We start from the raw sequence: 51,109 nt of genomic DNA on the forward strand, positions 1-51,109 counted from the left end.
GTTTTTGAAAAACATGAAAACTGACGACTTTTTTGGAAGGTATGAATAATTCAGGAAGATAGTAATTGATGAAATTTTGCCGAGCTTGAATGAATATGTTAATCGCGAACGGTCTAACCGTTATTCAGCGGCTGGATTAAAGCACAAATACACAACGTTGTGCAGCGTTTACACACGGGCGGGGATGAATGCCGGGATACATTTTAACTGGCCGTGTCGGCTTAAATTCACGTGGTATTTAAAGGATAAGCGTAAGGATCCAGACAACGTGGCTTTTGCTAAGAAATTCATCTTAGACGGGTTTCAACAGTGTGGATTCTTGGACAATGACAACTTGAAACACATCACGGGGTTTGTTGATGAGTTTTACATTGACAAGGAACATCCGCGTGTAGAAATTGAAGCGTTAGGAGGTCAACCATGATTTATGTCAGCAATGCTCGAACGGGGAAAATCGTATACTCCGGCAAAACAATGGCAGAATGCAATAAGTGGCGTCTAACTCACTTTCGTCGTGACTCACTGAACGCTAGGGAGATGCCGTACCCGCTTAAGATGACCAATGATGAGCATTTAGCCGAAGAAGCAATCATTTGGAAAAATACTCTGGGAAATACGAAGGTTAAGAAAATTGAGACGGCCCGCTATGCGGTTACTTTAGATGGGGTCACGATTAATTTTTCTTCCAAGAAGGAAATCAAAAAGACTTATCGTATTTCAGATTTAACGATAAAGAGGCTGATTTTCACTCATGGTCAGGACCACGGCATCAGCATTGAGAAAATGGCGGAGGTGCATTTATGATCAAGAAACCAATTGGCTACGCCGTCGCGGTGGTTGATGACTGTAACTATGAGAAAGGCACCATCGGGGACGAAGAGGTATTCACAGCAACACAGCCAGGGTGGACGAAAGGTCAGTTCGGTGCAACGTTGCACCAAACGTTGCGCGAAGCTAAAGAACGTTGCATTATCGTGAACCGCGATTGCTGCCATCATTACTCGGTTGTTTGCGTTTGGAGGGATGAATGATAGATGAAAATTAAAGAATTCATTGATAAGATTCGTGAACTTGGACTCATGTACGATGTGCAGCTTAAGGACAATTACCAAGCTGAAACTGAAATTACTGTAACTCGTTATGGTGTGTGGCTGTTTAGAGTGACTTATCAAAATGAGCGAGTGTTAGTAAATCCCATGTTTCCACAGGTTAAGAAAGGGCCAGAGGATAAGGAGGCGCGAAAGCTGGCTGCGGAACTGGCTCATACGCCGAATGACAAAAAGGAAATACGATATCGGCTACAAAATAAAGCGGGGCAGTATTTACGGGGGATGTCTGTCGAGACTTTGATGACGGGCCCGTTCTATAGAATGTCGTTTGACTTCGATCCCTACGGCATGACTTTTACACCAAGACAAATTAAATTTCCACTTCAGTATGTGGGGCTGAAAACAGTGGAAGTGAAATGAAGGGGGGGATGTCATAGTGGGATTTCTAGAGCAGTATATTCAGCCTGGGTGGTCCATCAGGTCTTTAACCTCTGAAGAGAAAAAGGTATTTGGCAAGTATCAAAATGAGGATTGGATTCACGTTGATTGCAAGGTGAATTGCTATGGTGGAATTGACACCGGCCGAAGCATCTGGATCAGACAAGACTGGTTAGAGGCTGTAAAGGCTGGATATTATATGGCTTAAATTTTTACTTTATGTAGGGAGCAATAATTTTGAATAGATATGTAAAAACGATACCTATTGAAGCCGAGCAATTTGAGGAATCAGTAGGCATGATTAATAAATATGATTTAACGTCTCTCTATAACGGCCAATGGTCAATTGATACCCTGGAAGGAGGCATGGTTTTTAATACCGGTGATTGGATTGCAACGGGAATCAATGGCGAACACTGGGCGATTGCTGATGACGTTTTCCAGAAGACTTATATGAAGCTGCCGGTGATTCCTGAAGCGGTGTCTAATGTACTTATTTACGCCAAAAGTAAGAAGCGTAATCTTTACTGGGTATTTACGCAGACACCAAACAACTTGGCGAGGTTAAAGGTTATTGCTCCATCTGAACGTCGGGAAATCAGTGGATTTTTTAGAAAAAGTGGTAGTGACGAAATCTTTGCACGGGCATGGTTAGATGGGTATCAAGTTACTGAATAAAGCTTTTAATTTATGTAAAGGTGATGTGAGTGTGGAACAGGAGAATGCTAACGCCATTGTAGTGGGTGCCTTTTATGATATTTGTGACAGAGATGAACCGTTTTATATTGGGGTCTTTGACCTTTACTCCCGTGTTTCAAGTGGTTGTATGGATGAAGTCAGCAAAGCATGGCGTACATTGGAAAAAGATGATCCAGACATCATTGATTTCATAATCGGCCAGTTTCTTGGTTAATAAGATTTCTATTTCAGATAGGGGGATTAAATTGAATTTGAAGAACTCTGAAACATCCAAACACGATGATTACTGGGACGGAATCGTTACCCTAGATGGAATTAGAAGCAGTGACAATCCTGAAATAGTAGACCAGCTTCAAATTGGACAACTTGTACTGTTTAATGGCCAGTTTGCAACTGTGGTAGATGTAGGTGGCCCTTCGTTTGCTAAGGTGATGTTAGATTTAGCTCCTCAAACTGCTATCGATGCCCACAAAAAGAGATTCCAAGGTCAGAAGGATTGTCCTTATTGTCACGTAGACGAAGGGAACGAACCTGAGTGGAATTATGAACTTCAAGTTGGGCAGAGACTACCACACGATGGGTATGGATATCCCGAAGTTAGTATTGATCCTGGTTCAGCACAAATTTACATTGACGCATTGGATACGCCTACGTTAGACATTAACTTTTGTCCAATGTGTGGGAGAAAATTAAATTAGGAGGGCGACATGAAATATAAAGAATTAGCACGGATTGCGGAGCGAAATGGTTTCAAAACCAGAGTTACCCCTAACGCAATCATGGTTATTAATCAGGATAGTGATCTAAAGGCTTTAATTGATCGCAATGATCCTGATCACTACACAATTTGGTCGTCTGGTTCTTGGGCTAACTTTGTACCGGCAGAGTTAGCCCAAGCAATTGCTGAGTATTCACATACTTTGTGGGGAAAGCGAGATGAGCCAGATTACGACTTGGACTTGTGGAAAGGCAAACGCGAAGATAAATAGAAGTGAAATCGAACTCCTTAAAATTGAACGTGAAAACATTTCTCAACTAATTGAAGACTTATTTGAGCGTATAGATGAGCGTGGCCGTCTGCAACTCACTCTAGATGATCAATTGCCATTGATGATAATGCAGGTTAATAAGATGATTAGGCATGTTCAAATGATAGACACACGTATTGCAGATTTGGAGGGCGAAATGAATAATAGATGGCGTCGCGTAGAACGGCTAAGAAAACAGGAAATGAGTAGTGAGGGCCGTAAATACCATGAATTGGCCGCGTACGCACTCGAACAGTATAAAGAGATTGAGCGACTACGGGTATTGCAAGATGAAGCCCTTGAGTCAATGATAAAGAAAACGATAGAAGATCCCCATCCCCAGGTTGCACCAACACCGAAAGTAGTCCCTCATGAGGATGCGCCAGTTCATAAGCCAGGTATTTTTAAGCGAGCTGCTAGTAAAATTGGCAGTTGGTTTTTAAAAAAGAAAAGGGGATCAAAGTAGTGGGGCATATTCAACGAGTCGATAAGAATGCAACCAAATGGTTAGTAAATGAACCTAAGTGGGTCCATTTGGGGACAGTCTTAATTAACCTGAATAACATTGCTTTCGTTCAAGATAGGGGCGACGAGAACGGTATTACTGTCTATTTGATTGATGGTAGACGTTTAGATGTTTCCGGAAGGTCACTTAAGGATTTTGAGGAGTCTCTCGGTTAATAAAAAAAGCCGTCCATGTATGGACAGCTTCCTCACAACATAATTAATCGACAATTAATTATACCACAGGCAGTGAAGGAGTTGGATCAACGTGGAGGGCGTACAAACTGAATTGATGGCTAAACCAAGGGGTTCAAAAGAGATTAAGCACGACGTTAAGCGGTATTTCCGTCAGGACTTCCAGCGACTAGTGCTGCTGTCCGGTAAGAAAATATCGGCGCTACGGTCACCACAGTATGATGGGATGCCGAAAGCCCCAGGTGTGAACGGGGACTTTGATAGTGACCTATCCAAGCAAGCCGATCAGCAGGTTATTGTGGACTGCACGATGGAGGCACTCAATAACATCACCAGCATTAGCTGCGCGATTGTATGGCGCTCACTGGTAATGGATGAACGGGAGGCAAAGATTCGCCGAATCATTCATTATCAGCACACCCGGTATTCTGAGCGGAAGACGGCGGCCATGATGGAGTTCTACTACGCTTTCCTGGGGCGATTGGCTAAACGGGGAATTAGCGCACCTGATCTTAACTTTGATGAGTTTCTTGAATGGAACTGAAAAACGAACTTTTAGCGTACTTTGACCGAACTTTTTAACTGAAAAATGGGGTTATATTAGTAGTGTGCCAAGGATTAAAACACGCCTTTGTTAGTTGGCGACGAGACGAAGACAGGCTTTGCTGGTGGTTCAAGTCCACCTCTCGTCATTGACCCGGGTAAGTCAGAAACTGCCTAGCATTCAAGCTGGTGTATAAGGGATGGTTAATCCCGCCCACGCTGATGGCTGTTAGTCGCTATGCCGTCCATCAAGGATACCTGATGGATTACAAATGCCGATTCGGTTGGCTGGTCTGAAAGAAAGGGCTGCGCGTGTCATTGAAGGTAGCAAATCGGCAGAAAAATGCACTGTCGGGTCCGCACTCATAACGGTAATAATCGTCCTCAGCATAATGGTGGTTTGGCGACCATCAGAACCAACGGGGGATGCCACTAAGAGTGCTTCGTAGTTGAACCGGGTAACGCCGGGTATAAGGACTTAGATGGGTACGAGTGGGGATAATCTACGCATACAGAAAATCCAAAATTGGATACAAATATGCCTACAATTCCTGAAAGTTGGCGGTCATCGTACCGGCCCGGACCATGTGAGACGTCAACAGCATATCGGGTAGCTCCTGATATGTAGGCGTTGGCGAGTCCGTAGCATAATATTTCTAGGATTTAAGCGAGCCACGCAAACCAATGCGGAATGCTTCTCTGGACCTTTAGCTCAGTTGGTAGAGCACCGGACTTTTAATCCGGGAGTCACTGGTTCGAATCCAGTAAGATCCATTTATGTGTCTTTAGCTCAGTCGGTAGAGCGTCGGCCTGTTAAGCCGGTTGTCGTTGGTTCGAGCCCAACAAGACACGTTGACGGGGGATGGTCATCCCCGTCGATACCCCCAATAGAACTTGATGTGGATTGTTAGGAGTAGAGAAACTGACTGGTACTATGGTAGCCGATTTGCGGGTTCGAATCCCGCTGCCAGTTATATGTGTTGACCGAAGTAACATGTTTTGCCAAGGACAGGGCGCAAGGGGCCATGATAGGATTTCCCGCTGACGACCGACACAGCTGGGTTTAACTCCCAGCCAACACAGAAAACTTGATTGTACGGGCACATCCCCCAAACGAGGAGGTGAAAACACCTCTAAAATTTGTTTCTAAAGTGCCCGTCTTGGAGCGGTAAGCATAATGGTACTGCAGCGGCTTGCTAAGCCGTTACACGGTAATCCCGTGATGCTGGTTCGAATCCAGCTCGCTCCGTATTTGTCTCACTGGTGTAATGGCCAGCATAGCGGTCTCCAAAACCGCTGATCGAGGTTCGATTCCTTGGTGAGGCGTGTAATGTTTTATTAAAAGTCAGTCTTCTAAGTGAGGACTGCTTTTTTCGTGCGTAGACTATGGTAATACGAAAAATCTTGAATCATTAGAATAAATACCGTCTTGAAATGCAGAAAGCTTTAGTGGGGGATGCCTATGAAACGTTATATTATAACTAATCTAATTTTAGATCTGATTTTAGGATTGCTTACGTTGGGATTAGGTATTCTTGTTGGGGTTTTGGCGCAATTTTAATTACTGGAGGATAGACAATTGGACAAAAATGAATTTATTAAGCTGTTTGGTGACAAAATCGGTGAAATCGCAAATCAGGACGCAGTTCGCGCTCAGACCCTAAAACGTGAAATCGATGATGGGACCATGGATGTAACCGTAAATAACGCAACCACGGTTACGTGGTATACCTACAATCAAGCATTAAAGGCCGGCTTTACGGACGATAAAGCATTTTACATGGCCTGCCAAATGGCCGGAATTGATATTGAGGCTCCGTACAATCACGAGGCCTAAGCTGATAGATTAGATGGGGTGTGGTGATATGTAATGGACGTCGATTGGGAGAAAATCAAAAAGGACTATGAAACGTCCACTGCAACGGCTAAAGACTTAGCAGATAAGTATGGGGTTAAGCCGACAACGCTACGCTCACGGAAGAATCGTGAGAAGTGGCAGCGGTCGGGGGATGCCCCACCAAGTGAAACGAAACAATGTAACGTTGCAACGCAACACGACGATGACGCGTCACGACGCAACGCCGAAGCAGCTATTGCTAAGTTGAACGCCAGTGGATTGAACGACAAGCAGAAGCTCTTCTGCGTCTACTACCTGCAGCGTTTCAATGCGACCTGGGCATACCAACAAGCCTATAAGGCCAATTACGCGGTAGCCCACGCAAATAGTAGTCGACTGATGGCAAATGCTAACGTGCAAAAATTACTGGGCGACCTGAAGGAACAAGAGCAGGGCGACCTATTTTTGACGTCCGAAGATATTTTGCGTGAATACGCGAAGCAGGCGTTTTCCAGTCTGGGCGATATCATCAAGTACAACGTGCAAGAAGAGATTGCAACTGATCCAGAAACGGGAACTGTTCTGGACACGAGCGACAATCCTGTGAAGTTTCACGTTACTGACATCTATCTCAAGCCGTCTGATCAAATCGATTGGTCCGTGGTCAAGAGCATTCACAAAGGCCGAGACGGCCTAGTGGTCGAACTCTATGACAAGCAAAAGGCTATGCGCGAGCTGATTGATCGATTACCTGCGGCCAAGGTTACCGATTCTGATGAAGATAGCCTGCTGCAGGCCATTATCACCCGAGCCAAACAGAGTAGCTTACCTAAAGGGGATGATGATTAATGAACGCTGCGCAGTTTGAATTTACGCCATTCTCTGATAAGCAATTTGAAGTGCTGAATTGGTGGATGGACCCACGACTTTCAGCGGCCAAGGATACAAGTAAAGTAGTATCAATGCATCCTGAGTGGCTCAATCGTCGAGATAAGGAAGCCCTTATTTGCGATGGCTCTGTTCGTGCGGGTAAGACTTTAATCATGTCGTTATCGTACGTCCTATGGGGGATGACTAACTACCGTGGTGAGCAGTTCGGTATTGCCGGTAAAACTATCGGGTCACTACGCCGAAACGTTATACGTCCTCTAATTCGTATGTTGAGAGGACGCCACTATCGAGTTAAAGACCGCCGGGCAGATAACCTATTGGAAATTACCTACGGCAGTACAACCAATCTGTTCTACCTCTTCGGGGGCAAAGACGAAGGAAGCCAAGACCTAGTACAGGGTAAAATGATGCTCCCCTAATTAGTAATAATTAGGTAAACATTGGGGAAAATCGGTGAAGGCTAAGTTTTAAGATTGAATAGGAAATAACGTTTGCCGGCTTCTATGTAGTATAATTATTGTAGAAAGGCGGCGTTTTCCATGAAAGATATTGTTGGTCAGAAATTTGGGTTGCTTACAGTAATTGCATTTGATCATAGAGAAATTCATGTTCGTCCAAATGGTAAAAAGACTTATCGAATTTATTGGAAATGCAAATGTGAGTGTGGAAGCGTTGTCGTTAGGAGACGTGATGCTCTAAATAACCCTGGGCATGTAGTAAGCTGTGGATGTTATAGGACTCAGGTAAATAAGACATTTATGGAGCAGCATAACCCTAAAGCTTCTCATGGCTTATCACAAACGCGAATCTACAAAATATATTACAAAATGCGGGAGCGTTGTTATGATAAAAATTATCCGCAATTTGATTTATACGGTGGACGTGGAATTCGTATTTGTTCAGAGTGGTTAGATGATTTTCGCAATTTCTATGATTGGTCAATCAGCCATGGATATTCTGAAGACAAGAGTATTGATCGTATAGATTTTAATGGAAATTATGAACCGAAAAATTGCCGATGGGCAGATGTGTATCAGCAAGCCGATAATAAACGCAACAATATCGTCTTAACTCATGACGGAATTACCATGACAATGCCAGAATGGGCAAGAAAAATTGGCTTACCGTATTCTACGCTTGCAGATAGGCGAAGAAAGGGTAAGACGGTTGAGGAAATTCTGTATCCGAAAAAACTAAGATAAGCTAATACCGAGGTAAAGCACCTATTAAAATAGGTGGCTCACCGTAACGCATAGGGGATGAACCTTCAAGAAGAATATAACTCCCCCAAGAGTCTCCGACGACCATTGGCCATAGTAATATGGTCTTTTTTTATGGTCGAAAATGTATGCTGAGCTTACATGAAAGTGTAAGATGCGTAGGATAAAAAGCCAGCGCGATAACAAATGATCACGGTCGCAGGCTTCTTTTTTGATGAAGTTGCATTGATGCCAGAGAGTTTTGTTAGTCAGGCAACCGCCCGGGCCAGCGTGGACGGTGCGAAATTTTGGTTTAATTGCAATCCCAGCGGCCCCTACCACTGGTTCAAGCTGAAGTGGTTGGACAAGCTGGACGAGCACAAAGCCGTTCACATTCATTTCACCATGAAGGATAATCCATCCCTCTCAACCGAGACGATTGAACGGTATGAGCGAATGTATACGGGCGTTTTCTATCAACGGTATATTCTAGGCCAGTGGGTATTGAGCGATGGTGTGATTTACGACAACTTTAGTCGTGAAACGATGGTCACATCCCCACCGGCCCCAAGTAAGATTACAAATTATGTAGTATCAGCCGATTATGGCGCATTGAACCCCACAGTTTTCCTGCTGTGGGGCTTTTCTAATGGTATCTGGTATTGCCTAAAGGAATACTACTACAACGGTCGTGCGGCCTCTAACAGCCATCAGAAGACGGACGGCCAATATGCGGATGACCTGGCCCGTTTTCTCTCTGATCAGGGGGATGGTTCATCTCACTTTCGGGGAACTATTAAAGCACCAATCATTCTGGACCCGTCGGCGGTTCACTTTGCCATCTTACTTCAGCAACGTGGTTACGAGGTCATCCCCGCTAACAACGATGTGTTAGATGGTATCAGGCTAACTCAGTCATTGATGAGTAACGGTCGAATCATGTTTACCCCGGGGCTAACCAACCTGTTCAAAGAGTTGGCCAGCTACGTCTGGGACGATAAGGCTGCGCAACACGGTGAGGATAAAGTTGTTAAGGAGCACGACCATGCGATGGACGCCATGCGTTACTTCTGTATGGGCGTCTTAGCACCGGAAACGGATGAATCGGGGATGCAGGTATTGCCAAACTATTAGGAGGCGGTTAGACATTGGATATTGCACAACAATTTAGTGCGGCTAATAATCAGGATTTCCTGTTGAGCGGTCGGCCGCTGAGAATAGAAGACTACGCTGGTTCTGAAGAAATCAAGCTGAGTCAAAATGTTAGCTTGACGGATGACGATGTGTTTTTGTACTCGGCTGACCTGAATATTCTAGATCACTTAGATGATGTGTTTAGCATTGCTACTTACCATAATCAGGTTATTGCCCAGAAATACCGCATGAAGCGGGATTACTACAAAGGCCGCCATTATGACATTATTCATCGTGAAAAAAAGCCGCTAAACAAGCCGGATTCTCGGTTGGTGATTAACCTACCAAAGAAGCTGGTCAATACGTTTAACGGCTATTTTAGTGGGGACCCGGTCTCCATTAAGCATCAGACTGATGGTAGTGGGGATGACGATTGGAACGATAAGATTCAAGCGTGGTTAACTGAATGCGATTACTCGGACGTCTTTAGCGAATGGGCCAAGCAGGCGGACATCTACGGACGTTCCTATCTTTATGCTTACCTGGTAGAGGGGAACCTTAACTTTACCGTTAGCTCGCCGCGTGACACAATTGTTGTTTATGACGACACGGTGATGCACAACCCGTTGTTTGGTATCCGGTACTCAACCGGGGATGGCGAAATCATCCCCACGTTGATCACGAAGAACGCTAATTACGTGCTGGAAAAGAAAGATGGAACGGTATCGGTGACTAACGCCGATGTTGCTAATCCTAGAGCCGTCCGAAAGAGCGACATGTATAAGTTTAGCCAACTACCGTTAATCGAGTTTGCGGAGGATGACGAACGGACTGGGATTTTTGATGACGTTATCAGCCTGATTGATGCGATTGACAGTGTGCTGTCAGCCAAGACAAATGATATTTCGTCGTTTGCTGATGCTTACCTGGTGATCAAGGGTGTCAAGCTGAGTGAAGAGCAGCTTAGAGAGATTCAGGATAACCGGTTGATTAACCTCTATCTTAGTAAAAAGGCTTCATTTACGAATGATACGTCAATCCAACCGAGTGCTGAGTTTATGACGCCTGATTCTAATGATGAGACGCAGGAAAATTTCCTAAACCGGGCGATTGACCTGGTTTATCAGATTAGCCAAGTGGTGAACCTGAACGATTCTAGCATGGGGATGTCGGCTCAAGCTATTAGCGGAGTTGCGTTGCTGCAACGTTACCAGCCGATGCAGGCTAAGGCACGGACGAAAGCCCTTAAGATGGATAAGGCATTACGTCAGCTATTTGGGATTCTCTTTAACGATGTCTGGCGAGAATCGTCACTAAAAGTGAGCGATCTAGCATTCGATCATAAACGGAGCATCCCCCATAACTTGGCTGAAGAAGCAGACATCGTCCAAAAGATGAATGGTCAAGTTGATGACGTGACCAAGCTGGGGCTCTTCTCAGGCATTGATAATCCTGAAAAGGCGGTTCAACGCTTAAAGGACCAGGAGGCCGAGGAAGCTGACTTAGTGGCCCCCCAATTGCAAAGCTACCTATCCGACCAGAAGAAGGGCGGTGGCGTAGTTGATAACCCAGCAGCAGGAACGGAATCATATCCAGCAACTGGTCAATCAGGACAATCAAACGGACCAACAAAGTGAGCAGTATCTAAACGAGTGTCTCCGGTACATTAGGGACCACCTCACAGCCTTCTACACGCAATATGCCGACGAAACGGGATTGTCGCTTACCCAGGTACGCCGCAAAGTGTCTAGATGGGATCGCCAGGAGTTTCGGCGGGCGATTGTGGAGTTGGATATTCGTAATTGGCCGGATGAAGCGACTGACCGGCTAGACTTTTACTCTGGTAGCTATAAGGACATCGATAAGCGGCACATGTTAATTGCGATTATCGCCTTAGGACTCCTACAGTTGACTTCGCGTAATCAACGGGCAATTGCTAAGCGCGTTGGGGATGACATTAAGCGTCAGTATAGCTACCTCAAGAAGGGATATAGCCTTACCCCTAAGCAAGTAGGTGTGGCAAAACACGAAGTTAGTGTGATCACTGACCCGAGAAATGTGGCACAGTGGTCGGACCGCTTGTGGGAACACAACGATGAACTGGCTGGGGATGTTGAACGATTGATAAATCGCCACATTCGGCATGGCATGGATTTAAAGGATTTAGGTAAGCTACTTGAATCACACATGAATCCCAAACAGTTCAAGCCAACCCAGTCAGTCGCTGATCGAGTTAAGCAGATGGATTACATCTCACAGCGATTAGTTCGCAGTGAGTCCGCGCGTTTAATCGATGAGGCTAATATGACGACCTATCGCATACTAAAGGTCACCAAGGTTGATTGGGTCACTGAGCCAGGGGCGTGCACAAAATGCTTAGGTCTGGCTAACGAGGGACCGTATCTTATTGATGAAGCGCCAAGTATTCCTGGGAGCAGTCATCCTAATTGTCGATGTAGTAAAATTCCGCATATTGATACCCCTCTGGTAAAAGCAGTAAAAGGAGCAGTAGTAGCAAGAGCAATCGAGTCTACAGTAAGCAATCAGGAAGATGGTTCCAAAACAAACACACACGGGTCAGGCACCCGTGATGCGCCACAAACTGTACCGCTACCGGATGCTAAAAATGTAATTATTCCGGATGCGAAGTTTGACCATTACGCGTTGGACTTTACTAGCCCCAAAGGGAAAGACAAAGCCCGTGTTTTCAAATCGGCTTTAGGTTATACTAAAGAAAATTATAAGAAGTATGGTTTAGTGGATCAGATTCGTGAAGGAGTAGTAAAAATTCCTGCGATTCCTAAAAAGGATGTGGGACATGGTCCTCGGTATGAAGTTGACATTCCGGTAACGGGTCCAAATGGACAAACACATACCGTACTTACTGCATGGATTGTTGATGAAAAAGGTACAAGGCTAACTTCTCCATATATCAAGGATAAAAAGAGGTGATGGGAAATGTTGGAAGCTAAAGAATTTGATTGTGTAATTCTTGATGATGGCACGGAAGCGGCTGTCCTTGAGGACTATCCAAACGGGGACTTGTTGTTAGAAAAAGAGATTAAATCAGATGGTGACTATCCTGATTACGAGCAATTTGCTTCTGATAATTCTCATGTCGTTAAAATAACGTATCGCCCTAAATAGGCGCGGAACCTTAATGCCGGATATGGCAGTGCATAAATTTAACAAATAACTTTAAAGGGTCGATCACTCGGTATTTGTCGGTGAATCGGCTTTTTTCTGTGCCATTTTCCATGTGTTGCTGGCGTAAAACAACAACCCGAGAGCCTCCCACGGCTTTAAATGCGCGAAAGGAGCAAGTGATTATGAAGAATTTAGAAACGATTATGCCAATGAACCTGCAGTATTTTGCTGAGGATGATATCCAGAATAATGGTGACCAGGCAAACGATGAAATTGATCATACTGGGGATGAATCCAACACTAATAATTCGAATGGAAATGACGATTCAAGCAGTTCCGACGATGAAAAACCAAATAGTGATGATAATTCCAATGATGCAGTTATCAAAAAGCTAAAGGGACGCATTGGTAAGGAACAAAGTCGAAAAAATGAGCTGCAAGCGCAACTTGATCAGGCACAAGCTGAGTTAGAGAAGCTACGTGGCGGGGATAAGAACAAGGAAAAGCCTAAGAGCCCAGAGCAACAGGAAATTGCTGCTCTGAAGGCGCAGATGGCTCGCCGTGACACGGTTGATGAAACTCTGAGCGTATTTACTGAGAGTGGAATCGATGTTCCTAAGAACATCGTTGAGGTCTTGGTAACGGACGACCACGACAAGACCATCGATAATGCTAGCAAGCTGTTAGACTTCATTACCAATGTTCGTAAGACAACTGAGGATGCCGTTCGCAAGGAATACCAAGCGGGGCACATCCCCAATGCTACGAAGCACGGTAACGAAAGCTTGACTGACTTTGGCAAATCGATTGCTGAATCCAATAATTCACGAGCTTCCTTGGATAATTTTAAATAAAGTACAGGAGGGAATACTATGGCAAAGAAGTTTGTAACCAGTCATGATATTTTGCTGGATGATGAAAACGCCACGCTTATTCCGGGGATGATTAATGACCCTAGTATGGTGGCCGATGCGGACGGTAATAAGTATATGCGTGGTGGGACGTTACTAACCGCCGATAAAGAGTTCGATTTGAATAATGATGGTTCCGTGGTGCTGGTTCCAACAACGGATGCAACCGTTGCACAGGGTATCTTGCGTCAAGATTACAACATTTTGGATGGCCCAGTTCCGGCCTCAATCATTATTTCTGGAACGATTAATCGTCATCAAATGGATGAGGATACGCAAAAGGTCTATACGTCAGAACTCAAGAAGGCTTTAAAGGCAGTCTTACCTAAGATTTCTGTCGTTGACCGGTACTAGGAGGGATAACGAATGCGTACAATTGCAGATATTGAAAATCCAACCTCTATCATTGGGTGGTGGGATGCACGGGCAAATGAACGAGCGCCTTACCTGTATCAGAGCTTGTTTGATTTAACTTATAGCAACACGGATGAAATTGAAATGCTGTATGGGGAAGATCACCCAGCCGAAATGATGACGGCTACCACGGACGATGTCGGATCCATTAAGCGCGACAACATTGGGTTTGAAAGTGAGACTTTAAAGGCGATTCCTTTTAAGAACTACAAATCCATGAACGAAAAGCGACGTAATGATATTAAGCGGGCATTAGCTAATAATGCCAATTCGGCGCAAATCAAAGCAATTACGGATACTCAGTATAAGGATCCAGCATCTCTGTTGACAGACGCACTGTTTACCCGTGAAGTGTTGGCCATGCAAGCCCTCACCACAGGGTTAATTAGCGTAACCAGTGATGGAATTCTCTACAAACGTGATTTCAAAATTCCGGACGAACATAAAGTTACGGTTAAAACGGCCTGGGGAACTATGGATTCATCCCCGCTAGCCGATATTCAAGATCAGATTGATAAAATTGCTGACGATAATGGTACGACGATTGCGTATGCCATTATGAATGGCCGTACTTTCCGTAAGTTAGCTCACTCTGGCGAAGTTATTAATAGCCTATCCTTGAATAAAACTAATACCAATATTGGGATGTCACAAACAGCAGCGAAGGCATTATTTGTGGATATTCTTGGTGGGGTGCAACCATTGATTTACAACAAGGGTGTTGGCTCAAACCGCTTTATTCCCGACGATATGGTCGTGCTTATCCCAGAGGGCGGCGTTGGTCGTATGAGTTGGACAGATACCGCTGAAGACATGGGGCTGGCGGGAGATCCTCATTACCAATTATCACGAACCTCTGATGGTATCACGATGTACACCAAGCGAGTTGATAATCCGGTTGCAACCATGACTCACGTCTCCCAGAAGGTACTACCTGCCCTAGATAAGGCTCGTAATATCGTGATTATGAACGTTGCTGGGACTGAACCTGCACCAGCATCGACCCCTGAAAAGTCGACACCCAGCGAAGAAAATTCTGGGGATGGGGAAGCTGAAACACCAAAAAACTAGTAACGCCGTCTGAAGAAGGCGGCGTTCCCGACGACAGCTGGACGAATGACCAGATTAAGGCCTACCTTGACGAACATGGAGTCACTTATAAGACTTCCGACACCAAGGCCCAGCTGTTAGCTTACATTGCTTAGGAGGCAAAATATGGCTACTAAATTAAATGTGTACAAAAAGGATGGGACTACGCCGGTAGCAACGGGTACCGATACGGAAGGCGCTGTAATTACTGGGCTTGCTGCAGGAACTGTAGTGCCAACCGGAGATTATGAGTCGACCCATACTGACGATGCCGGTATTCTGACGGAATCTAATCGGGTACCGGTGCCTGGTTTCACAGTCAAACAGGCTCAGGAAGCGGCTCCGACCAATGTAACGAGTACGCCAACCGAGGATGGGGCCACCGTTAAAGCTGGCTAGGAGCTGATTAAATGACTGATGAAGAGATTTCAAAACAGATTACTGGCCAGAAGAAGTATTCGACCATCGGTGCTGCAGAAATTGCGTTAGCCATTGGGGATGCTCGGAACTCCGTTAAAACGTACAATATTACGGATGAAAATATTGATCGGGCTGTGCGGCTGTATGCCTGCCACTTGCTATTTTTGCGAGTCATTAAGCACAAGGAACGGTTCCAGACGATTAAGGCTGAGAATGCGACTGCTACTAAGTTTGATCAGGCGATGTCTGATGATGCTTGGGGAGAGTTCCAAGACTTACTAAGCGAGCAAGGCTACGGAGAGTACGGAATTCAAATTTTATAAGAAGGGATGATTAACTTGGCAAAAACAAATAGCTTTAAACCGGTGGGACAAGTTCTCATTAACCAACGAGAAGTTCCGTTTGCGACTTACCGGGTGCAAGAAGGCGATACGGTTTACGGGCTGTGGTTGAAGCTCCGGGATAAGACGACTGTGGGTGCTTTAAATGCAGCTAATGGGTTACAAGGTAACGAATTGGCTGCTGGTAAGACGCTGAAGATTCCGCTGGTTGTCTAATGGAATCTGGGGCGGATAAGGTCCTGAAAAAATTAACCATGCAGAAACGACGTTTGAAGCAATTAAATGCCGCTGAGGTGAGTGTTGGGGCAATTAAGCCAGTCCCGGAGCATACGCCTGAAGAATTACAAAAGATTGTCCGCTACAACGAGTTTGGGACTAGTAAAATCCCGGCGCGTTCTTTTTTACGTGGGGCCGTTTATCGCAATTCTAAGCATGGTTGGCGGTTTGTTAGTCGTGAGGCGGTTAAGGGCGTTGTTGAGGGCAGATTAACGGGGAATGCGGCCTATAAGTTAGTCGGAAAACGTATGGTTCAGGACGTCCGCCATCAGATTGACATCGTCAGTCCGGCCAACGCTCCAAGTACCATCAAGAAAAAGGGACGTGACCAGCCGCTAGTTGATACTGGCGGGCTTTATCGCTCAATTGATGAGGAGGTCCTAAAACGTGGACAATGACGATTTATATGAAGCGTTGAGCATCTACGCCGTACCCGTTAAGGTGCATCCCCAGCTGAATGTTCTCGATGGTGGTAAGAAAAATGCCTTGAATGAGGTAATTCCGTTCACCAGGGATGATTTAACCGATGATTCTAATGTCGAATCTTATAATGATCCGGTCGTACCACGGTCTTCTAGTGCGGTTTTGTCTGCCATGATGGCCCAGTCACTCGGAGGTGGCGGCAATACTATCCCTCGGGAGTATGCCTGGTATTCCGAACGCGAATTTCGGGTAGGCACGTTAGTTGAGTGTAAGGGGCATATCTTCCAGATTGACGAGGTGGCCCCTAATGACAACACGGCTAACATCTTTGTCTACTACCTGAAGGGGGATGACGCCCTTGAGCCAGCCGTTTAATAAAAAGACGCTGGACTTTGAAGAAAAGCTTGCACCGTTAGTTGGCGTGATTGGGAAAATAACGGGGTGTGAGGTCGTCCCTAATGCACAGATTGCACAGGTAAAGCAACCTCCGTTTGTGACCTACTTTCCTTTAACGTTTGATGACCCCGTTTTTAGCGATGCGACTGCCAATGATGGGACCTTCGAAGCAGTGATTAGCATAGACGTATTTGCTAAGGTCATGGGTCAAGGGATGCAAATTTGTGGGGACTTAAGGACCTATTTGTTGGACCCTTACGTTCGACAGCTTTTGCGCACTAACGCTGGCATTACGATCCAAAAGGCAACGCCTGCGCGATCCCGGTCACTGACAGATTTACCCTTTAGCGCCGTTTACCACCACGGATTTGATTTGACGATTCAATACTACAGACACTACACAAGCCCTATCGACGTAATCAGCGCCGTTGAGGGCTTTTTTAATACCCAAAAGGAGGATGAATAATGGCCAGTACGTTATTCAGTACGGTGAACCGGATTTCCCCGGCTCACATCTCAAACCAGTATACGACCGCTGCTAAGGCCGTTTTTGCTGGTGGATTAGTCAAAGGGGACAAGCAAGGAATCAAGGTTTACGACGACTTAGATGCCGTTACCGAAGATTTTGAGATGTACTCCCCGTTTTGGAAGAAGGCACGGGCCTACTTCTCTGCAAATAACGAAGCTTCAAGTTTGTTGGCGCTGACTTACGCACCAGTTGCTTCTGCGGAAGGTGATCCTACAAACGTGCAGTCTGAAGCAACGGGGGATGGCGCTAAAGTGACGGCCGATGCTGGGAGTGCATCCCCAACGTTGACTGCTGATGCAACCGGGGCTGTGACTGCTCTGAAAAAGTATTACTTTGCGGGGCCACAAATGTGGTTTTTAGTGGATTTCGATGATGAAGTAGCCCAGGCGATTTCTAACTTCATTGAGTTGCAGAACACGGGGATGTTTATCCTGTACGCCGATGATCCTACTAAGTTGCAAGGATATTCCGATAACAAGCGGACGATGAAGTTCACCTTACCAAAGGTGGATGACTCTACGGCCGATGTTCAGGACACCTACAACAACGTGTTAGATGCTGCGTTTATTGGTTCGGAAGACGGGCGGAATCCTCACGCAGCCGTTAAGTATGCACTGGGAGACTTACCCTATACCAAGCCGCAGGACCGGTTCGACTTTACGCCGGATGATCTTGCCGAACTGGATAAGCACAACATCGTTACCTACGCTTATGTGCTTGATTCTCCACGGATTACTAGTTCTCGGATGTCTGCCGATGGGATTCACATCGATACCATTCTTGGCTGGGATTGGATTCAAAACGAAGCGACTGCTCGGATTGCCAACCTGTTCATTCAGAACGCGGCCCAGGGTATTCCTTATAGCGAAGTTGGGTTCAACGCTATTGTGAATGTAATTCGGGGTACTTTCCTGGATGCCGGTGACCTGGACATTATCGCACCGGCCGTTGACGCCGATGGCAATGAGACGGGTAAGCCCGATTACGAGGTTGATTACCTGACGCCATCGCAACTACCGAAGAGCTATGAAACAAAGCGTGAAATGCGTGGTGTCAAGACGAAGTACCACCCAATGGGGATGGTTGAAGACGTCTACATTGAAAACACGATTGTGATGTAAGAGAGGGGGAAAAATAATGGCTGGACAAAATTTAGCTAACACGCTTGAAGATGACGAACCTTTGTTCGATGCGGCCGACGTAGCCATCTACTTGGATGACAAGCTGGTCAAATACTTCAACGGTAACGATATGGTGTCGGTTACTTGGACGACTGATAACGTCACGATGGAAATTGATGCTCAGGGTGCTGGTACCGCTGTTAAGAACCACGATGGCCGTGGGACGATGACAATTCACTTGAATCGGGCTTCTGATACTTGGCAAGACATCATGGGCTTTGGTGCATCGACTGGGTACCACAAGATTGATGTTACGACGCCATACGAACACATCTTTACGAGTAAAGCGCTACTCACTAAGAATCCAGATATTAACGTTGGTGGGACTGCCCAGACGGTTGACGCCGGGTTCTCATGCAACAAGATTTCTTTGGAAGGCAACAAGGCCGCTTAATTTAGGAGGATTTTATGAATAACCAAGATGCAATTACTGAAAACAACAACCCTGCAGCAGGGGTTCCCGGTGGTGTGAATGCTGGAAAGGCTAATCCGGGGACTTCGGTAACGGGGGATGCAACTCCGGTAGCGACTCCGGCTACTGATCAGGCGACGGATACTCATCCCGAAGTCATGGACACCTTACCATCTATCAGCCGTGGGGACGATGAAGAAATTACGGTTGATGATAACTTCAACCTGGACTACGACCTGAAGAATGGTAAGAAACTTCGAATTACGGTAGTTAAGCCTGATTTAGAGGTCAGCACGAAGCTGTCTGATAACCAAGTTCGAATTAACGAAACGCAGAGCGGTGATCGTTACATCACGGTTAACAACTTAGGTGTTTACAAGATGATTTTGAGTGAAATCATTCGTGTCGTTCTGGTTAATCGCGCGCCAATCCACAAGGCAACGCTTAAGAGTCTATCTCAGATTGGGATGACTAAAGCCGAACTCGATGATGTGATGAGCATCATCGTCACGTTTTATCTCAAGAACTAATATTTTCTTCAATAAGCGTCAGATTGAGAAAATCTTTGAGAAGAACCCCGAACTAGCAATGGAATGGTCGGCATACATTCACGGAGCCGTGAACATCACTCGTGAGGAAATCAGCAGGATGTCGGGGAATGAGTTAAGCATTCTGCAGTACGCGACGGAGCAGCGCACGAAGATGAATAAGTACACGCAGGCTTCCGCGATTGCCTTAGCCTTTGGAGCTAAGGAGGGGTCGTAATGCCTGACATTGCTGGAGACAGGATTAATTATCGAATTGACATTGATGGCCTTTCCAATCTCGATGGGATGAAAAAGACCATTCAACAACTTGATAAGCTGGTTCCTGGGTTAAGCAAGTCCGTTGACGGTGCTAAAACTGCCGTTGGTAAGCTAAATCGTGAGGCTAGTAATAGTCGCATCCCCGAAAGCATTCGTCAGGAGACTCGTGGGTTTGACAGCCTAACGGGGGCCGTCGGTCGGACTGGTAGCAAGATTGATTGGGTCAACACGAAGACCACGAACCTTTCTCGGACGATGAAGAAGGCTACTGGAACCTCCTACTTTAAAAAGCAAACTCGTGACTTGGGTGAGCTGGGAAGTAAGATGCAGTCCTTTGGGGCTAAGGCAACGGCCGTAACGGGTGCAGTAGTACTGGGGGCCGGGGCAGCTTTGAAGACGGCTGCCAGCCTGCAAAACCGGTATAAAGTGATCAATAATTTAGCCGTAACCGGTGGTGAAAAGCAGGCGGAGGTCACCAAGAACGTAGCGGCGATGCAACGGGACGGGGCAAAGTATGCCAACACCTATGGAGTCGCGCAGAAAAAGATTGGCGCTGGGTATGAAACGCTGATTCGGCGTGGATATACGTCTAATCAGGCTTTAGGTTCGCAGAAGTCCTATCTGCAGGGGGCTATCGCTTCCGGCGATGCTTACGCCGATGTCGTGAACAACGCGGCGTCGGCTATCGAACAATTTGGGATGAAAGTGAACTCCGTTAAGGGGATGGCCGCAGCCAGCAAGACGGCCATTAACCAGATGGCGTACTCAGCTGACCTGACGGCGACGAGTTTCAGTGACTTAGGTGAAGCACTTAAGTTCTCTGGGCCTGATGCGCACGCCGCCCACCAGTCGCTACACACGACAGTTTCAGCAATTGGTCAACTTTCCAATTCGGGGATTGATGGTAGCCAGGCTGGGACCTCAATGCGGCAAATCTACCAGCGTTTAACTAGTCCTCCGACAAAGGGGAAAGCACCTAACGCAATGAAGCGTTTAGGATTAAGCTATAGTGACTTCCGTGATGCCCACAAGGAACTTTTGCCAATTCAGGATATTTTTGGAAAACTTGCGACTAAGATGAACAAAATGAATTTAAGCCACACTGAAAAGGGTGCGATTTATGCGCAACTTTTCGGGGTTAACGCCTCTAGTGCGGCTCAAACTCTGGGTGAAACTTACAAGCAGGTCGATGCTCTGGATAAAAAGGTTCAAAAGTCTCAGAACATGAACCACGGTAAGGGTTACGTTGCTACTTTGTCCGAGAAGAACATGAACACGCTCCAAAAGCAATGGGATCGGCTTAAACAGGGGCTAATTGGCTCGGGTGTCAATATTGCTAATGCGTGGATGCCATCGCTAACTAAGATTACTAAGGCCTTGGCGGATATGCTGGAAGGGTTCCAGGCATTACCAGAACCAACTAAGAAGTTCATTAGTCTTGGTGTTGGGTTGGCCGCCGTAGTTGGTCCATTAGCGTTAGCGGCCGGCTCATTGATGAAGATGCACGCGGCATTAACTGCCATGGCCGGGTTTAGTGGTAAGAGTAAAGGCGGTGGATTATCAGGCTTAGTGGGAAGTCTCCTGGGGGTTGGCGGTAAGAAGCCAGCAACTGGACGCGAAAGCTTACGCTCTGGAACCTCGCACTTCAGTAGCCGAGTAAAGACTCCAGGAAGTCTAGTAATGAATGGCTGGAACTGGTCAGGTATGCGTCGAGGTGGTTCTAAAGCCGTTAACTGGATGGCTGGAACGAAACTAGGTTCAGGAATTAAATCCGCAGCAGTTTATGCCGCCTCTAAAACTAAGGGCGGTTTTAATTTTGCCAAAAACGGAGTTAAATCCTTAGCTTCACGAGGTGCGGGGGCATTAGCACACATCCCCGGAGCTACTACAGCAGGAAGACTAGCCAAGGGTGGGCTAAAGCTTGCTGGTAAGTTGCCGGTCTTAGACGTTGCTGTGGCTGGAACTAACTTAATCGGTATGAATCACAAAAATGCTGGTAAAAAGGTTGGGTCCGCCGGAGGGATGCTCGCTGGTGGTGCGATTGGTTCGATGTTTGGCCCCATTGGGGGGATGGCCGGTGCTGAGATTGGCCAGGCTCTTGGTGCCAAAGTTGGGTCAACGATTCAGAAAACTCTACCCAAAAAGTTAAAGAAGTCGATTGGGTCAGCAGTTGCTGGCGTGAAAAAGACCTTTAGTAGTCTACTCAGCCCGTTCAGGACGACCATCAAGTCAATTACGAGGGTTTGGGACTCCGCAACTAAGGGGATCTCTAAAGCGTGGACTCGCTATGTGGTAAAGCCGCTCTCCGGTAAGAATGGTAGCGCGGCCATCAAGGATACTTTGAAACTCTTCAAGGTTATCTTAGTTCCGACTATGAAAGTTGCTGGTGTTGCCTTTAAGGTATTTGGTGCGGTGGTTAAGACTGCTATCAAAGTAGCGGCTCACGTTTTAGAAGGCTTGATCAAGACAGTCTCTGGTGTATTTAAACTGGTCAGTGACTTGATTCACGGCCGTTGGAAGAATATCTGGGGCGATGCCGTTCAAATTTTCTCCGGAATTTTTGGCACGATCAAGAATGTTCTTGGCGATATTTTGAAGACGGTTTGGGACGGAATTGTTGACCTTGGTAAAAACATCGGTAAGTTCCTGGCACATCCCATCAAGACAATCGAAAGTTGGGTAGGCGGGGGCAACGCTTCGTTTACTCCTAAGGCTGTCGATTCAACAGTAAAAGGTGCCCAAGCCAACCAAAAGCAATTGAATAATCTCGGCAAGTCAAAGAGTTCAAAAGGTAGTAAGCCTAAGCTCAACGTTCAAACCGGGTTTGCTCATGCAGCTGGTGGGTACATGCAAACTAACCATATGGCCCTCGTGGGCGAACAGGGCCGAGAAATGGCTTATCACCCAGGTAAGGGGTATATGCGTTGGCTGGGTCAAAACGGCCCGGCATTAGAGCGAGTTCACTCTGGTGAGCGAATTCTAAATGCACGTGATTCCGCTGCAGTGGCTGCTGGTGGCCTTGGTCGGGGGATGACTCTTCCAGGTTATGCTAGTGGAACTACTAAGCTAGTCAAGGGTAAGAATAGGGGAACAACGAGCCTCAAATTCGATGCCTACGGCGCTTCTTCTAAGACTTCATTGAAGTCCCTGACCAAGCTACAAAAGGGCTCTAAGAAGTCCTGGTCAACGATGCAGAAGGAGTCAACTAAGAGCGTCAAACTTCTCAGCAAGACTAATCTTAGCGAATTTACTGGCATCCAGAAGGGCACTAACAAACGGACCGATACCATTCGGAAAAATACCGTCAGTGATTTTGATACCATGCAAAAGGGCTCAATGATTCAAATGAACCAACTGCATAAAGGGATGAACTCCGTTACGCAGGCCATGGTATCAGACTTTGACAAGATATTCGGTAAGTTACCGGGTTACGCCCACAAGGAAATGGCGGCCACTATCAAGCAATTGAATGGCGGTATTAGTGGGATTAATACGGTACTGAACAAGTTTGGTGGCGGTGGTAGTGTCCTACCTCTTATTCACTACGCCCAAGGTAGTAGAGGCCCTATCAGTAAGCACACGATGGCGGTTGTGAACGATGCAAAAATTGGTCCACGGCAGGAAACCATCGTTAAGCCCAACGGCCGAGCTTACATGCCTAAGGGTAACGATGTGGTCTTACCGCTTGGTCCGGGGGATGAAGTCCTTAATGGGACCGAAACCGCACAGCTTCAAGATGTCGGGGCTTTACCGCACTTTGCAAAAGGGACGGACGGCTTACGGCGCCTGATCAAGCGAAGCGATAAGAACCCTAAGGTGGCATGGAGCCGTGATTTTACCAGCAACCTTAAGGGCGGCAAAAATACGTTCCTTGGGAACAGTCTGATGGCAACCTCCAAGGGTGCTGCCAACCACGTTGGGAAGCCTTGGAATGCCGAGGTATGGTCCCAACTGAAGGATGCGATGTCTGGTGGTGCCGGTGCGGGTGGTAACTGGGCCCATACGCCTGGCCTTACTAAGGAAGATGGATTTGGAACATCTCGTGCCCAATACTATGGTAAAGGCGCTACTCATGATGGTGTTGACTTTAGTGGATCATTGGGTTCTGCCATTAGAGCTATTCATGGCGGAATAGTATCCAGAATTGGTGGCGTTGGAATTCCTGACTTAGGTAAGGTCATCATCGTCAAAAGCGATGATGGCTTTCAAGAAATTTACCAGGAATTTGGCGGAATGAATAACATTAAAGTTGGTGTTGGTGACACAATAAAGACAGGCCAGCGTATTGCTACGCTGGGTAAATTAGTTGGGACAGGCTCAGGTTCTCACGTTCATATTGGAGTTACCAAAGGAAATCCACTTAAGAAGAATATGTTATCTACCAGCGGTTGGTACGATGTTACCAAAATGCACGGAAATAGCTCTGGCGTTGCTAAGTCTAAGGCAAAGAGTAAGAACACGGCATTATCTAAGCTAGTTAAGTCAGAACTTGGTAGTCGACTTAAGTGGGTTTCTAAAAACCTCAGCGAGGAAGATGTTGGGAGCTTAAGCCTTTCAGGCAGCTTATCTAAGCGTGTTAATGCCCTAGCTGCAGCGTTTAAGAAGTTATATCCGGCAGCTACAGAAAATGGTATTGCTGCCGTTCTAGGAAACTGGAACTTTGAATCCGGTGGTCTTAACACAGGAGCCGTTAATTCAAGTGGTGGTGCATCAGGCTTAGGGCAATGGCTAGGTGGCCGGAAAACTAATCTGATGAATTACGCTAGAAAGCACGGTAAGAGCTGGAAAGATGCTGGCGTTCAACTCGCCTTTGCCCTTAGGGGTGAAGGCTCCGACAGTGCACTATTACGTAGCGTCCTTCGCGGAAAAGGTTCAGTTGCCTCGCTAGCCGCGCGTTTTTCAAGTGGTTGGGAGCGTGGCGGTTACACGGCCGAACACGTTGATGGCGCTCGGAAAGTTGAAGCGGCCTTGCATGCAAACGGCGGCTGGGCAAAAAACGGAAAGCTTAATGTTTTTGGCGAAGTCCCAGGTCAATCAGAGGTCGCTATTAACACCAGCCGCCCAACGGCGGACAAACTGTTGCTGGAAGCCATGAGTGATCGCGCCAACAAAGCGCCTAACAGCATGTTTGGTCAGCTTAAAACGTTCGCTAAAATGCAGCGTGAGTTTGCCAAGATGAAAGAATCGCAGACTAAGTTCTCTAAACAAAGCGTATCGACTACCCAACCTTCTAAAGGGGGGATGGTTCTCCGTCCACAGATTACGTATAGTCCTAAGTACGTGATTCAAGGCGTCAGTGATCCAGAAGCTGTACGCAAGACGATTGCTAAACAGGAAACTCAAAGTCAACGTGATTTTGAAGCCAAGATGAACAATCTGGCTATGAAACTCATGTCAGCAGAATAGAAAACAGGTCTCTCAGCGATGGGAGGCCTTTTACATAGAAAATCAAGAGGAGGTAGTCCTATGGCTAAGAAAAAAACGTTAAAGTCGTATGAGTCTCAGGTAACCAAAGCTAAGGGAGCGTACAACAAAGCGAACCGAATTTATATTTCGAATAATAAAAAGCTGGGGGGATTGAAGACCAAACGTGTTAAAGCCAAGACTACCGCCGAAAAAAATTCTTTAGACAGAAAGATTAAAACAGCCACACGAGTGACCAACAAGGCTAAAGGAAAGGTTACTAAAACTAAGGGAGACTACAACAAGGCTAAAAGTAACTTGGCTTCTTTCAAGAAAAGTCAGGCTGCTGAACGTCGAAAGGCGGCGCTAAATACAAAGAAGAAAATCATTACTAAAATGCAGAAGGATAAACCAGGGTACTGGAAAGCTAAGCGTCCCTTTGTCATCCCCAAGTATCCGCGGAGCGTTAACAGCTATGTTTACATTGATAACACGACCGAAAGCGAAACGGTTACAACTGACTTGACTACCAACTCGATTGCTCCCGGTCAGTACGTTAATCACTATACGCAGACATCCCCCGTTCAGCGGCAAATCGACGGGAAACTAGGTGGCTCGTTGATCTCGGAAATTAAAGGTCTGAAAGAACAGTTTGATAGCTTAAAACGGTGGTCCACAAACGGAACCGAAGTTGAATTGCATCATGGTCAGCGGCAGAGCAATCATGCTGTATTAACCTCCACTGCATCAAACTTTGATGCTCCCAGAGATAATGCGGTTCCTGTTTCTATCGCCATTGAGGATGTGAAGTGGGCTAAAAGTGAAGTAAGCAAAAAATCGAAGGGAAAGGCCACTACTAAAAAGGAAAATAACACAGGTAAGAAGGCAGAGACCAAGGGGACACGTAAGGCTAACAAACCTAAAGCAGGCAAATATTTAACCATCAAGAAAGGTGATACCTATTGGGGGTATCACCTTAGTTTTGGGACATCTATTGCTAAATTACGAAGTTGGAATGGTTTTCCAGATAATAAGCTCCCAATTGGTAAAAAAATCCGGGTAAAGTAGGTGAATTCGTATGTACCGGAATACGTTCAATTTTAATAAATATCAGTTGCCTGAGACTTTTAACGTAACACTGAGTGGCGTCGATTATGAGGCTGAGGTCTGGTACAACCACGTCAACGATCGGCTTTACATCACACTCAGGGATGAAAATGGGGAAGATCTAATTACCAGTGAGAAACTAGTTGCTGGGGAGCGGCTATTTGCGGGAGTCAACGACGAGAATCTCCCACGAGAAGATTTGGTAATGATTGATGAAACCGGTAAGGCCACGGTAGTCAATTTTGCCAACGTTAATCGGGATATTTGGATTACCGAGGATGAGACCTTTACTGGCGAATTAGACCCAGGCAATGCAGATGAGGGTATCTTCAATCCTGATGGGGATGAGGCTAACATCGATTTTGACTCTGATGAGACGGATGACCCTAGCGATGACGATGACCTAGACGAGTTGGACGACTTGGATTTGATTCGTGGTGAAGGGGGCGGAGAGTGATGGATTTCGTTCACCGGTATATGCGAATTTATGTTGCTTGGTCTAAGCACCACGTTGAATTTTTGTCGTGGGATAAAGCTCCGTACAACAGCACCATGGAATTGACTTCCCCTTTTTCAACCGGGATTAATCCCGATATGAATCAATTGATCATGTATAACCTGACGCCCAGTCAGTTCGGAATATTCTTGGAAGGGCGCACCATTTCCGCGACGGCTGGCTTTTATAATGCTGACGCCACCGCTAAAAATGGCGGATTGATTACTAAGGGAACGATTAAATCTTCAACGCCAATGGCCCAAGATGGCATGGATAGAACGGTTCAGGTCAATTTTAATCACTTCCCAGATATCAGTGGAGACGTACTCAAGGTTCGAAAGGTCACAAAGGTCCGGGTGAAGCAAACCAAAAACACACGGAAAAAAGCCAGTGGTAAAAGTGCAACTGATCGGATTAAACAGTACAACCAGAAGAAGACTAAGGAACTAAATACCTGGCTAAGGAACAATCCTAATGCTAAGTCTCATGACCGGGCACTTAAGCGAGGCGAGATTGCCCGACAGCGGAAGTCCTATGCGGCCCGGACGCGTAAAAAATACACGCAAACTACTAAGCAAGCCAAAACGAAGGCTAAGTATGCTAAACAGGTCAAATACGCAAATTTATCTTTTAAAAAGGGAACCACTGTATTAACTGCTATCCGGTCAATTGCTGGTAAGGCGAACATTCCGTTAGGAGCGGTGAAGCTTACCTATAACCACAAGTTTGCCAATGACTACACCGTAAACAGTAAGCCTCTCAGCGCCATTAAAAAGTTAGCCGATATCGCCAGTACAACGTGCTATATCATGAATGGCAAATTATACATTCGTGAGATTACGACTGGGCAGAAGGCGAAGTTGCATCTAACGCCAGAAACAGGACTATTAACGCATCCTACTCCTAGTGATGATGGCTCTTATGATGGCCAGAAGTACGAGGCTCAGTCGCTTATGCGGCAAGAAATTTACGTTGGTGCGTTGGTTTACGTAGACGATGATATCAAGAATTTGGGGAAGTGTGTGGTTCTAGGTGGTCAGCGAGAGTACACGCCTTCTTCTAGCACGGTGACGTTTCAATTCGTTCCGCTGGCTGCCTATAAAAAGTCTAATGCAGGACGCTTGAGTAAGGCTAAGGCTGCTGCCAATAAAGAGAGATTGAAGGCTAAGCTCAAAGAAAAAAACGAGCGGGCCAAAGACGCTAAGAATCGAAAATCCGAGAAGTCTAAGCGGGCCTCACGGCATGCTAAAAATAAGAAGAAATGAGGTGGGTTAAGTGAAAAGTGGTGAGAGCGCTCTTTTGCCGCTGATTGATCAACGGGTTAGTCGCCAAGTCGATGGGTTAAAAGCATTATATCGGGCAGTGGTCATTAAGCTAGACCCGCTTACTGTGCAACCACTGTCTTACACGAAGGATGGAAAGAAGCAACCGGCTGTTCGGGATATTCGGCGTTTGAATTTCGGTAGGTTAGAGCTTGGTAATGAAGTTTTGGTTGGTGTGATTGCGGACGGGACCCCGAATTATAAAAGTAGTGCCACCTACCGCGCAGACCCTTTCAGACAAAACATTATTAATTCTAGTGTCATTTTGGGGGTGATTGTATGAGCCTAGATGTTCAGCTAGATGAAAATGGTAATCCGGATCCAACTAACGGGACGATGATGATTAATGGCATCGAAGAATTACGGCAATCGTTGGAGATACGATTACTGTCACAAGTTGGCTGGGCTGTCAATGATGTTGAGTTTGGGGTTGAATGGCTGGACTTCTTTGGTCAAAACGACAATGCGGATTTGGCAGCGGATAAAATTGCCGAAGCATTAGAAAAAGATGACCGCATTGCTAACGTTTTGAGCGTCACGGTAACACCGGATTATAAGGCGCGGAAGGCTCAAATCCATACGATGTTACAGCTTGCTGATGACGATTTAATTGTTGAGAATGATGATCCTAATCTATCCTTTGACGCAAGCATTGGAATTTAAGAAAGGAGGTAGTGCTAGTGCCCCTGACATTAACTGGGTTTGAGCCTAAAACTTATGAGGAATGGCTAGTGGCCATTCAAACAGTTCTACAGCGAGAAGAGAATCTGGGCCCAGATGTTGACCTATCAACTGGATCCTATGTTGAATCCTTCGCAGAATCGCTAGCGCGTCAACTGGCGGAGTCCGATTTAACTAAGCAAGACCTGTATGATTCTCGTTTTGTCTTACTTGCTGAAGGTGTTCAGCTAGACCGCTTGGCAAGTAACGTAGGAATCTCACGGAATGCAGCGTCTTACGCAACAACGCAACTGCTAATTAAGGGTGTTGCGGGATACGTTATCGATGCCGAGACCATGTTTAGCAATAATCAAGACCGGTACTACCTGACTGAGGAAGAAGCCACTATCGGTCAAGATGGAACTGTAACGGTTAAGGTCGATGCAGAAGAGACCGGGGATGAGTATAACTGTGATGCGAATACGATTACTGACCAAGTGACCTACGTTGAGGAAATCACAGAAGTGACTAATGCTGAACCAGCTGGCGGCGGGGCTGACATGGAAAACGACTATAGTCTACGTCGTAGAGTTATCCTGACTCAAAATGCCGTGAAGTCACCAACACCAAATGGGGTCTCAACGGCGCTATTCGATATTCCAGACGTTCGAAGTGTTCGATATATCATCAATACTGACGTGCCCAAGGTAGCGGGAGACCCGCCATATACTACTCATATCTATGTATTGGGAGGAAATATGGGTGTCGTGGCTCAGACGATTTCAGATAATATTGCGTTAGGAATTACCTTGACCGGTACCCAGAAATATAATATTCCATTAGACAATGGCGACGTTAATCACGTCGCTTTTTCTGTTGGGTCAACTCAGCAAATTTACATGAAACTTAGCGTTGATTTAGGCGATATTGGCGAAACAACCACTGATGAAGTGATTCAAGATATTCGCGATAGTATTCAAGCCTGGATGGATGAATTTAATATGGGCGACAAGCTAAAGTACACACAGCTTTTTGGCGTCGTTTATGATGTTGAGGCCGTTAGCAACGTTACGGACTTGCAATGGGGAACGTCAGCGGATGATTTAAAACGCGCTGATATTCAGCTGGATAATTTCGCTATTGGCGATACTAATGATGAAGCGATTGGGGTGGTAATCAATGGGTAAATCCGAATTTGAGTTGTATCACGAAGATGAGGTCTTAGCCGTTCCGACCAATCGAATCAACACTACAAAGGGTAGCCCAACAGAACGCATGATGCGAGTCTTCGACAAGTTCTTATATGACGATATTGAAGACGCCGAAGCCATTGAACGAATCACTGCTTTGGACAACATGGTTGGCGGTCAACTAGATGATTATGGGGATGACTGGGGATTACTTCGCCAAGGTAAGTCTGATGAAGTCTATCGGTTTTTGTTGAAACTACGATCAGTTAATCGGACTAGTCAAGGAACGCCCAACGAAGTGATTCGCATCATATCGCAGTCCTTCGATGTTGATCCCCGTGAATTTCAGGTAAAGAACGACTATCAAATTAATGATGATGGAACGACGACTGGCAAACCATTTCACGTTTCAATTGAAAACTTGCCACTAGACGACGTTGGACACCCCGAATTAATCCAGATTTTCATGAACGAGTTGAAAAACTCATTAGTCTTAGGGGTAACGCTATCCCGAGTTTCTCTGATTACTAGCATCCATGTAGAGACCTACGTTTCAGCCTGTGTTCAAGTTAATGAAGATTTAAACATCGGTTAGCAAAAAGAAAGGAGTGAAACTGTGAACTATACCTCAAGTATGACTGACGTTGGTACAGCAATGATTGCTAGTGCCAACAAAGCCGAAAAGGCAATTATTTTTGATAACTTTTTGGTCACGGAATCGATGTCAACAGATACTGATTTAACTAAAGCGACCATGGATCTTTTTGCTAACTCTCTGAGTTATCCAATTAACTCTAAAACCTCATTGGATAATACCTTTACGGTTAAGGCCGTTTTAGCTAATAAAACTGACAAGTTTACGGTAAATCAAGATTTCACTATCAATGCGATTGGAATTTTAGCTCACATTGATGGTGATAGTGATAGTAGCTTAATAACAGTTGCTGTGGCCGATGGGGATGGGGCCGTTATTACTGCATTCAAGGATACTTTATATAGCCTGACCGTTGGAGTTACCCAAACTTATAGAGCTAGCAAGCCAGCAAAATTTGAACTGGGTAATTTGGCCTATGCTCTGGCGATTGATTTGAAGAACTACTACAACAAGCCTGAAATTGATGCCAAGCTTAAGGACCTCGATGGATACGCCACAGTTAAACAAGTTAATGATGGGGATGCTGCTACGCTTGCCAGTGCTAAGGGATACACGAATGAACAGAACGCCCCGCAATTACTTGATGGGACCACGGATGTGTGGCAAGAGTGCAACACTAACGGCACCGGTTTTCCCTTTGAGGCGGTTAAAGGCCAACCATACTATATCAGTGTGTATTTTAAAAAGCCTTCAACGGCGGGTGGTGTGGCTATCCAACTTCGAACGCCGACAGCTGCTGGAATGGGTGGCTCGGAACATCTTGATACGGCCCAGATTAACACGAATTTGGCTAAGGCGGCGCCAAATGGTGAACTAGATACTTATCTCTGGACCGCTACTGAATCGGGGACAGTCCATCTAAGAGCGGCCGAATCCACTAATGGGAACTCTTTCATGAAGTTAACCGTCACCAATACTAGCATTTATGTGCCGTGGGAACGAGCAATGGCTAACCGGGTGCCAGTAGACGTAAGTGGGTACCAGCAGCAATCGCTTTTTACTAAAAATGATTACAAAATCTTAGCAGTTCCAAGTGGGTCAGACTTTCGGTCTTACATCATGGCGCACCTTCCCAATCCGGGGATTTATTATATCCGAGACGATACTCAAAGTGGCGTTTTAACGGACATAATGCTAATTTCGGAGGGCAATGGCAGTTACAAGATGTCAGGGCTTGATTCCCAACATCGATTTAAGTTTCGTTCTTTCGATTCAAACACCGATACGGGGTGGTTCGTAACGGCCACCGATAATAACGGATATGGTGCCGAAAATTTGATTTACAACTCCTCACATCTAGTTAGTTTAGATGGGTGGTCTACCAACGGCAATGGCGCCAATAGTGCAAATATATCGCTTGGAAAACACAATTTTTATCATAATGGTCAGGATAATTTAATCGTTATTTCCACATCAAACCAGTATAACGGTGGAAGTTCCGGAGAAATTTATACGACCAGCAAAAAGTTCGCTGTAACGCCTGGGGCAATGATGTTCTATTCAATGATCTGTTTTGCTAGTGCGAACGTTTATGGCGTTGATATCTACTTCTTGGGTTACAAAGCCGATGGAACCATGGTTCCTGTTTTGATTCAATCCAATGCCAAATTATCTCCTAATAATGCCGAAATACGCAGAGGATTCTTTGCCGTGCCAAACGATTGTGTGACAGGAAGCTTCCGAGTTGATAATAATGGGAGTACCGATGGTAAGAGCAGTGGCGTTTATTTTGTCGAACCTCAAGTTAAGGAACAGTCGATTGCGTCTCCTTACACGGCCTCACCGATGGATTTCTTTGCCTATCGCGATGGAACCAGTCGTGAAGGGGCAGACTTAGATGTTGATTTCGCTCCTGGAATTCATCGCTCTGATTCAGGCGTTTTACATGGTTTCTTTGGTGGAAATAATAACTCTTATATCGTATGGGAAACACTTCTTGCAGATAATAACGCAATGATTCAAAAGGAGTATAAGAATGGTGTTACTGCAACACGGGAATACTATCTAGGTAGTGGCTGGGGACCCTGGCATGGAACCACCGTTGATAACGGCAATGGAACCATTACCTACAATGGTAAAACCTATACGCCGTTAACTAAGGAGAATGACCTACAAGCCATTTATAACCAGGTTCAAACAATGATCCTGGCTGAATTCACCAAGCGTAACGCACCAAGTCATTGGTACACCGGTCTTACTCAGGCACAGTACAACGCCATCACCACCAAGGACACTACTGCTGAGTACGACATTAACGAATAGGAGGCGAAGACATGCCGGAACAGCGAAATAAAAAGATTGTACACAAATATCGGGGGCCACTAGTCTATAGCGAGGACTACTGGACCTCGTTAAAGTTACAAAACAATCTGGGTGGTCACGTCTTTTTTAAGGACAACGAAAACGGAACTGCCACGTTAACGGGGTATGTTCTTTTCCACACCGATCCAGCTAAGAGTTCCATGCTCCCCTTTGTTATGCCGCCAGATGGATACGCATTTACATCACTAAGCGGGTGGCCATCTGGAACGAGTGCGGGATTAATATCCTATGATTCAGTCATATATGGTATTAATCAGCGGTTAGTGGGTGGAATGCATGATGCCACTTATAAGGAAAGCGCTTTTGGTGCCCAAGTAATCTCTGGAGCCTTGTGTATGAATATTCAGGGACCCGGTTCAGATGATTGGTATGTCTATTTTAGTGAGCAAGCACTAACGACTAGCTTAACTCACGGTAATCAAGTGACTATTGGCATTAAGCGATTATAGGAGGTTAAATTATGTTTATAGTATTAATTAAAATGGGGGGGGCACTTGACCCCCGCCTAGACCACCCCACGCGCTACATGACTGGGGGTCAGCATCATGCCCATCTATAAATCAGGCGGTAAGCTGGCCCATCGGCAGCGTGGGAGAGACATCGTAAAAGTGTATCGGAATACAAATTTGGTTTTCCAGGAGTTCTTACCGGACGGTACGGTGCTTTTTGCGGGTCCGGCTATTTTCATTGGCAATGAGGATGAGGACCTAGCCGCGCAGCGACCTTATATTGATAAGACCGGCATGAAGGTATATCTCAATACGACTGTTCCACTCGCTGGTCCAATTCACAAACTTAAAACAGGCATTAAGCTCACTGGTTGTGGAGATTTCTATATTTGGGATGAACCATACTATAACCGGTGGGACGTCAAATTATATGAGGACAGAAGCCCTGAAAACGCAATTCAAAACATGACGATTTCTCGCGAGGATTTGCTATCGCATAAAATTATTCAGGTAAATGCCCCGACAAATGGGATCTCATTTAGAATCACTATGCAAGCCATTGATGACACGCATATTAAAGTAGTTTCTCAGGATCCATATAATTTGAATCCTTGGCCCAATTCCACTCAAAATTTCTACGATGGATCAAATAATTATTACTACTATTCACCCATCCAATCCATTACAGCCTACTAAGGAGGTTTTTCCATGAGTCAATTCTATTTTCAATTAGACGGCCGGTCTAAGCCGGTTAAGATTGCCAAGCAGCTTACAGATGATGACAAGATTGATGACTGGCTGTCTATCATCTTACCTGATGCTTGGGACATTGATTTCGGTGCTAACTTCGACGCCTATGTATATAATCCTGACCAAAAGACAATGACGCCACCGGGTAACACAGACACACCCACACTAGGTAGTCTAAATCAGCGGGTAAAGGACCAAGATGACACTATTGCCGCTCAGAAGGCGACTATCACAGAGTTGAACACTACGCTTGCTAAGGCACAGAGGTCGATGGATGGCCTAAGCACTCAGCTGACCACCACACAGTCTGCCTTGCTTGAAATTAGTGATACCGTGCTTGCTTCGGCGGCAGCCGCTACTACTGGTGCGACAACCAAATAGGAGGTGAGAAGATGAAATTTAGCGCGTTGGCGCAGGTATATGCAGATTCAATCAAACGTGGGGATCGGACAATTGAGCAGGTTCCTGCACAGCTTAAAGATGATGTTTCTAACTTAATCACTCAAAAATAAGGAGATAATTTACTATGAATTTTTCTAGCTTAGCAGCAATTTACGCTTCATTTGTTTTGGACGGTATGCGAACCATTGACCAAGTTCCAGAAGTGCTTAAGGACCAAGTAAACGGTATTTTGGGTATTACAAAAAATTCTTCAAGCACCGACGAATCTACGCCTGTACAGGCATAGCCCTTCTGGTTGGTGCTTTTCTTTTGGGATTTTTAATTGGGAAGGGGTGATAGGATGCCCAGATTTTCAAAGGATGGTGGCCCACTTAAACAAATTTCACGCCACTGGAATCATTTCTTCTTTGGCGTCGCCTCTTTACTTGGAGGAATTTATGTGTGGCTTCATCAGGGGTATCTTGATGATCCCCGCGTAACACCGCCACCACCGCCACCGCATCTAGAACAAGTTATTTTTGGATTCGCTGATGACTGGTGGTTTGCGCTTTGGTTGATTGCGTGTGGATTAGTAATTTTATATGGGACAGCTTTTTGTCATCGTAAGTTGAGAGATTGGGGCATGGTTGCCTTATCGCCCGCTTTTGGAGCCATTGCTGTTGCTTTTTCGGTACGTGGCTTTTTTGATATGCGGTTTAACTTGACGTGGATTTTTGCATTGCTCACTTTGGCCCTACTCTTTAGTACTTTGATGAGAGGTGACCACAGTGAACGCTAGTAACTGGATTGGACTCCTGGGGGCGATTGGGGCTCTGATTACTGCAGCGTTTGCGGCTATTCATGGGCAACGTGTAGATAATCGGGCAGCTAATAAGGACCAACAACAGCTTGAAGCTTACATCATGGACCAGGTTAAGCAAGACAATCAACAACTTCGTGATGATCGCGAATCAGACCGAAAGAAGTTTGCTGATGAACTTAACGAGTTAAGTGCCAAGTTAACTGCATTAGGCGTCAAGAAAGATGCCATGGAGAACGAACTTAATCAGCAAATTGCTCTAAAGGTTCGGGAAAATGAGCAATTAAAGCAACGCAATGCTGGCTTAGAACGAGAGAATCAAGAGTACCGTGACCGATACGGTGAATTATAGGAGGGATATTTTTATGAGCATTACAAAATTGATTCAATTGCTTAGCGATACCGGCATCTTGGGTATCGTTATTTTTTTGTTTGTAGCTTGGTTCAATCGGATCAACCCTGCAGTAAAGGCTAAAATTGCGTCCAATAAGTCTGCTAATCAACGTGAAGTGTTGGGCTTGTTGGATAGCTTGGCAAGTAACGTGGTGCATTTGTTGTCAACGTCCTATGAAATGCCCGGCGACGAAAAGCGGGAAAAAGCCGTGGCAGATGTTACCAGTCAGCTGAATGATTTAGGCCACCATATTGATCCCGCCATCGTCTCGGCGGCAATCGAAAAGGCCTATCAATTGATGACCACTCAAAACACTGTGGCTCAAGAAAAACAGGCTAAATTTGATGAGGGACAGGCGAATACAGAGCAAGCGTTCGCAGATAAGGAGGCACAGTTGGCCGAGCATGAAGCTAAAGCCGATACTCCTTTGAATGTTCCAGCCACTACTCAAGGCCTGGCGGAGGGAGGTACTAAGTAATGCCCCGATTAGATATGGTCGACACGTCAAACAATAACGGTATTATGACCGTCGCTAATTGGCGTTCGATGAAAAAGTATGGTGTCCGTGCAATGGTTGCAAAACTGTCTGAAGGCACCTTTTTTACGGATCAAACCGCTAGGGTAAGTATCCGAAACGCGGTCAAAGCAGGTTTGCATGTCAACGGCTATCACTTCGCACGGTTCACTACCGTAGCGGGCGCCAGGGCAGAAGCTCAAATGGCGGCACATTGCGCATTTAACGCTGGACTCGGTAAGGATGCTGTAATTGTATTAGACTTTGAGGCCACCAATCTCGGCTGGACTCGTAACGCGGCGAACATCAAGGCGTGGATCGCCGAAGTTAAGCGCATGGGGTATCCTAAGACCGATGTGTATACCATGGGCTCTTGGACCAACTCGATGCCCCTTAATAATTCGGGACGTGGTGGTTGGATTGCCAACTATCCATCTAACCCGGCTGGTTTAAAGTTTTACGCCAATTACCGTGGTTGGCAGTGGACGTCAACTAAGCATTTTCCTGGATGCTATGGTGGTTTCGATGTTAGCCAGATGTATTCTTCCTATTATTATGGGTCAACTGCGGTTAAGACAACCAAGCTGAAACCTAAAAAGGCAGTCTACTATCATTACAATCCAGGAACCATCTACGCGCGGACCACAATCAAGCGGTATAAAGATAAGGCCTTTAAGCACGTTGTCGATTCTTGGCCATCGGGGACCGTCTTCGAAGTGGCTAAGCTGGTGAAGTATGGTAAAATCACGCGCTTCCAATTGGCAAATGGTTACTACATCACGTCTAATCAAACCAATGTAAACCGCTTGTATTACAGCGTTACTGGCGGCGTTAAGCAGGTGAAGTCAGTCCATGGTACACATCGGTATAAGGACGTGGCGTTACATCATGTAAAGGATTGGATGCCCGCTGGAACCGTCTTTGATGTTACAGCCGTGGTTAAGCATGGGAGTACCACAAGGATTAAGTTAGGGAACGGCCTGTACATTAGTGGTAACAAGAAAATCAACAGTTTCGTGAAGTAACTATGATAAGATTGAGGGGATGAAGTTTGGTCACCTCATCGATAAAGGGTCACTCTACTTTGAGTTTTAGTAAGTAGAGTGACCCTTTTTTATGTATTATTGACGCTGCCCAGTCGTTTAAAATCTCCCACAGGGGTTCCCACAGATAAACGAATTTACGTGAATCTTGTTGGCTGTTCGTTATTTGAGAATGTTGTTATGTCGGTCTTTTAGGCAGATACAGTACATTGATGTTTGCTTGGCAGAAAATATAGTGTACCACAAAATTCGCGAATACCACATCTACTTCACAGAAATTTCCGGCCCATTTTGGTGAGTTTGGGCATTGCTGTATAATAGAAGTGTTGGTAATAGTGGATTTGGAGGGATTAACAGAATGACACAAGCAGTCGTATTTTTTGATTTAGACGGCACGCTCTTCGATGACGCGAAAAATGTGTTACCCGAAAGTATTGCCGCGATTCATCAGTTACAGGCCCACGACGTCTTGCCGGTGATTGCGACCGGCCGCAATGTTTTTGAGATTCAAGACGTCTTAGACGCCACGGGCATCGACGCCGTGGTCAGTGCCAACGGGAGTTACGTCCAGTATCAGGGGCAGCGGTTGTCGGCCGCAGTGATTGAGCCAGCCGTGTTGACGGCGGTGACCCAGTTTGCCGCTCAGCAGGGTGATCCGGTGGGCTACTTTAACAACCGGGGCTTTCGCCTGAGCCAAGCGACGCCGGATACCCGGGCGAATTTCAAGCTGCTGCGGCTCAATGCCGTGGTGGACCCGGATTGGTACCGCACTCAGTCCATTAACTTCTTAAACGTGTTTAACCGCGATAAGCTAAAGCTCTACCAGGACCGTTTCGCCGGGCAGCTCAGCTTCGTGCGGAACAATCCGCGCGCCCTAGATACCATGGTCACGGGTGTCAGCAAACAAACCGGGATTCGGACGTTCCTGCGGGCGGCCCACCTGGAAACGGCGCGGACCTACGCCTTCGGGGATGGCGCTAACGACCTGCAGATGTTTGACGAAGTCGACGTGCCGATTGCGATGGGAAACGGGGTCCCCGCGGCTAAGGCACAGGCGGCCTACGTGACCACCACTAACCAGACGGACGGCATCGTGCGCGGACTCCAGCACTTTGACCTTATTGATTAAATCCTAAAAAAACGTGCCGCTTACCAAATTGATTTTGGCAAGCGGCACGTTTTGACGTCGTGATGAGCGTTAGGGTTAGGCCATGTGTTTTTCGATGTTGGCTAAGGTGACCAGCGAGGTGTCGGCAAAGACCATGTCGGCGGCACCTAGTTCGGTCGCGTCACCGATCCCTAGGGAGGTCTCTCCGGCGGCGTTAATGGCTTGAACCCCGGCCGCAGCGTCTTCTAGGCCCACACATTGAGCGGGATCTAAGTTCAAGAGCTGGGCACCCTTAGTGTAGATTTCGGGATCCGGCTTACCGTGCTTGAGGCTGGCCGGGTCGACGATTTCTGGGAAGTAGTCGGTCAGTTCCAGCTTGGCCAAGACGCGTGGGGCGTTCTTAGAAGCGGAAGCCAGGGACAGCAGGTAGCCCTTGTCCCGAATATCATCGAGAAAGGCCTTCATGCCGGGCAGAATGTTGGCGGGCGTCATCTTGTCGACTTCGGCCACGTAGTTGGTGTTCTTCTTGGCGGCTAGTTCGACTTTTTGCTCGGGAGTGTAGTCGTTTTCCTTACCCCCGGCCTTGAGAATCATTTCCAACGAGTCCATGCGGCTAATACCCTTGAGTCCGTCGGCCAGTTCCTTGGACCACGCGACCCCTAAGTAGTCGGCGAGTTGGTGCCAAGCGGTGCCGTGTAAGACGGATGTATCGGTGATGACACCGTCGAGGTCGAAAACGAAGCCCTTAATATCTGCAAATTTGGTCATAATTGAACACTCCTTAAAGTTTAGTAGTTAAGTGTGACGGGTTGATGAGCAGTCAGCGCAACCGGTTGGTGTTTGAATTGAATGGAACAGTCGTGGTCGGCCGTGACCTGAACCTGGTGATGGTCGATGGTCAGGTCGTAGGTGACGCCGCGAACCAGCTGGCGGAAATGCAGGGCCTGCCAAGCTTGCGGCAGGTGGGGGGCAATCGTGAGCTGGGGAGCCAAGACGTCGACTCCGGCGTAGAACCGGGTGATCATGAAGGTCACGGCCCCCATGACGCCCAAGTGGACCCCTTCGGCCGTGGTCCCACCCTGAATGTCGTAGTAGTCGGACAATAGGGCCTGGGAGAATAGCCGCCAGGACTGGTCCATGTGATCGGCCATGGCGGTCAACGCCGCGTAGACGATCCGCGACAGGGTGGAACCGTGGGTGGTGCGGTCCAGGTAGAACTGGAGGTTCCGGCTCAACGCGCCATCAGGTAAGGTGTACCCCAGTTGTTTCAGGAGGCCCAGGACCTGCGGGGCGTCTAAATTATAAAAGGCCATCAACGCGTCGGCTTGCTTGGCGACTTGATAGGCGTCGGGGGTCTTGCCCTCGGCCTTTAAGATCCGGTCCATCCGGGAGATGTCGCCGTATTTCTTCTGATACTTGGTGAAGTCGAGCGTGGGGAGTTTGAAGTAACCCTCGAACTGACCGATGATGCCCTGGTCGTTGATGTCGAGCTTCAGGTGCCGGCCGACCCGGTCGAGTTGTTTGAGCGTGTGAGCGGTAAAGTCGGTCTTGTGGTCCACGGCCGTCACGGTCGCAGTTGGTAACTGTTGCCGTACCCGGCCAATTTGTTGAAACAGCCAGGCCACCATGAGATTGGTGTAGGCGTTGTTGGCCAGGCCCGGGGTGTCAGCGTTAGGATAGTTTTCGTGAAATTCGTCGGGTCCCATGACCCGGTCAATGGTGTAGCGGTGCGTCTGCGGGTCGAGCTTGGCCTTACTCAGCCAGAACTGAGAGATCTCCTGTAACATTTCTAAGCCGTAGGTGGCCAGAAAGTCTTGATCACCCGTCAGGTGAGCGTACATGAGCACGTTGTAGGCGATGGCCAACGAGACGTGGCGTTGCAGCGAGGAATTATCGGGATCCCAGGTATTGGTCAGCGGGTTGAGGTGGACGACTTGGGATTGTTCGTCGCCGCTTTCCCCGGATTGCCAGGGGTACATGGCCCCGGCGTACCCGGCTTGCTGGGCGTTACGCTTGGCCGCCGTCAACCGATTGTAACGGTATAGCAGGAGTTGGCGGGCCAACTGTGGGTCGTGTAAGGCGTAGATGGGCAGGTCGAACATTTCGTCCCAGAAAACGTGGCCTCGGTAGGCTTCCCCGTCCAGACCCCGGGCGTTGACCGAGGCGTCGAGGTGACCGGTCCCGATGGCTTGGGTCGCCGAGAAGAGGTGGTACAGGTTGACCCGCGTTAATTTCTGCGCGGTGATGTCGCCGGTGATCTGAATGTCGGCGCCGGCCCACCGCTTCTGCCAGTAGGCCGTACTACTTTGCAGCGTATCCGCAAAGGTGGCAGCTTGGAGCTCGTGGGTGGCCGCGGTCAGCAGGTCCGTGGTGGTTTCGCGGTCGGTGAAGAAGACCACGTTTTTCTCAAAGGTGTAGGTCTGTTGCGGAACGACGGTCACCGAACGCATCTGCCGGACCCGTTGTTGCGCGTGGGGCTGGTTGTCGACGGGCGCGCTGAGGGCCTGTCCCGGACCGGTCAGGTGGGAGCCAAACGCAAAGTGGACTTGCGACGTGCGGGTCTGGCCTTCCAGGTAAATGGTGTCGGGTTGTTGCGCCGTACCGGTGATTTGCAGGTGGTGTTGGTCGAAGGCCGCGTACCGGTCGACGTTGTCGTTGATAACGCTACCATCAATTTCGGAATAGAGTTGCAGGCTTCCCGCAAAGTTGAGGGGGGTCACCCGGTAGCGAATGGCGAGACGGTGCCAGTCCTTAAAATTAGCGAGCTTGGTGGTCTCAAGGCGTAACGCGTGACCGGTCGGCAGCTGGACCAACATGGTGGTGGTCAGCGCACCGGTGTGTAGGTCGAGACTCCGGTAGATGTCTTGAATGTCACTGGCCTTGATTTGAAAGGGGTTCTGGTGATCGACCCCGAAAGTCAGAGCTTGGGCGTTGGGCAGGTTGACCAGGTCTTCGTTCATGACTTGGCGGCCGTTGAGGTTGGTGGTCAACTGGTCGTATAAGCCCGCGGCGTACATGCCGGGATAATTATCGGCATCGGCGTGCGCTTCGACATAAGCTCCCCGGACCCCGAAGAATCCGTTACCCACGGTCAGCATCGCTTCTTGCCCGTAGTTGCGTTTGCCTTGGTATTGCCCGTAATAGTCGAGGTGCCAAGTCAGGTAGTCGCGCTTCGTCGCTAGGGCCTGGGCTAAGCCGTGCTGGTCGACAGCTTGTTGACTGACCACGGGGATGTTGAGCATGTTGGTGATGGCGAGACCAATATCGATCCGTTGGTGATTGATGCCCACGACCGTATCCGAAAAGGGATAGCTCAGGGCGTTATCGACGATGGCGGCGTCAACGTCTAGCCCGACCAACCTGACCCGTAAATTTTCGAGGTTCTCACCAATGGTTTGGTTGGCGTTGTAGGCAATGTTGAATTGGCGTTGCGGGGTCCGCTGGCCTTCGGGGGCGTAGCTGACCTGCAAGGCGTCATCTAAAACGTGAAGTGTGATCATTTTCAAAACTTAATCGGCTTCCTTTCTGCAAATTTCCGAAGATCTCTTCACGATTAAGTCTAGCCGCCGTGGTGGGAAATGACAATTAATTCCCTTAAGAATCGATCACCATCATCGTAGCATAAAACCTGTTATATCGCAATTGCAATCGGTTGCAAAAATCAAAAGGTGCTGCATCGGATACTGCGGGGGTTAACGTGCCAACCGGCGCCTAAAAATGAGCCGGTGGTCCGGTTGCTTCTATTGTAACCGCTATCCAAAAGAAACTCGCGACAGGGACCACTTTACGGGGGACTTATGGTAAAATTTGTCTCAACCGGATCATTTTAGGAAAGGGGAGAACCCTAATGAAACTGTTAGCCGCAATGTTGATCACGTTGGTCCCAGCGGGAATCGTGGGCGGGACCCTCTGGGTGATCTTTAGCTGGTCGTTAGTGGGCTGGCTTAAATGGGTGGTGGCCTTCGGGGGCCTGCTGGTGGGGACACTAGCCAGTCTCGGCCTGTACTGGGTCTTATGGCCCCGTCCGTTACCGGAGGACTTACAGGATGATGAAACGCCCGCTGATCATTCAGGGCAACAAAAAAAGCCATTACGATAAGTCGCAATGGCCAAAGAGTAAGGTTACAACATAATTGGGGGATTATGTTGTAAAAATTTCATCTACTTTGGGGGAGTAAAATGAAATCTGTCTGTTGAATGAGGACAGAATCCTCACGCATGAGCTGGAGGTTGGTCCAAACTCATCCGCAACTCTATAGTAACGCATCTTTATAAAAAAATCTATAATTAAGCTAAGATTTCTTTACATTTTAAAAAAGGGGATGACGGTTGTGCCACAACCGCAACAACGCGTTAGTAATCAAAACTGGCTTTGGTTAATCATTCTGGTGATTTTAACGGGCGTCATCCAACGTCCACTCCTGAAACTCACCACGCCGGACCTAGGCAGTCGCCTTTTATGGAGCGGCGTTTACCTGCTGGGATTTGGTGTCACGGTGGGCTTAGCGGCTTGGGTCTACTACCGGATTCGGCCCGGATGGTCGCGTTTGACGACGGCCGATTGGGGCTTGATGGTGAAGGGTTACCTCTTTATCCTGGTGGTCGAACAACTTCTGACCTGGCTCAACCGGGTGTGGTTTCACCAAGTTAGTACGGCAAACAATCAAGCCATCGCGGACCTCCTGCAGCAGGGGGTGTGGGTCCAGATTTTGCTGAGTATAACGGCCATCTGTGTTTCCCCGTTTATCGAAGAATTTATCTTCCGGGGAATCCTGATCGACGGGTGTTTTGCGGGGCTGTCGTTTTGGCCGCCCGTGATTATTAGTGGGATAGCCTTTGCGTTGGTCCACGCCAATTCCACGTTGGCGAGCTGGTTGATCTACGCCGTCATGGGGGGAACCTTCGCTTACATCTACCGCCGGACGGGAAAACTGCAAAGCACCATTATTTTACACGGCATTAATAATTTGTTAGCCATGGGAATTCTCCTATGGGGCCTGTATCGTTAACCACCGGACTGCCGCTTGGCGGTCCGTTTTTTTTTTTGCATAAAAAAAGCCCCAACCGGCGAGCAGTGGAACTTTTGAACAGACTATTTTTGGAGATTAACCTGTTTATCAATCAGACGTTGGTGGCTCACTTGATCCAGCTGAGCCTTGACGGTGATGAGGTCGGTCATTAACGTTTCGATTTCCTCATCTGACATTCCCAAGAGGGTCTGACATTGACCAATGCGTTGGTAAACTTCGTCGCGCTTGGCCGTGGCCATTGCCGTTAAATGAATCAAAACTTGACGTTCATCGGTACGACTCCGTACCCGCGTCACCCAACCTTGCTTTTCTAACCGCTTTAGCAGTGGGGTCAACGTCCCACTATCGAGTTCTAACCGTTGACCTAACTGGTGCACCGTTAACGGCGCATCTTCCCAAAGGGCTAACAGCGCAATGTATTGCGGGTAGGTTAGCTTAAAGGGTGCCAGTGCGCTTTGGTAGAAGTGATTGAACTTCTTGCTGGCAGAGTAGATGGAGAAACAAAGTTGTTCATCTAGTAATACCGGGGTAACTTCAGACATGTCCGCGGCCTCCTTTCTTTATCTCAAATAGTATTGTATACAATTAAATTGTCATTGGCAAGCAGAAAAACCCGTTAAATTTCACAAGCTCATGTAACGGAATTGAAAAACTGTAACCTTACGCTAATTATATAGCAGACCTATCGGTAAGTTCAATCATAATTAGGTAAATTATCATGTTTCCCTAGAAACCGTTACCCCATTTACTGATTTGATTTAAACGACTGGGAATCAGTGGGGGAAAATCACCAAGTGACAATTGCGCAATTTTACCAGAATGACGGAGAAAAGGGAAGGGGATTGACGCAGAAATTCAACCGGTTGCCCCACGGCTATTGACAATTGTCCGGGGCTTCGTTTGCTTGATTGGGGGTGGGCCAAGGCTCTCGAGTTTGCGAAATACGGTGATTGGACTAGTCGTTAAGGGGCATCACCAGTAAGTGACCGTTTGGGGGCGTGATCAGCTAAGGAAGTTGAGCTAGACGTTTTACCAGCTTGTGTAATCTGTAACGACCGGGTCGACTTAGCCGGTGGCAGCTGAATGTGGCGTCCAAAGCGTTGCTGTCACGGAAACACGTTTTAAAGAGTGAACGACTAATCCTAAAAAAGTTATGTCGACTGGCGGACTTGTGGTGAAAAAGCGGTAACGATTAGCTCGTGACGCGTTAGTTGGGATTGGGGGCACGGGACTGGTTTTTGGGTAAAATGACAGGTTTAGTTTCTGGGACGAACGTACGGAGAAGACAAGTGAAAACCGGGACAAAACGGCTAATCGGCGGGTAGGTGGTGGTTGGCTCGGCGGCTAAGAGCCGTTACGAGGACGGAACTGGGCAACGGCGACTGCTAATTTAGGAAAACTTAGCAAACGCTGGCGGCATTGCGTGGCGTTAGTTACTTACCGACCAGCGGGGGCGGATGAGCGTTGTCTCCCATTATTAATTGTCTTATACTGAGACCACCTATAAGAGGGGGACTGAGAATGAGTCGTTGGGTACCATTTGGTTTGGTCAGCTTAGTCTGGCTGGTTTTAGTGATTAAGAATTATCGGAAGCGCCGTTACCGGCGAACGCTGTGGTGGTTGGGATGCTGGGCGCTCAGTGCGCTGACTTGGACGCCGTTAGCCTTTTCGTTTGGCACCGATGGCGAATTGGCCCAAATTCACACCAGTTGGTGGTCCGGCGGGGTCTGGGTCTTACGACCCTTTGATCCGGCCGACATGGACACGTCGTTTTGGTTGAACATTGTGATGACCATGCCCCAGGGAATGCTGCTCCGGTTAAATTGGCCCCGGTTACGGTGGCCCCAGTGGTTACTGGCCGGTTTAGGGACCGGACTGGCCCTAGAAGGCGGTCAGGCCATCGGTAACGCGTTAGTGAGTCTTGGGCGCTGGGTCGATATTAACGACGTGATCACCAACTTTACGGGTGTCGTACTGGGGGCCTTGCTGATGACCTGGGTGGCCCGCCGGTGGCCGGTGACGCTGGATTAAGGCGTAGTACCTAATAGTTAACCGTGCAGGGCTTACACCCGGTGATTGACAACGCTTCGGGGATGGGTCACTATAGAGGTAAGTTGGATGAAACGGGGGAATAACCATGTTTATGACGACGGGCGGTTTGAACCGCTCACACGCAATTCAGGGCATCCTAACGGCAACGGCCCACAACATGTTGACGTCGGAAAAGCCCGATGAGTTTGAACGCTTTGACCCATTGTTCGACCAGGTGAAGCAGGATTTGATGCAACAGGCCCAGGCCGCGGGGGCGGATGGCTTGATCGAAGTGCGGTTTAATACCGAGGTCGTGCAGATGAATGTGGCCCCCAAATTCCTGGTCGTGCATGGTTATGGCACGGCAATTACCTTTCCACAGAAAAAAAGTTAAAAAAGGGGTTCCCTTTTTTAACCAGATAGTGTAAGATATTATTTGTTGTTAAGAAATGCCCCGGTGGCGGAACTGGCAGACGCGCAGCGTTCAGGTCGCTGTTTGGGTAACCAAGTACAGGTTCGAATCCTGCCCGGGGCATTGATATGACGTGAAGGACATCCAGCGATGGGTGTCCTTTTTTATGGCTTTCATCAGATAACGAAAAAAGGGCAACGGATCGCTACTGGCCGCTGTCCCTTGAGGCTTATTGAATGTGTTACCGTTGACGAGTCATCCTTTTCAGCTGAGAAAAATTAGGAGTTGTGGAGTTGGTGTAGTAATCTACCCCAGCGTAAATCACCTTATTGCTAATTTTTTTGACCTTTAACGCGGGAGTTAGGCCCATATCTTTATCATACTTTCCCTTAATGATAATATATTTTCCCTTGTGGGTGTAATGACAACCCTTTAAATTAGCGGCATCCTGATAGCCAAGGTAGCGCACCTTAGTTTTCGTGAAGTGTAAATCTTCGGAACGGCGTGAATTGATGGGGACCTTTTTACCGTTCATTTTGACGTATTTTGGTTCTAACTTAGTTCGGTAAAAGTGTCCGCGCAGAAATTTGGGGACGCCCTTGTGCCAGGTTGCGGCGTGTGCGGGGTGCTGACAAGTGGTCACACCTAACGTGAATAGACCGGATGACGCCAAAACTAATGCAACGCATTTTTTTAAATGCATTATATCGCTCCCTTGTTATTTACATTCATTAACAATTACTATCATACACAGGCTAAGTGACGCTGACTGAACTGAATGTAAATTAGCGCAGAAATGGTGCACTCTTGGCGAAGTAAAGTTATGATGTTAACCGGATAACAAAGAAGGCGTCGACCACCAGACCGTGATCGACGCCTTCTTTCGTTAGAATTTTAATCGCGTAAATGTTGTTTCTTCAGATAATACACCGGAATCCCAATCGCTACGATTAAGAGCGAGAGCAGCACTCCGGACAGATCCGAGCCAATCTCACTGACGATGACGAACAGGGCACCGAGAATGGCCACTAGCGGCGTTAGCGGGAACCATGGTGTCGAGAAGGGCCGCGGCTGCCCGGCGTTACGTTTCCGCAACAGGAAGACGCCGATAAACGCCGCCACGTAGAAGCAGTAGACCGTGAAGATACACAGGTCGGACAACCGGTCAGGGTTGAAGAACAGAATCATGACACTAGCGTACGCAATGATTACCGTCGTGGCCACCATGGGTTCGTAGGTTTTACGGTGCAGGTAGGCCAGTTGTTTGGAGAACGGTAACTGATCCTTCTTGGCCATCGCGTAAACGATGCGGGGGAAGGTCATAATTTTTCCGTTCAGACAGCCGACCATCGAAATAATGATCCCAATGTTTAGCAAGCGACCGCCGATGGTCCCGAAGGCACTCTGGGCGAAGTAGACCGTGGTTTGCTCGCCCAGCCGGTGAATCGTGGCGGCGGGGATGAAGTGTAAGATCCCGTAGCTGACCAGCGTGTAGGCGACCAATACCAGCGAAATACCCAGGATAATGGCCTTCGGCAGAATCTTTTGGGGATTCTTGATTTCCCCACCCAAGTTGGCCACGAGAATCCAACCGTCGTAGGCGAACAGGGTGGCCAGCACGGCGACCCCGAAGTTACCGGTCGATTGGGTGACCGTGTGCAATGACTGTCCGAAGGCGTCCTGATTCCCGTAGAAGAGGCCGAAGATGATGATGGCAGCAATCGGGAGGAGTTTACCCAGCGTGGTCACGATTTGAAAGGCGGCGCCCCAGCGGTTGTTCAACATGTTCAACCCACCAATCAGGATGATGACCCCGATGGCTAACGGCGCGTGCCACGCACCGTTGAGCTTGAAGAACCCTACGAGCAGGATACTCAGGTAGGCCGCAATCGAGGCAATGATGGCGGGACCGTAAACGGCGATCTGCATCCAGCCGGACAGAAAGCCCCAGAATTTACCGTAAATGCCGTTCATATAGGCGTAGAGTCCGCCGGTGTGGGGCATCTGCGCACCAACTTCGGCGATGGTCAAACCGGCCGTTAGCGTGATGACCCCACCCAGAAACCAGGCCAACAGTGCACTGCCCGTAGAGCCCGCACTATCCAATACGGAAGATTGTTTGAAGAAGATTCCGGAGCCAATGACAGTCCCCACAACTAAGGACAGGGCGGACCAGAATCCGAGAGAACGGTTCAGGGTAGTGGTAGCGTTTGTTTTAGGCATAGCTGATGACCTCGCTTTCAACATTTTAATCAAATTTTAATCTGATACAGTGTACCAAATTTAACGGGGAGACGCAATCACTAATCAGCTGACCGGTCAGTTGCGGAAGCTAATTAACGTCGGGGTGAGACTCTCGGTGGGAATCGTCGTTTGGGTGGTCTTAAAAGTGGCGTTTTGATTGAACTTAGAACGTGGCAATTGAGGAAGCTTAATGCCCCGGACAGGATTCGAACCTGCCGGAAACTTTCCGGGAAATGGAGCTGCGTTCATATTCACTATCAACGATTGGCAGTGTCTTTCCTTGCCCTCTCCCGCACTTAGCGGGAAAATTAACCCGTTAAGCATTTCGTTACGAAAGGGGAAATGACATGTCAGCAACACCTAAATTACCCCAAGCCATTAAGGTGCGGGGCGCGCGGGTCAACAACTTAAAGGACCTCGACGTCGACATTCCACTTCACAAATTTGTCGCCATTACCGGTCGGAGTGGCTCGGGGAAGTCTTCTTTGGCCATGGGCGTGCTCTACGCCGAGGGGGCGCGGCGCTACCTGAACGCGTTGTCGACCTTTACCCGGCGACGCATCAACCAGGTCGGCAAAGCCGCGGTGGATTCCGTCGAATACTTGCCCTCGGCACTGGCCCTGAAACAACGGCCGGCGGTTCCCGGCGTGCGCTCGACCGTGGGGACCATGTCCGAAAGCCTAAATATTTTACGGCTGGTCTTTTCCCGACTGGGGTCGCCGGTCTGTCCCAACGGTCACCGGCTAAAGCCGACGCTCGACGTGGCGGGCAACATGGGCCATCTGACCTGTCCGGTCTGCGGCGTGCACTTCACGGCACCCGGGGCCGAAGACTTTGCGTTTAACTCCGATGGCGCATGTCCCACCTGTGGCGGTCTAGGTGAGGTCCGGCAATTGGACCCCGACCTGATCATTGCCGATGAGAATCAGACCTTGCGCGAGGGGGCCGTGGCCTCCTGGCACCTGCCGGGACGCAACTTCATGCCCGTGGTGGCCGATGCCATTGGCATTCCCATCGACGTGCCCTACAAGGACCTTAGCGATGAGATGAAGCAGCGGGTCCTGCACGGCAAGAAGGAAACGGTGTCGCTCAACATCCCCAGCAGCAAGGGTAAAATCTTTCACATGGATAACGCCGTCTACGAGAACGCCTTTGCGGCGGTTGAGGATAGCGTGAAGACCACCAAGAACGAACGGACGATTGCCAAACTCAACAAGTTTTACACCTTCTCGACCTGCCCGACCTGTCACGGCACGCGCTTGAAGCCAGAACTCCTGCAGCAGACCATCAACGACCGCAACATCGCCGAACTCTGCGACTTACCGTTAAGTGATTTAACGCAGTTTGCGGACACCATCGTGGCCGGGTTACCCGCCGAAATGCACGAGATGGGGACCAGTTTGGTCGGCGAACTTAAGGATAGCTTACAACCGCTATTTAACCTGGGGCTCGACTATTTGACGTTGAGCCGACCGGGCGCGACCTTATCGACCGGGGAACTCCAACGGATTCAGTTGGGGCGGACCCTGCGCAGTGCAACGACCGGCGTGCTTTACGTGTTGGACGAACCCTCGGTGGGGTTGCATCCGGCGAACGTGACCGGGTTGATCAAGACCTTCCGCGGCTTGGTGGCCCAGGGCAACTCCGTAGTAGTCGTGGACCACGACCCACGGATCATCGCCGCGGCTGACGACGTGCTGGAGATTGGTCCGGGCGCCGGCAAACTGGGCGGCACCGTGGTCGATCACGGGACCGTTGCGCAGGTGGCCCACAGTCCCAAATCGTTGATTGCGCCGTTTCTAACGGGGCAGGTGCCCTTACGGCAGCGGCCGCAGGTGCCTGCCGAACAACTCTGGGCCAAGGGGGCCATCGGGCTGGAGGTCCAACACCGCTTTAACATCGACGACGTGACGGCCAAGCTGCCTAAGAACCGCCTGACCACGGTCACGGGGATGAGCGGGGCCGGCAAGACCACCTTGGTGTTGGACAGCTTAATTCCGGCCATCGAAGCCCAGGTGGCCAAGACGCCGTTGCCGAAACACGTTAAGCAGTTGGAACGCAACGGGGTGCGGCACGTGGTCGTGGTCGATTCCGTACCAGTGGGCAAGAACGTCCGCTCCACGGTGGCGACCTACACCGATATTTTGACCCATCTCCGGAAACTCTTTGCGGCGACCCCGGCGGCCCAAGCTAAGGGCTACACCGCCAGCCGGTTTTCCTATAACGTGGCGGCGGGGGCCTGCCCGGTCTGCAACGGGACCGGCCAAATCTCGTTAGACGTCCAGTATCTGCCGGACATTACCCAGGTCTGCCCGCAGTGTCAGGGCAAACGGTACAACCGTGAGACGCTGGCCATCAAGTGGCACGATTACAGCATTGCCGACATCCTGGCGCTCTCCGTCGACGAAGCGTTACCGGTCTTTGCGACCGAGAAGGGCATCGAACAAACGTTACAGACGCTCCACGACATGGGACTAGGTTATCTGCTATTGGGTGAAAGTACGCCGTTACTCTCCGGGGGGGAGGCCCAGCGGTTGAAGTTGACTTCGCGGCTGGGTAAACGCCAGACCGGCACGTTATTTGTCTTCGACGAACCCACGGTGGGCTTACACCCGCTAGACATTCAACAGTTGATCCGGGTTTTCGACCAACTCTTGCAACAGGGGGCCACGGTGCTGGCCATCGAGCACGATTTGGAATTGATCGCTAATGCCGATTACGTGATCGACATGGGGCCCGGCGGTGGTCGGCTGGGGGGCCATCTGGTCGCCACGGGGACGCCGCAAGCCGTGAGTGTTAACCCGCAGAGTGTGACCGGGCAGTATCTGAAACGGGCGTTTGATCAGATAAAAATGAAGTCATAATTCTAAAAATACTAAGCTTAGAGGCATAGAAGTTACCCGACGGGGTGCTCCT

Annotated in this window: 56 protein-coding genes, 5 tRNA genes and 3 pseudogenes; 59 read left to right on the forward strand and 5 right to left on the reverse strand. The window is 48.0% G+C overall.

All coding sequences use genetic code 11. The features are described from left to right. Positions 1-58: 58 nt before the first annotated feature. The 53 genes and pseudogenes from FD38_RS12960 to FD38_RS00740 all read left to right on the forward strand — a co-directional run bounded on the left by FD38_RS12960 (position 59) and on the right by FD38_RS00740 (position 38,497). Positions 59-424: a RusA family crossover junction endodeoxyribonuclease gene (locus FD38_RS12960; protein WP_057730181.1), complete on the forward strand. Its 366-nt coding sequence runs from the start codon at positions 59-61 to the stop codon at positions 422-424. Next, the gene (locus FD38_RS00495; RefSeq protein ID WP_057730183.1) at positions 421-804 is read left to right on the forward strand and encodes a hypothetical protein; all 384 of its coding nucleotides are present in this window, start codon (positions 421-423) and stop codon (positions 802-804) included. Before FD38_RS12960 ends, FD38_RS00495 begins: the two co-directional genes overlap by 4 nt. Continuing rightward, positions 801-1,031, forward strand: a complete 231-nt coding sequence (locus tag FD38_RS00500; RefSeq protein WP_057730184.1) for a hypothetical protein — start codon at positions 801-803, stop codon at positions 1,029-1,031. Before FD38_RS00495 ends, FD38_RS00500 begins: the two co-directional genes overlap by 4 nt. 3 nt (positions 1,032-1,034) lie before the next feature. Beyond that, complete coding sequence (locus FD38_RS00505) at positions 1,035-1,469, forward strand: hypothetical protein (RefSeq protein ID WP_057730186.1); 435 nt, start codon at positions 1,035-1,037, stop codon at positions 1,467-1,469. Between the two features lie 255 nt (positions 1,470-1,724). Beyond that, positions 1,725-2,165: a DUF1642 domain-containing protein gene (locus tag FD38_RS12965; RefSeq protein ID WP_225430810.1), complete on the forward strand. Its 441-nt coding sequence runs from the start codon at positions 1,725-1,727 to the stop codon at positions 2,163-2,165. After that, a complete protein-coding gene (locus tag FD38_RS00520; RefSeq protein ID WP_147007861.1) occupies positions 2,143-2,400 on the forward strand; it encodes a hypothetical protein in 258 nt (85 codons plus the stop codon). The genes FD38_RS12965 and FD38_RS00520 overlap by 23 nt, the downstream gene beginning before the upstream one ends. 31 nt (positions 2,401-2,431) lie before the next feature. Next, complete coding sequence (locus FD38_RS00525) at positions 2,432-2,884, forward strand: hypothetical protein (protein ID WP_057730190.1); 453 nt, start codon at positions 2,432-2,434, stop codon at positions 2,882-2,884. 9 nt (positions 2,885-2,893) lie between these two features. Continuing rightward, positions 2,894-3,175, forward strand: a complete 282-nt coding sequence (locus FD38_RS12715) for a hypothetical protein (protein WP_147007860.1) — start codon at positions 2,894-2,896, stop codon at positions 3,173-3,175. After that, positions 3,123-3,680 carry a hypothetical protein gene (locus FD38_RS00530; protein WP_057730192.1) on the forward strand — a complete coding sequence of 186 codons (558 nt, stop codon included), beginning with the start codon at positions 3,123-3,125 and terminating at the stop codon, positions 3,678-3,680. The genes FD38_RS12715 and FD38_RS00530 overlap by 53 nt, the downstream gene beginning before the upstream one ends. A gap of 306 nt (positions 3,681-3,986) precedes the next feature. Then, positions 3,987-4,457: an ArpU family phage packaging/lysis transcriptional regulator gene (locus tag FD38_RS00540; RefSeq protein WP_057730196.1), complete on the forward strand. Its 471-nt coding sequence runs from the start codon at positions 3,987-3,989 to the stop codon at positions 4,455-4,457. A 700-nt stretch (positions 4,458-5,157) separates the two neighbouring features. Next, positions 5,158-5,230: transfer RNA gene (locus FD38_RS00545), tRNA-Lys, on the forward strand. Between the two features lie 5 nt (positions 5,231-5,235). Next, positions 5,236-5,308, forward strand: a tRNA-Asn gene (locus tag FD38_RS00550). Positions 5,309-5,618: 310 nt separating this feature from the next. Beyond that, a tRNA-Ser gene (locus tag FD38_RS00555) sits at positions 5,619-5,705 on the forward strand. Between the two features lie 5 nt (positions 5,706-5,710). Beyond that, a tRNA-Trp gene (locus tag FD38_RS00560) sits at positions 5,711-5,782 on the forward strand. A 253-nt stretch (positions 5,783-6,035) separates the two neighbouring features. Then, positions 6,036-6,293 (forward strand): hypothetical protein, encoded by a 258-nt coding sequence (locus FD38_RS00565; protein ID WP_057730198.1) that lies wholly within the window; start codon positions 6,036-6,038, stop codon positions 6,291-6,293. Positions 6,294-6,326: 33 nt separating this feature from the next. Next, entirely contained in the window at positions 6,327-7,142 is an 816-nt protein-coding gene (locus tag FD38_RS00570) for a terminase small subunit (RefSeq protein WP_057730200.1), read from the forward strand. A 113-nt stretch (positions 7,143-7,255) separates the two neighbouring features. After that, a pseudogene (locus FD38_RS00575) lies at positions 7,256-7,585 on the forward strand (PBSX family phage terminase large subunit); the annotation flags it as partial. A gap of 138 nt (positions 7,586-7,723) precedes the next feature. Then, positions 7,724-8,386, forward strand: a complete 663-nt coding sequence (locus tag FD38_RS12505) for a hypothetical protein (RefSeq protein ID WP_083485230.1) — start codon at positions 7,724-7,726, stop codon at positions 8,384-8,386. 201 nt (positions 8,387-8,587) lie between these two features. Then, a pseudogene (locus FD38_RS00580) lies at positions 8,588-9,517 on the forward strand (PBSX family phage terminase large subunit); the annotation flags it as partial. A 14-nt stretch (positions 9,518-9,531) separates the two neighbouring features. Then, positions 9,532-11,154 carry a phage portal protein gene (locus FD38_RS00585; protein WP_057730203.1) on the forward strand — a complete coding sequence of 541 codons (1,623 nt, stop codon included), beginning with the start codon at positions 9,532-9,534 and terminating at the stop codon, positions 11,152-11,154. A 145-nt stretch (positions 11,155-11,299) separates the two neighbouring features. Beyond that, positions 11,300-12,469, forward strand: a complete 1,170-nt coding sequence (locus tag FD38_RS00590; protein ID WP_147007859.1) for a DUF6883 domain-containing protein — start codon at positions 11,300-11,302, stop codon at positions 12,467-12,469. Between the two features lie 6 nt (positions 12,470-12,475). Further along, complete coding sequence (locus FD38_RS00595; protein ID WP_057730207.1) at positions 12,476-12,664, forward strand: hypothetical protein; 189 nt, start codon at positions 12,476-12,478, stop codon at positions 12,662-12,664. 182 nt (positions 12,665-12,846) lie between these two features. Continuing rightward, positions 12,847-13,518, forward strand: a complete 672-nt coding sequence (locus FD38_RS00600; RefSeq protein ID WP_057730208.1) for a capsid assembly scaffolding protein Gp46 family protein — start codon at positions 12,847-12,849, stop codon at positions 13,516-13,518. Positions 13,519-13,536: 18 nt separating this feature from the next. Continuing rightward, positions 13,537-13,929, forward strand: a complete 393-nt coding sequence (locus FD38_RS00605) for a hypothetical protein (protein ID WP_057730210.1) — start codon at positions 13,537-13,539, stop codon at positions 13,927-13,929. A 12-nt stretch (positions 13,930-13,941) separates the two neighbouring features. After that, positions 13,942-15,060, forward strand: coding sequence for a major capsid protein (locus tag FD38_RS00610; RefSeq protein WP_057730212.1), 1,119 nt, complete (start codon positions 13,942-13,944; stop codon positions 15,058-15,060). Between the two features lie 44 nt (positions 15,061-15,104). Beyond that, a pseudogene (locus FD38_RS13135) lies at positions 15,105-15,194 on the forward strand (hypothetical protein); the annotation flags it as partial. A gap of 10 nt (positions 15,195-15,204) precedes the next feature. Beyond that, positions 15,205-15,477, forward strand: coding sequence for a hypothetical protein (locus FD38_RS00615; protein ID WP_057730214.1), 273 nt, complete (start codon positions 15,205-15,207; stop codon positions 15,475-15,477). Positions 15,478-15,488: 11 nt separating this feature from the next. Beyond that, positions 15,489-15,821 (forward strand): hypothetical protein, encoded by a 333-nt coding sequence (locus tag FD38_RS00620; protein WP_057730216.1) that lies wholly within the window; start codon positions 15,489-15,491, stop codon positions 15,819-15,821. A gap of 15 nt (positions 15,822-15,836) precedes the next feature. After that, on the forward strand, positions 15,837-16,055 hold the full coding sequence (locus tag FD38_RS00625; RefSeq protein ID WP_162254312.1) for a LysM peptidoglycan-binding domain-containing protein: 219 nt from the start codon (positions 15,837-15,839) through the stop codon (positions 16,053-16,055). 38 nt (positions 16,056-16,093) lie between these two features. Then, a complete protein-coding gene (locus FD38_RS00630; protein ID WP_147007857.1) occupies positions 16,094-16,513 on the forward strand; it encodes a hypothetical protein in 420 nt (139 codons plus the stop codon). Continuing rightward, positions 16,503-16,913, forward strand: a complete 411-nt coding sequence (locus FD38_RS00635; protein ID WP_057730221.1) for a hypothetical protein — start codon at positions 16,503-16,505, stop codon at positions 16,911-16,913. The genes FD38_RS00630 and FD38_RS00635 overlap by 11 nt, the downstream gene beginning before the upstream one ends. Beyond that, the gene (locus FD38_RS00640) at positions 16,897-17,400 is read left to right on the forward strand and encodes a phage neck terminator protein (RefSeq protein WP_057730222.1); all 504 of its coding nucleotides are present in this window, start codon (positions 16,897-16,899) and stop codon (positions 17,398-17,400) included. The genes FD38_RS00635 and FD38_RS00640 overlap by 17 nt, the downstream gene beginning before the upstream one ends. Continuing rightward, positions 17,400-18,584 (forward strand): hypothetical protein, encoded by a 1,185-nt coding sequence (locus tag FD38_RS00645; protein WP_057730224.1) that lies wholly within the window; start codon positions 17,400-17,402, stop codon positions 18,582-18,584. Before FD38_RS00640 ends, FD38_RS00645 begins: the two co-directional genes overlap by 1 nt. A gap of 16 nt (positions 18,585-18,600) precedes the next feature. Continuing rightward, positions 18,601-19,038, forward strand: a complete 438-nt coding sequence (locus tag FD38_RS00650) for a hypothetical protein (RefSeq protein WP_057730226.1) — start codon at positions 18,601-18,603, stop codon at positions 19,036-19,038. Between the two features lie 14 nt (positions 19,039-19,052). Then, the gene (locus FD38_RS00655; RefSeq protein ID WP_057730228.1) at positions 19,053-19,586 is read left to right on the forward strand and encodes a hypothetical protein; all 534 of its coding nucleotides are present in this window, start codon (positions 19,053-19,055) and stop codon (positions 19,584-19,586) included. A 234-nt stretch (positions 19,587-19,820) separates the two neighbouring features. Beyond that, positions 19,821-25,268, forward strand: a complete 5,448-nt coding sequence (locus FD38_RS00660; RefSeq protein ID WP_057730230.1) for a phage tail tape measure protein — start codon at positions 19,821-19,823, stop codon at positions 25,266-25,268. A gap of 60 nt (positions 25,269-25,328) precedes the next feature. Beyond that, positions 25,329-26,333, forward strand: a complete 1,005-nt coding sequence (locus FD38_RS00665; RefSeq protein WP_057730231.1) for a LysM peptidoglycan-binding domain-containing protein — start codon at positions 25,329-25,331, stop codon at positions 26,331-26,333. 10 nt (positions 26,334-26,343) lie between these two features. After that, positions 26,344-26,829: a phage baseplate plug family protein gene (locus tag FD38_RS00670; RefSeq protein ID WP_057730233.1), complete on the forward strand. Its 486-nt coding sequence runs from the start codon at positions 26,344-26,346 to the stop codon at positions 26,827-26,829. Continuing rightward, positions 26,829-28,133 carry a hypothetical protein gene (locus tag FD38_RS00675; protein WP_057730235.1) on the forward strand — a complete coding sequence of 435 codons (1,305 nt, stop codon included), beginning with the start codon at positions 26,829-26,831 and terminating at the stop codon, positions 28,131-28,133. The genes FD38_RS00670 and FD38_RS00675 overlap by 1 nt, the downstream gene beginning before the upstream one ends. A gap of 336 nt (positions 28,134-28,469) precedes the next feature. Beyond that, positions 28,470-28,853, forward strand: a complete 384-nt coding sequence (locus tag FD38_RS00685; protein WP_057730239.1) for a contractile injection system sheath initiator — start codon at positions 28,470-28,472, stop codon at positions 28,851-28,853. 17 nt (positions 28,854-28,870) lie between these two features. Further along, the gene (locus tag FD38_RS00690) at positions 28,871-30,037 is read left to right on the forward strand and encodes a baseplate J/gp47 family protein (protein WP_057730241.1); all 1,167 of its coding nucleotides are present in this window, start codon (positions 28,871-28,873) and stop codon (positions 30,035-30,037) included. Beyond that, positions 30,030-30,635, forward strand: a complete 606-nt coding sequence (locus tag FD38_RS00695; protein ID WP_057730242.1) for a hypothetical protein — start codon at positions 30,030-30,032, stop codon at positions 30,633-30,635. Before FD38_RS00690 ends, FD38_RS00695 begins: the two co-directional genes overlap by 8 nt. A 21-nt stretch (positions 30,636-30,656) precedes the next feature. Further along, positions 30,657-32,957 (forward strand): hypothetical protein, encoded by a 2,301-nt coding sequence (locus tag FD38_RS00700; RefSeq protein WP_147007856.1) that lies wholly within the window; start codon positions 30,657-30,659, stop codon positions 32,955-32,957. Between the two features lie 11 nt (positions 32,958-32,968). Beyond that, positions 32,969-33,466 carry a hypothetical protein gene (locus FD38_RS00705; RefSeq protein WP_057730245.1) on the forward strand — a complete coding sequence of 166 codons (498 nt, stop codon included), beginning with the start codon at positions 32,969-32,971 and terminating at the stop codon, positions 33,464-33,466. A gap of 96 nt (positions 33,467-33,562) precedes the next feature. After that, positions 33,563-34,162: a hypothetical protein gene (locus tag FD38_RS00710; protein ID WP_057730247.1), complete on the forward strand. Its 600-nt coding sequence runs from the start codon at positions 33,563-33,565 to the stop codon at positions 34,160-34,162. 12 nt (positions 34,163-34,174) lie between these two features. Next, positions 34,175-34,597 carry a hypothetical protein gene (locus tag FD38_RS00715; protein WP_057730248.1) on the forward strand — a complete coding sequence of 141 codons (423 nt, stop codon included), beginning with the start codon at positions 34,175-34,177 and terminating at the stop codon, positions 34,595-34,597. An 11-nt stretch (positions 34,598-34,608) separates the two neighbouring features. After that, positions 34,609-34,728: a CD1375 family protein gene (locus FD38_RS13060; RefSeq protein ID WP_263862350.1), complete on the forward strand. Its 120-nt coding sequence runs from the start codon at positions 34,609-34,611 to the stop codon at positions 34,726-34,728. 14 nt (positions 34,729-34,742) lie between these two features. Next, on the forward strand, positions 34,743-34,904 hold the full coding sequence (locus FD38_RS12910) for a CD1375 family protein (protein ID WP_170218381.1): 162 nt from the start codon (positions 34,743-34,745) through the stop codon (positions 34,902-34,904). A 54-nt stretch (positions 34,905-34,958) separates the two neighbouring features. Continuing rightward, entirely contained in the window at positions 34,959-35,396 is a 438-nt protein-coding gene (locus FD38_RS00720) for a hypothetical protein (RefSeq protein ID WP_225430809.1), read from the forward strand. Further along, the gene (locus tag FD38_RS00725) at positions 35,386-35,769 is read left to right on the forward strand and encodes a hypothetical protein (protein ID WP_057730250.1); all 384 of its coding nucleotides are present in this window, start codon (positions 35,386-35,388) and stop codon (positions 35,767-35,769) included. Before FD38_RS00720 ends, FD38_RS00725 begins: the two co-directional genes overlap by 11 nt. Before the next feature lie 13 nt (positions 35,770-35,782). Continuing rightward, complete coding sequence (locus FD38_RS00730) at positions 35,783-36,289, forward strand: phage holin, LLH family (protein ID WP_057730252.1); 507 nt, start codon at positions 35,783-35,785, stop codon at positions 36,287-36,289. Then, positions 36,289-37,350: a GH25 family lysozyme gene (locus FD38_RS00735; protein ID WP_057730254.1), complete on the forward strand. Its 1,062-nt coding sequence runs from the start codon at positions 36,289-36,291 to the stop codon at positions 37,348-37,350. The genes FD38_RS00730 and FD38_RS00735 overlap by 1 nt, the downstream gene beginning before the upstream one ends. Before the next feature lie 376 nt (positions 37,351-37,726). Beyond that, on the forward strand, positions 37,727-38,497 hold the full coding sequence (locus FD38_RS00740; protein WP_057730256.1) for a Cof-type HAD-IIB family hydrolase: 771 nt from the start codon (positions 37,727-37,729) through the stop codon (positions 38,495-38,497). A gap of 75 nt (positions 38,498-38,572) precedes the next feature. Here the strand turns inward: FD38_RS00740 and pgmB are convergent, their stop codons facing one another. Together pgmB and FD38_RS00750 are read right to left on the reverse strand one after the other, a co-directional pair. Beyond that, a complete protein-coding gene (pgmB, locus tag FD38_RS00745) occupies positions 38,573-39,244 on the reverse strand; it encodes a beta-phosphoglucomutase (RefSeq protein WP_057730258.1) in 672 nt (223 codons plus the stop codon). A 20-nt stretch (positions 39,245-39,264) separates the two neighbouring features. Then, a complete protein-coding gene (locus FD38_RS00750; RefSeq protein ID WP_057730260.1) occupies positions 39,265-41,982 on the reverse strand; it encodes a glycoside hydrolase family 65 protein in 2,718 nt (905 codons plus the stop codon). Positions 41,983-42,323: 341 nt separating this feature from the next. Here FD38_RS00750 and FD38_RS00755 point away from each other — a divergent pair, with 341 nt between their 5' ends. Next, a complete protein-coding gene (locus tag FD38_RS00755) occupies positions 42,324-42,575 on the forward strand; it encodes a hypothetical protein (RefSeq protein WP_057730261.1) in 252 nt (83 codons plus the stop codon). Between the two features lie 232 nt (positions 42,576-42,807). Beyond that, a complete protein-coding gene (locus FD38_RS00760) occupies positions 42,808-43,485 on the forward strand; it encodes a CPBP family intramembrane glutamic endopeptidase (RefSeq protein ID WP_225430808.1) in 678 nt (225 codons plus the stop codon). An 83-nt stretch (positions 43,486-43,568) separates the two neighbouring features. Here FD38_RS00760 and FD38_RS00765 read toward each other — a convergent pair whose 3' ends face one another. Then, positions 43,569-44,048: a MarR family winged helix-turn-helix transcriptional regulator gene (locus FD38_RS00765; protein WP_057730265.1), complete on the reverse strand. Its 480-nt coding sequence runs from the start codon at positions 44,046-44,048 to the stop codon at positions 43,569-43,571. A 979-nt stretch (positions 44,049-45,027) separates the two neighbouring features. Here FD38_RS00765 and FD38_RS00770 point away from each other — a divergent pair. The 3 genes from FD38_RS00770 to FD38_RS00780 all read left to right on the forward strand — a co-directional run bounded on the left by FD38_RS00770 (position 45,028) and on the right by FD38_RS00780 (position 46,072). Next, the gene (locus FD38_RS00770) at positions 45,028-45,537 is read left to right on the forward strand and encodes a VanZ family protein (protein ID WP_057730267.1); all 510 of its coding nucleotides are present in this window, start codon (positions 45,028-45,030) and stop codon (positions 45,535-45,537) included. A gap of 106 nt (positions 45,538-45,643) precedes the next feature. Further along, a complete protein-coding gene (locus tag FD38_RS00775; protein WP_057730269.1) occupies positions 45,644-45,931 on the forward strand; it encodes a heavy metal-binding domain-containing protein in 288 nt (95 codons plus the stop codon). Positions 45,932-45,988: 57 nt separating this feature from the next. Continuing rightward, positions 45,989-46,072 (forward strand) — tRNA-Leu (locus tag FD38_RS00780). A gap of 118 nt (positions 46,073-46,190) precedes the next feature. Here FD38_RS00780 and FD38_RS00785 read toward each other — a convergent pair. Together FD38_RS00785 and FD38_RS00790 are read right to left on the reverse strand one after the other, a co-directional pair. Then, entirely contained in the window at positions 46,191-46,652 is a 462-nt protein-coding gene (locus FD38_RS00785; RefSeq protein ID WP_057730270.1) for a hypothetical protein, read from the reverse strand. 191 nt (positions 46,653-46,843) lie between these two features. Further along, positions 46,844-48,172 (reverse strand): APC family permease, encoded by a 1,329-nt coding sequence (locus tag FD38_RS00790; protein WP_057730272.1) that lies wholly within the window; start codon positions 48,170-48,172, stop codon positions 46,844-46,846. 368 nt (positions 48,173-48,540) lie between these two features. Between FD38_RS00790 and FD38_RS00795 the strand changes: the two genes are divergently transcribed. Then, positions 48,541-51,057 carry an excinuclease ABC subunit UvrA gene (locus FD38_RS00795; RefSeq protein WP_057730274.1) on the forward strand — a complete coding sequence of 839 codons (2,517 nt, stop codon included), beginning with the start codon at positions 48,541-48,543 and terminating at the stop codon, positions 51,055-51,057. The last annotated feature ends 52 nt before the right edge of the window (positions 51,058-51,109 follow it).

Source organism: Levilactobacillus zymae DSM 19395 (genome assembly GCF_001434115.1).
In the GTDB taxonomy this organism is placed as follows: Bacteria; Bacillota; Bacilli; order Lactobacillales; family Lactobacillaceae; genus Levilactobacillus; species Levilactobacillus zymae.

Excerpts from the sequence above, each read along its gene's own strand:
- FD38_RS00785 (WP_057730270.1), bottom strand. The coding sequence starts at position 46,652 with ATGCATTTAAAAAAATGCGTTGCATTAGTTTTGGCGTCATCCGGTCTA.
- FD38_RS00610 (WP_057730212.1), top strand. The coding sequence starts at position 13,942 with ATGCGTACAATTGCAGATATTGAAAATCCAACCTCTATCATTGGGTGG.
- FD38_RS00595 (WP_057730207.1), top strand. The coding sequence starts at position 12,476 with ATGTTGGAAGCTAAAGAATTTGATTGTGTAATTCTTGATGATGGCACG.
- FD38_RS00650 (WP_057730226.1), top strand. The coding sequence starts at position 18,601 with ATGGCTGGACAAAATTTAGCTAACACGCTTGAAGATGACGAACCTTTG.
- FD38_RS00630 (WP_147007857.1), top strand. The coding sequence starts at position 16,094 with ATGCAGAAACGACGTTTGAAGCAATTAAATGCCGCTGAGGTGAGTGTT.
- FD38_RS00615 (WP_057730214.1), top strand. The coding sequence starts at position 15,205 with ATGGCTACTAAATTAAATGTGTACAAAAAGGATGGGACTACGCCGGTA.
- FD38_RS00620 (WP_057730216.1), top strand. The coding sequence starts at position 15,489 with ATGACTGATGAAGAGATTTCAAAACAGATTACTGGCCAGAAGAAGTAT.
- FD38_RS12505 (WP_083485230.1), top strand. The coding sequence starts at position 7,724 with ATGAAAGATATTGTTGGTCAGAAATTTGGGTTGCTTACAGTAATTGCA.
- FD38_RS00715 (WP_057730248.1), top strand. The coding sequence starts at position 34,175 with ATGAGTCAATTCTATTTTCAATTAGACGGCCGGTCTAAGCCGGTTAAG.
- FD38_RS12715 (WP_147007860.1), top strand. The coding sequence starts at position 2,894 with ATGAAATATAAAGAATTAGCACGGATTGCGGAGCGAAATGGTTTCAAA.
- FD38_RS00660 (WP_057730230.1), top strand. The coding sequence starts at position 19,821 with ATGCCTGACATTGCTGGAGACAGGATTAATTATCGAATTGACATTGAT.
- FD38_RS00645 (WP_057730224.1), top strand. The coding sequence starts at position 17,400 with ATGGCCAGTACGTTATTCAGTACGGTGAACCGGATTTCCCCGGCTCAC.
- FD38_RS00770 (WP_057730267.1), top strand. The coding sequence starts at position 45,028 with ATGAGTCGTTGGGTACCATTTGGTTTGGTCAGCTTAGTCTGGCTGGTT.
- FD38_RS00705 (WP_057730245.1), top strand. The coding sequence starts at position 32,969 with ATGCCGGAACAGCGAAATAAAAAGATTGTACACAAATATCGGGGGCCA.
- FD38_RS00685 (WP_057730239.1), top strand. The coding sequence starts at position 28,470 with ATGAGCCTAGATGTTCAGCTAGATGAAAATGGTAATCCGGATCCAACT.
- FD38_RS00795 (WP_057730274.1), top strand. The coding sequence starts at position 48,541 with ATGTCAGCAACACCTAAATTACCCCAAGCCATTAAGGTGCGGGGCGCG.
- FD38_RS13060 (WP_263862350.1), top strand. The coding sequence starts at position 34,609 with ATGAAATTTAGCGCGTTGGCGCAGGTATATGCAGATTCAATCAAACGT.
- FD38_RS00530 (WP_057730192.1), top strand. The coding sequence starts at position 3,123 with ATGAGCCAGATTACGACTTGGACTTGTGGAAAGGCAAACGCGAAGATA.
- FD38_RS00570 (WP_057730200.1), top strand. The coding sequence starts at position 6,327 with ATGGACGTCGATTGGGAGAAAATCAAAAAGGACTATGAAACGTCCACT.
- FD38_RS00790 (WP_057730272.1), bottom strand. The coding sequence starts at position 48,172 with ATGCCTAAAACAAACGCTACCACTACCCTGAACCGTTCTCTCGGATTC.
- FD38_RS00670 (WP_057730233.1), top strand. The coding sequence starts at position 26,344 with ATGTACCGGAATACGTTCAATTTTAATAAATATCAGTTGCCTGAGACT.
- FD38_RS00605 (WP_057730210.1), top strand. The coding sequence starts at position 13,537 with ATGGCAAAGAAGTTTGTAACCAGTCATGATATTTTGCTGGATGATGAA.
- FD38_RS00735 (WP_057730254.1), top strand. The coding sequence starts at position 36,289 with ATGCCCCGATTAGATATGGTCGACACGTCAAACAATAACGGTATTATG.
- FD38_RS00505 (WP_057730186.1), top strand. The coding sequence starts at position 1,035 with ATGAAAATTAAAGAATTCATTGATAAGATTCGTGAACTTGGACTCATG.
- FD38_RS00520 (WP_147007861.1), top strand. The coding sequence starts at position 2,143 with ATGGGTATCAAGTTACTGAATAAAGCTTTTAATTTATGTAAAGGTGAT.
- FD38_RS00500 (WP_057730184.1), top strand. The coding sequence starts at position 801 with ATGATCAAGAAACCAATTGGCTACGCCGTCGCGGTGGTTGATGACTGT.
- FD38_RS00775 (WP_057730269.1), top strand. The coding sequence starts at position 45,644 with ATGTTTATGACGACGGGCGGTTTGAACCGCTCACACGCAATTCAGGGC.
- FD38_RS00720 (WP_225430809.1), top strand. The coding sequence starts at position 34,959 with ATGCCCAGATTTTCAAAGGATGGTGGCCCACTTAAACAAATTTCACGC.
- FD38_RS00765 (WP_057730265.1), bottom strand. The coding sequence starts at position 44,048 with ATGTCTGAAGTTACCCCGGTATTACTAGATGAACAACTTTGTTTCTCC.
- FD38_RS00740 (WP_057730256.1), top strand. The coding sequence starts at position 37,727 with ATGACACAAGCAGTCGTATTTTTTGATTTAGACGGCACGCTCTTCGAT.
- FD38_RS00675 (WP_057730235.1), top strand. The coding sequence starts at position 26,829 with ATGGATTTCGTTCACCGGTATATGCGAATTTATGTTGCTTGGTCTAAG.
- FD38_RS12910 (WP_170218381.1), top strand. The coding sequence starts at position 34,743 with ATGAATTTTTCTAGCTTAGCAGCAATTTACGCTTCATTTGTTTTGGAC.
- FD38_RS00710 (WP_057730247.1), top strand. The coding sequence starts at position 33,563 with ATGCCCATCTATAAATCAGGCGGTAAGCTGGCCCATCGGCAGCGTGGG.
- FD38_RS00600 (WP_057730208.1), top strand. The coding sequence starts at position 12,847 with ATGAAGAATTTAGAAACGATTATGCCAATGAACCTGCAGTATTTTGCT.
- FD38_RS00730 (WP_057730252.1), top strand. The coding sequence starts at position 35,783 with ATGAGCATTACAAAATTGATTCAATTGCTTAGCGATACCGGCATCTTG.
- FD38_RS00655 (WP_057730228.1), top strand. The coding sequence starts at position 19,053 with ATGAATAACCAAGATGCAATTACTGAAAACAACAACCCTGCAGCAGGG.
- pgmB (WP_057730258.1), bottom strand. The coding sequence starts at position 39,244 with ATGACCAAATTTGCAGATATTAAGGGCTTCGTTTTCGACCTCGACGGT.
- FD38_RS00495 (WP_057730183.1), top strand. The coding sequence starts at position 421 with ATGATTTATGTCAGCAATGCTCGAACGGGGAAAATCGTATACTCCGGC.
- FD38_RS00665 (WP_057730231.1), top strand. The coding sequence starts at position 25,329 with ATGGCTAAGAAAAAAACGTTAAAGTCGTATGAGTCTCAGGTAACCAAA.
- FD38_RS00755 (WP_057730261.1), top strand. The coding sequence starts at position 42,324 with ATGAAACTGTTAGCCGCAATGTTGATCACGTTGGTCCCAGCGGGAATC.
- FD38_RS00695 (WP_057730242.1), top strand. The coding sequence starts at position 30,030 with ATGGGTAAATCCGAATTTGAGTTGTATCACGAAGATGAGGTCTTAGCC.